Annotated in this window: 46 protein-coding genes and 5 tRNA genes (2 of these 51 only partly in view); 26 read left to right on the top strand and 25 right to left on the bottom strand. The window is 72.0% G+C overall.

Features of this window, described 5'->3' with window-relative positions; translation table 11 throughout:
- On the top strand, window positions 1–569 hold the 3' portion of the coding sequence (gene purF / locus J5Y04_RS20805) for an amidophosphoribosyltransferase (RefSeq protein ID WP_209413575.1). It extends 1015 nt beyond the left edge of the window; only the last 569 of its 1584 coding nucleotides appear in the window; its start codon lies beyond the left edge, outside the window; the stop codon is at window positions 567–569.
- A gap of 110 nt (window positions 570–679) precedes the next feature.
- Window positions 680–1765, top strand: a complete 1086-nt coding sequence (gene purM, locus J5Y04_RS20800; protein ID WP_148643604.1) for a phosphoribosylformylglycinamidine cyclo-ligase — start codon at window positions 680–682, stop codon at window positions 1763–1765.
- Window positions 1766–1966: 201 nt separating this feature from the next.
- Here purM and J5Y04_RS20795 read toward each other — a convergent pair whose 3' ends face one another.
- Together J5Y04_RS20795 and J5Y04_RS20790 are read right to left on the bottom strand one after the other, a co-directional pair.
- A complete protein-coding gene (locus J5Y04_RS20795) occupies window positions 1967–2224 on the bottom strand; it encodes a DUF3073 domain-containing protein (protein WP_209413574.1) in 258 nt (85 codons plus the stop codon).
- Window positions 2225–2604: 380 nt separating this feature from the next.
- Complete coding sequence (locus J5Y04_RS20790) at window positions 2605–3765, bottom strand: Glu/Leu/Phe/Val dehydrogenase dimerization domain-containing protein (RefSeq protein ID WP_307853221.1); 1161 nt, start codon at window positions 3763–3765, stop codon at window positions 2605–2607.
- A gap of 198 nt (window positions 3766–3963) precedes the next feature.
- Between J5Y04_RS20790 and J5Y04_RS20785 the strand changes: the two genes are divergently transcribed.
- Window positions 3964–4872: a hypothetical protein gene (locus tag J5Y04_RS20785; protein ID WP_209413626.1), complete on the top strand. Its 909-nt coding sequence runs from the start codon at window positions 3964–3966 to the stop codon at window positions 4870–4872.
- 627 nt (window positions 4873–5499) lie between these two features.
- A complete protein-coding gene (gene bldC / locus J5Y04_RS20780) occupies window positions 5500–5706 on the top strand; it encodes a developmental transcriptional regulator BldC (protein ID WP_014137253.1) in 207 nt (68 codons plus the stop codon).
- A gap of 358 nt (window positions 5707–6064) precedes the next feature.
- Here the strand turns inward: bldC and J5Y04_RS20775 are convergent.
- Window positions 6065–6138, bottom strand: a tRNA-Asp gene (locus tag J5Y04_RS20775).
- Window positions 6139–6292: 154 nt separating this feature from the next.
- A complete protein-coding gene (hrpA, locus tag J5Y04_RS20770) occupies window positions 6293–10279 on the bottom strand; it encodes an ATP-dependent RNA helicase HrpA (RefSeq protein ID WP_209413573.1) in 3987 nt (1328 codons plus the stop codon).
- A gap of 277 nt (window positions 10280–10556) precedes the next feature.
- Here hrpA and J5Y04_RS20765 point away from each other — a divergent pair, with 277 nt between their 5' ends.
- The 3 genes from J5Y04_RS20765 (at window position 10557) to J5Y04_RS20755 (ending at window position 13386) form a co-directional block, all read left to right on the top strand.
- Complete coding sequence (locus J5Y04_RS20765) at window positions 10557–11078, top strand: SigE family RNA polymerase sigma factor (protein WP_209413572.1); 522 nt, start codon at window positions 10557–10559, stop codon at window positions 11076–11078.
- Window positions 11075–12007, top strand: a complete 933-nt coding sequence (locus tag J5Y04_RS42940; RefSeq protein WP_209413571.1) for a hypothetical protein — start codon at window positions 11075–11077, stop codon at window positions 12005–12007. Before J5Y04_RS20765 ends, J5Y04_RS42940 begins: the two co-directional genes overlap by 4 nt.
- A 167-nt stretch (window positions 12008–12174) precedes the next feature.
- Complete coding sequence (locus J5Y04_RS20755) at window positions 12175–13386, top strand: serine hydrolase (RefSeq protein WP_209413570.1); 1212 nt, start codon at window positions 12175–12177, stop codon at window positions 13384–13386.
- 115 nt (window positions 13387–13501) lie between these two features.
- Here J5Y04_RS20755 and J5Y04_RS20750 read toward each other — a convergent pair whose 3' ends face one another.
- Window positions 13502–14488, bottom strand: coding sequence for a LysR family transcriptional regulator (locus tag J5Y04_RS20750; protein WP_209413569.1), 987 nt, complete (start codon window positions 14486–14488; stop codon window positions 13502–13504).
- A 327-nt stretch (window positions 14489–14815) separates the two neighbouring features.
- Here J5Y04_RS20750 and J5Y04_RS20745 point away from each other — a divergent pair, with 327 nt between their 5' ends.
- A complete protein-coding gene (locus J5Y04_RS20745) occupies window positions 14816–15736 on the top strand; it encodes a zinc-binding dehydrogenase (RefSeq protein WP_209413568.1) in 921 nt (306 codons plus the stop codon).
- 82 nt (window positions 15737–15818) lie between these two features.
- Window positions 15819–16889, top strand: a complete 1071-nt coding sequence (locus J5Y04_RS20740; protein WP_209413567.1) for a S9 family peptidase — start codon at window positions 15819–15821, stop codon at window positions 16887–16889.
- Window positions 16890–16963: 74 nt separating this feature from the next.
- Here J5Y04_RS20740 and J5Y04_RS20735 read toward each other — a convergent pair whose 3' ends face one another.
- The 5 genes from J5Y04_RS20735 to J5Y04_RS20715 form a co-directional block, all read right to left on the bottom strand.
- Window positions 16964–17155: a Uma2 family endonuclease gene (locus J5Y04_RS20735; RefSeq protein ID WP_307853218.1), complete on the bottom strand. Its 192-nt coding sequence runs from the start codon at window positions 17153–17155 to the stop codon at window positions 16964–16966.
- 126 nt (window positions 17156–17281) lie between these two features.
- A tRNA-Phe gene (locus J5Y04_RS20730) sits at window positions 17282–17355 on the bottom strand.
- 27 nt (window positions 17356–17382) lie between these two features.
- Window positions 17383–17456, bottom strand: a tRNA-Asp gene (locus tag J5Y04_RS20725).
- A gap of 56 nt (window positions 17457–17512) precedes the next feature.
- Window positions 17513–17585 (bottom strand) — tRNA-Glu (locus tag J5Y04_RS20720).
- A gap of 117 nt (window positions 17586–17702) precedes the next feature.
- Window positions 17703–18044 carry a metallopeptidase family protein gene (locus J5Y04_RS20715; protein ID WP_148644860.1) on the bottom strand — a complete coding sequence of 114 codons (342 nt, stop codon included), beginning with the start codon at window positions 18042–18044 and terminating at the stop codon, window positions 17703–17705.
- A 70-nt stretch (window positions 18045–18114) separates the two neighbouring features.
- Here J5Y04_RS20715 and crcB (J5Y04_RS20710) point away from each other — a divergent pair, with 70 nt between their 5' ends.
- From crcB (J5Y04_RS20710) to J5Y04_RS20685, 6 genes are all read left to right on the top strand, one after another.
- Window positions 18115–18639: a fluoride efflux transporter CrcB gene (gene crcB, locus J5Y04_RS20710; protein ID WP_209413566.1), complete on the top strand. Its 525-nt coding sequence runs from the start codon at window positions 18115–18117 to the stop codon at window positions 18637–18639.
- On the top strand, window positions 18636–19043 hold the full coding sequence (locus tag J5Y04_RS20705) for a DUF190 domain-containing protein (RefSeq protein ID WP_209413565.1): 408 nt from the start codon (window positions 18636–18638) through the stop codon (window positions 19041–19043). Before crcB (J5Y04_RS20710) ends, J5Y04_RS20705 begins: the two co-directional genes overlap by 4 nt.
- The gene (gene crcB, locus J5Y04_RS20700) at window positions 19040–19414 is read left to right on the top strand and encodes a fluoride efflux transporter CrcB (RefSeq protein ID WP_209413564.1); all 375 of its coding nucleotides are present in this window, start codon (window positions 19040–19042) and stop codon (window positions 19412–19414) included. Before J5Y04_RS20705 ends, crcB (J5Y04_RS20700) begins: the two co-directional genes overlap by 4 nt.
- A gap of 302 nt (window positions 19415–19716) precedes the next feature.
- Window positions 19717–20481, top strand: coding sequence for a hypothetical protein (locus tag J5Y04_RS20695; protein ID WP_209413563.1), 765 nt, complete (start codon window positions 19717–19719; stop codon window positions 20479–20481).
- A gap of 194 nt (window positions 20482–20675) precedes the next feature.
- On the top strand, window positions 20676–23027 hold the full coding sequence (locus tag J5Y04_RS20690; RefSeq protein ID WP_209413562.1) for a DEAD/DEAH box helicase: 2352 nt from the start codon (window positions 20676–20678) through the stop codon (window positions 23025–23027).
- A 211-nt stretch (window positions 23028–23238) separates the two neighbouring features.
- The gene (locus J5Y04_RS20685) at window positions 23239–24066 is read left to right on the top strand and encodes a TIGR02452 family protein (RefSeq protein WP_209413561.1); all 828 of its coding nucleotides are present in this window, start codon (window positions 23239–23241) and stop codon (window positions 24064–24066) included.
- 165 nt (window positions 24067–24231) lie between these two features.
- On the opposite strand, the gene J5Y04_RS20680 is transcribed toward J5Y04_RS20685, so the two are convergent.
- Together J5Y04_RS20680 and J5Y04_RS20675 are read right to left on the bottom strand one after the other, a co-directional pair.
- A complete protein-coding gene (locus tag J5Y04_RS20680) occupies window positions 24232–24567 on the bottom strand; it encodes a hypothetical protein (RefSeq protein WP_209413560.1) in 336 nt (111 codons plus the stop codon).
- 230 nt (window positions 24568–24797) lie between these two features.
- On the bottom strand, window positions 24798–25916 hold the full coding sequence (locus J5Y04_RS20675; protein WP_245205125.1) for a hypothetical protein: 1119 nt from the start codon (window positions 25914–25916) through the stop codon (window positions 24798–24800).
- A gap of 204 nt (window positions 25917–26120) precedes the next feature.
- Here J5Y04_RS20675 and J5Y04_RS20670 point away from each other — a divergent pair, with 204 nt between their 5' ends.
- The 3 genes from J5Y04_RS20670 to J5Y04_RS20660 all read left to right on the top strand — a co-directional run bounded on the left by J5Y04_RS20670 (window position 26121) and on the right by J5Y04_RS20660 (window position 28273).
- A complete protein-coding gene (locus J5Y04_RS20670) occupies window positions 26121–27272 on the top strand; it encodes a low temperature requirement protein A (RefSeq protein ID WP_209413559.1) in 1152 nt (383 codons plus the stop codon).
- Entirely contained in the window at window positions 27265–27714 is a 450-nt protein-coding gene (locus J5Y04_RS20665) for an RICIN domain-containing protein (protein WP_307853217.1), read from the top strand. The genes J5Y04_RS20670 and J5Y04_RS20665 overlap by 8 nt, the downstream gene beginning before the upstream one ends.
- A gap of 64 nt (window positions 27715–27778) precedes the next feature.
- Window positions 27779–28273: a very short patch repair endonuclease gene (locus J5Y04_RS20660; protein ID WP_374106065.1), complete on the top strand. Its 495-nt coding sequence runs from the start codon at window positions 27779–27781 to the stop codon at window positions 28271–28273.
- Here the strand turns inward: J5Y04_RS20660 and J5Y04_RS20655 are convergent.
- The 5 genes from J5Y04_RS20655 to J5Y04_RS20635 all read right to left on the bottom strand — a co-directional run bounded on the left by J5Y04_RS20655 (window position 28184) and on the right by J5Y04_RS20635 (window position 34431).
- A complete protein-coding gene (locus tag J5Y04_RS20655; protein WP_209413557.1) occupies window positions 28184–29398 on the bottom strand; it encodes a DNA cytosine methyltransferase in 1215 nt (404 codons plus the stop codon). The two genes, J5Y04_RS20660 and J5Y04_RS20655, sit on opposite strands and share 90 nt — an antisense overlap.
- 143 nt (window positions 29399–29541) lie before the next feature.
- Window positions 29542–30429 (bottom strand): protein NO VEIN domain-containing protein, encoded by an 888-nt coding sequence (locus J5Y04_RS20650; protein WP_209413556.1) that lies wholly within the window; start codon window positions 30427–30429, stop codon window positions 29542–29544.
- Window positions 30410–32242: a DEAD/DEAH box helicase gene (locus J5Y04_RS20645; protein WP_307853216.1), complete on the bottom strand. Its 1833-nt coding sequence runs from the start codon at window positions 32240–32242 to the stop codon at window positions 30410–30412. The genes J5Y04_RS20650 and J5Y04_RS20645 overlap by 20 nt, the downstream gene beginning before the upstream one ends.
- A complete protein-coding gene (locus J5Y04_RS20640; protein ID WP_209413555.1) occupies window positions 32242–33663 on the bottom strand; it encodes a ParB/RepB/Spo0J family partition protein in 1422 nt (473 codons plus the stop codon). Before J5Y04_RS20640 ends, J5Y04_RS20645 begins: the two co-directional genes overlap by 1 nt.
- A gap of 78 nt (window positions 33664–33741) precedes the next feature.
- Window positions 33742–34431, bottom strand: a complete 690-nt coding sequence (locus J5Y04_RS20635; RefSeq protein ID WP_307853215.1) for a hypothetical protein — start codon at window positions 34429–34431, stop codon at window positions 33742–33744.
- A gap of 751 nt (window positions 34432–35182) precedes the next feature.
- Here J5Y04_RS20635 and J5Y04_RS20630 point away from each other — a divergent pair.
- Window positions 35183–35539: a hypothetical protein gene (locus tag J5Y04_RS20630; RefSeq protein ID WP_209413554.1), complete on the top strand. Its 357-nt coding sequence runs from the start codon at window positions 35183–35185 to the stop codon at window positions 35537–35539.
- Between the two features lie 15 nt (window positions 35540–35554).
- Here the strand turns inward: J5Y04_RS20630 and J5Y04_RS20625 are convergent, their stop codons facing one another.
- The 4 genes from J5Y04_RS20625 to J5Y04_RS20610 form a co-directional block, all read right to left on the bottom strand.
- On the bottom strand, window positions 35555–38551 hold the full coding sequence (locus J5Y04_RS20625; RefSeq protein ID WP_209413553.1) for a Z1 domain-containing protein: 2997 nt from the start codon (window positions 38549–38551) through the stop codon (window positions 35555–35557).
- A 33-nt stretch (window positions 38552–38584) separates the two neighbouring features.
- Window positions 38585–40129 (bottom strand): ATP-binding protein, encoded by a 1545-nt coding sequence (locus J5Y04_RS20620; RefSeq protein ID WP_209413552.1) that lies wholly within the window; start codon window positions 40127–40129, stop codon window positions 38585–38587.
- A 194-nt stretch (window positions 40130–40323) separates the two neighbouring features.
- Entirely contained in the window at window positions 40324–41052 is a 729-nt protein-coding gene (locus tag J5Y04_RS20615) for a tyrosine-protein phosphatase (RefSeq protein ID WP_209413551.1), read from the bottom strand.
- Window positions 41053–41222: 170 nt separating this feature from the next.
- A complete protein-coding gene (locus tag J5Y04_RS20610) occupies window positions 41223–41993 on the bottom strand; it encodes an SDR family oxidoreductase (protein WP_209413550.1) in 771 nt (256 codons plus the stop codon).
- A gap of 211 nt (window positions 41994–42204) precedes the next feature.
- Between J5Y04_RS20610 and J5Y04_RS20605 the strand changes: the two genes are divergently transcribed.
- Complete coding sequence (locus tag J5Y04_RS20605; protein WP_209413549.1) at window positions 42205–42906, top strand: DNA polymerase beta superfamily protein; 702 nt, start codon at window positions 42205–42207, stop codon at window positions 42904–42906.
- Between the two features lie 87 nt (window positions 42907–42993).
- A tRNA-Lys gene (locus tag J5Y04_RS20600) sits at window positions 42994–43066 on the top strand.
- Window positions 43067–43292: 226 nt separating this feature from the next.
- On the opposite strand, the gene J5Y04_RS20595 is transcribed toward J5Y04_RS20600, so the two are convergent.
- Window positions 43293–44357: an acyl-CoA desaturase gene (locus J5Y04_RS20595; RefSeq protein WP_209413548.1), complete on the bottom strand. Its 1065-nt coding sequence runs from the start codon at window positions 44355–44357 to the stop codon at window positions 43293–43295.
- 162 nt (window positions 44358–44519) lie between these two features.
- Here J5Y04_RS20595 and J5Y04_RS20590 point away from each other — a divergent pair, with 162 nt between their 5' ends.
- A complete protein-coding gene (locus tag J5Y04_RS20590) occupies window positions 44520–45818 on the top strand; it encodes a sensor domain-containing protein (RefSeq protein WP_307853214.1) in 1299 nt (432 codons plus the stop codon).
- Window positions 45806–46450, top strand: coding sequence for a response regulator transcription factor (locus J5Y04_RS20585; protein WP_148643485.1), 645 nt, complete (start codon window positions 45806–45808; stop codon window positions 46448–46450). Before J5Y04_RS20590 ends, J5Y04_RS20585 begins: the two co-directional genes overlap by 13 nt.
- A 210-nt stretch (window positions 46451–46660) precedes the next feature.
- Here the strand turns inward: J5Y04_RS20585 and J5Y04_RS20580 are convergent, their stop codons facing one another.
- The gene (locus tag J5Y04_RS20580; RefSeq protein WP_209413547.1) at window positions 46661–46918 is read right to left on the bottom strand and encodes a hypothetical protein; all 258 of its coding nucleotides are present in this window, start codon (window positions 46916–46918) and stop codon (window positions 46661–46663) included.
- Window positions 46919–47195: 277 nt separating this feature from the next.
- Window positions 47196–48245: an acyl-CoA desaturase gene (locus J5Y04_RS20575; protein ID WP_209413546.1), complete on the bottom strand. Its 1050-nt coding sequence runs from the start codon at window positions 48243–48245 to the stop codon at window positions 47196–47198.
- Window positions 48246–48410: 165 nt separating this feature from the next.
- On the opposite strand from J5Y04_RS20575, the gene J5Y04_RS20570 reads away from it, so the two are divergent.
- Both J5Y04_RS20570 and J5Y04_RS20565 read left to right on the top strand, forming a co-directional pair.
- Complete coding sequence (locus tag J5Y04_RS20570) at window positions 48411–49262, top strand: mycofactocin-coupled SDR family oxidoreductase (protein ID WP_209413545.1); 852 nt, start codon at window positions 48411–48413, stop codon at window positions 49260–49262.
- Window positions 49263–50446: 1184 nt separating this feature from the next.
- Window positions 50447–53299: a LuxR family transcriptional regulator gene (locus J5Y04_RS20565; RefSeq protein WP_209413544.1), complete on the top strand. Its 2853-nt coding sequence runs from the start codon at window positions 50447–50449 to the stop codon at window positions 53297–53299.
- Window positions 53300–53400: 101 nt separating this feature from the next.
- Here the strand turns inward: J5Y04_RS20565 and J5Y04_RS20560 are convergent, their stop codons facing one another.
- On the bottom strand, window positions 53401–54174 hold the full coding sequence (locus tag J5Y04_RS20560) for a thioesterase II family protein (protein ID WP_209413543.1): 774 nt from the start codon (window positions 54172–54174) through the stop codon (window positions 53401–53403).
- Between the two features lie 351 nt (window positions 54175–54525).
- Here J5Y04_RS20560 and J5Y04_RS20555 point away from each other — a divergent pair, with 351 nt between their 5' ends.
- Window positions 54526–56546: the 5' end (the start) of a type I polyketide synthase gene (locus J5Y04_RS20555; RefSeq protein WP_209413542.1), read on the top strand. 3544 nt of this gene lie beyond the right edge of the window; only the first 2021 of its 5565 coding nucleotides appear in the window; it begins with the start codon at window positions 54526–54528; its stop codon lies beyond the right edge, outside the window.

Here is a 56546-nt window from a genome sequence, read left to right as displayed (position 1 = left end):
GCCGCACCTTCATCCAGCCCAGCCAGACCATCCGCCAGCTGGGCATCCGGCTCAAGCTCAACCCGCTGCGCGAGGTCATCCAGGGCAAGCGCCTGGTCGTCGTGGACGACTCGATCGTCCGCGGCAACACCCAGCGCGCGCTGGTGAAGATGCTGCGCGAGGCCGGCGCGGCCGAGGTCCACATCCGGATCTCCTCGCCGCCGGTGAAGTGGCCCTGCTTCTTCGGCATCGACTTCGCCACCCGCGCGGAGCTGATCGCCAACGGCATGACCATCGAGGAGATCGGCCGCACGCTGGGCGCCGACTCCCTCTCGTACATCTCGATCGACGGCATGATCGAGGCCACCAAGCAGCCGAAGGACCGGCTCTGCCGGGCCTGCTTCGACGGGGAGTACCCGATGGAGCTGCCCGACCCGGCGCTGCTCGGCAAGCTCCTCCTGGAGGCCGAGATCAAGGGCGGCCAGCAGCCGCCGGCGGTCCGCGGCAAGCCGACCAGCGGCAGCGACCTGGACGGCGTCCAGTCCCTGCTCGGCGGAGCGGGCGCGGCCGACGCCCTGCGCCGCCCATAACGACCCGACGGTGGGGTCCCGGAACCCGGGACCCCACCGCTGTTCCATCCCCCTGACCCACGAGGGCACCAAGACCCGCGGGGGCACAGACCCGAAAGGGCCGCACCGCAGTGACCACGAACCAGAACGGCGCCACCTACGCCGCCGCCGGCGTCGACATCGAGGCGGGCGACCGCGCCGTCGAGCTCATGAAGCAGTGGGTGAAGAAGGCCAACCGCCCCGAGGTGGTCGGCGGCCTCGGCGGCTTCGCCGGGCTCTTCGACGCGTCCGCCTTCAAGCGCTACGAGCGGCCGCTGCTGGCCTCGGCCACCGACGGCGTGGGCACCAAGGTCGCCATCGCCGCCGCCATGGACAAGCACGACACCATCGGCCACGACCTGGTCGGCATGGTCGTCGACGACCTGGTGGTCTGCGGTGCCGAGCCGCTGTTCATGACCGACTACATCTGCGTCGGCAAGGTCGTGCCGGAGCGGGTCGCCGCGATCGTCAAGGGCATCGCCGAGGGCTGCGCGCTGGCCGGCTGCGCCCTCGTCGGCGGCGAGACCGCCGAGCACCCGGGCCTGCTCGGGCCGGACGAGTACGACGTCGCGGGCGCCGGTACCGGTGTGGTCGAGGCGGACGCGCTGCTGGGTGCGGAGCGCGTCCGGGCCGGCGACGTGGTGATCGCGATGGCGGCCTCCGGCCTGCACTCCAACGGCTACTCGCTGGTGCGCCACGTGCTGCTGAACGAGGCCGGCTGGAAGCTGGACCGCAAGGTCGAGGAGTTCGGCCGCACCCTCGGTGAGGAGCTGCTGGAGCCGACCCGGATCTACTCGCTGGACTGCCTGGCGCTCACCCGCGCCACCGAGGTCCACGCCTTCTCGCACGTCACCGGCGGCGGCCTGGCGGCCAACCTGGCCCGGGTCATCCCGGACGGCCTGCACGCCCGCCTGGACCGCGGCACCTGGACCCCGCTGCCGGTCTTCCAGACCGTCGCCGAGGTCGGCAAGGTGGCCACCCTGGAGATCGAGAAGACGCTCAACATGGGCGTCGGCATGGTCGCGGTCGTCCCGCCGCACTCGGTGGACGTCGTGCTGTCGATCCTGGAGGACCGCGGCGTCGAGGCCTGGCTGCTCGGTGACGTCGTCGAGCGCGCGGACGAGCACGACGGCGGCGCGGCCCTCTACAACGCGTACGAGGGCTTCACGGCCGGCTGAGCGGCCGCCTGAGCACGGCAGAGGGCCCCTCCACCGGAGGGGCCCTTTCCGTACGCCGGCCGGCCGCTCGCGGCGCCCGGCGGTCGCGGGGGAGCCGCACGGGAGGGCAGGACGGGATTCCCCGACGGGGTGAACGCACGCGGGAACGCCGAAAACCGGCCCGGCGCCGGTGGCGCACGGGCCGGTCAGGCCAGACTGGGACTACGCGCGGCGGCGGGCCTGGGAGGGCCCGGTACCCGAATCGGCGTCGTCGTCCTCGTCGTCGGCGGCGTAGCGTGCCGCGTACTCCGCGTAGGGGTCGTCGTCCTCTTCTTCCTCGATCGGCTCAGGCTCGATCGAGGCGGTGGAGGGCGATACGCCCAGCTCGCTGGACAGACGATTGGCGTCGAACCCGCCGCTGTTGTACTTCAGCTCGCGGGCGACCTTCGTCTGCTTGGCCTTGGCCCGGCCGCGCCCCATGGGTCGACCCCCTCAACGATGGGGCTCACGGCCCCGAGTCTGACACGTGTTCATGATCAGGAGCGGTCTGCCCGAATGGGGAGAACCGTCCCTTGGAGCATTAACGGTACCTGTTTCTGCCGCTGGACGGTACGTCGTCGGTGTGACGTGGCGCGCACCAGCCGCACCCGCGACCGGGTCGTCCCAGGTCAGGGGAGGTTTTGCGGCATTTTGCGCGCCGTCCGTAGGTGTCTCAGGTCCGTTGTTCCCGGATCGATTATCCCCCCTTAGGGGGCCTTGGATCACCCGATCGGGCGCAGAAGTGAGAATCCGGTTCCACATTGTGATGCGCGGGGGACGGACGACCGACCCCCGCGCATCACCGGACCGCTCCGCCGGGATCAGGCGCGGCGGGCGCCGGGCAGCAGCACCGAGCGGAGCGCGCTGATCTCGCGCATCCGCTTCTCGGCCAGACGGTCGGCGGCGACGGCCGGCGGGACGCCGTCGGCGGCGGCCCGGGTGAAGATCTCCAGGGTGGTGTCGAAGATCTTCGTGGCCTTGTTCTTGGCCCGCTCGAAGTTGAAGCCCTCGATCTCGTCGGCGACCTGGATCACGCCGCCCGAGTTCACCAGGTAGTCCGGGGCGTAGAGGATGCCGCGGTCGGCGAGGTCCTTCTCGACGCCCGGGTGGGCCAGCTGGTTGTTGGCCGCACCGCAGACCACGGAGGTGCCGAACTCGCCGAGCGCGCCCACCGAGGCGTCGGTCAGGGCGCCGCCGAGGGCGCAGGGGGCGTAGACGTCCAGCTTGGCCTGGAGCAGGGCGGCGGTGTCGGCGACCACCTCCACCTCCGGGTGGGCGGCGCGCACGCGGTTGACGGCGGCCTCGGAGACGTCCGTGACGACGACGGTGGCGCCGTCCGCGACCAGGTGGCCGACCAGGTAGTGGCCGACCTTGCCGACGCCCGAGACGCCGACCCGCTTGCCGCGCAGGGTCGGCTGGCCCCAGCGGGCCTGGGCGGAGGCGCGCATGCCCTGGAAGACGCCGAAGGCGGTCAGGATCGAGGAGTCGCCGGCGCCGCCGTTCTCGGGCGAGCGGCCGGTGACGAACTCGGTCTCGCGGGCGATGACGTCCATGTCCTGGACGTAGGTGCCGACGTCACAGGCGGTGATGTAGCGGCCGCGCAGGGACTCGACGAAGCGGCCGTAGGCGCGGAGCATCGCCTCGTTCTTGTCCTTGTTCGGGTCGCCGATGATGACGGCCTTGCCACCGCCGAGGTCGAGCCCGGCGAGCGCGTTCTTGTAGGACATGCCGCGCGAGAGGTTCAGCGCGTCCTCCAGCGCCGCCTCCTCGGAGGCGTACGGGAAGAAGCGGGTGCCGCCCAGGGCCGGGCCCAGCGCGGTGGAGTGGATGGCGATGATCGCCTTGAGCCCGGAGCTGCGGTCGTGGCAGAGGACGACCTGCTCGTGGCCGTCGCCGGGGGCGCCGTCCTGCTCGGTACGGAAGATCCTGCTGAGCACGCCGGGTGCGGGGTGCGTGGCGGATGCGGTCTGTACGTCGGTCACTGTGGTGACTCCAGTATCTGAGGCCCGCTGCTGTGGTGCGGGCGCCTAAGGCGAAGCGTAGTCGCGGGGGCGCCTGGGATCCGCCCTCTTGCCCGAGCTTGGGGCGGTTGTCCGCGTGGTGAGACGGGGGCGTGCGGAGTGCGTTCGCGAACGGCTCCCGGCCGGAGCCCTCCCGGGGGACGGCCGGTGCGTGCGACGATGCAGCACGTGACCGTCGTACGCACATCCGTACTTCCGCCCTACGCCGCCCACCTGCGGGTCTACGAGCCGCTGGCCGCCTACCCGGAGCCGGAGCGGGCGCACTGGCAGGCCTATGCGGCGGAGCGCGGTCCGGACGCGGCGGAGGCCGGGCAGCCGGTGGCCGCGGCGGTGCTGGAGGAGCAGCGGGCCGCGCTCGCGGAGCTGGTCGGCCGGACACCCCGGCCGCTGCCGGAGCGGGAGAGCGAGCGGGCCTTCGTGCGCTCGCTGGACGGGGTGCTCTACGTCTGCCCGTGGGCGACCCGGTTGCGCAGCTGGCAGGCGCTGGAGGAGCTGCGGACGGGTGCGCCGGTGGCCCTGGTGGACACCGCGCTGCCGCCGGCGACCAGGGAGGCCGCGGAGGCGGACCGGGAGCGCTGGCGGGCCGAGCACCCGGACGCCCGGCCGTGGATCCTGACCAGCCGGTGGGAGGTGCCGGTTCGGTGGTTCCTGCCGTTCGGGGAGGAGGACCGCTGCTTCGTGCCGGCGGGAGCGGCGGAGGAGGGGACGGGGCGGCAGGGGGAGAAGGCGGCGCTCTTCTACCTGACGCCGATGGCGCAGGCGCGCCGGCGGGTGGCGCGGGCGTACCGGGCGCTGCGCGAGGCGGTGCCGGAGGGGGAGCTGGTGCGCGGGGCGGAGCGGGTCGGGCGGTGGCTGGAGGAGTTCCACCCGCGCTCGCTGGTGGAGCTGGACTACGGGGGACTGGTGCATCTGCTGGGGCCGGAGCGGTTGCTGGCGGACCGTTCGGCGGGGGAGCTGGAGGACGGGCTGCGCGCGCTGCGGGCGGGCGACGCGGCGGAGGCGGAGCGGGCCTACGAGGAGCTGACCGGGCGCTGGCGCCGGGTCCTGGCGCTGCGGTACGCGAACTGACCGCCTCCGCGGGCCGGGCGGGCGCCTCCCGGGCCGGGGCGGGCGCCTCCCGGGCGGGTGCGGGTGGCCGGGGTGCCGGGGAGAGCCGTGCGGGCGGGGTCGGCGGGGCCTGCTGAGGGGGCGTCACCGCTGGCCGGGGTGGGTGTCGGTGGTACTTGTAAGACTGTAAGAGTCCTACGGCCCGACCCACATGACCAAGGTCCTGGTTCGGGTCAATACCTGTCGAACGTGACACTACTCACCGTTGACGCGAACTTACCCCTATGTGCAAAAATGGGACAACCAGCCCAACTTCACGTGAGCGTGCCCACTTTTGGGTGGTTCTGGACTCGATGCGTGCTTTGCGGGGAAACGGCAGGTCTGGTCGCCTCGTAACCGGATGTCACTATAAGGTGACTGCCCGTTATGGGGTGGTCCATCGCCATCCGTCAGCCTTGAACCCGTGAGGGGTCAATTTTGGCGGTTTGGTCGATGGGGCTGGACGGATGGTGTAGTTGTAGACACCAGGACAAGCCGTTCGTCCTATAACCGACTCGGCCCGTCTATGCCATTTCGGGCATCGCGGGCCAAGGTGCAGAATTTGAAGGATAGAACCGCCCTGGTTCGGTTCTCCCGAGGAGGCCGCTCATGACCGCTCGTACCCCTGATGCTGAACCTCTGCTGACGCCGGCAGAGGTCGCCACCATGTTCCGCGTGGACCCCAAGACGGTTACCCGTTGGGCCAAGGCGGGCAAGCTCACGTCCATTCGCACCCTCGGCGGCCACCGCCGTTACCGCGAGGCGGAGGTGCGCGCTCTGCTGGCCGGTATTCCCGCTCAGCGCACCGAGGCCTGATAGGCCGAAGGCTCTTTCAAAGGGGCCGCTTACCGGACTCCGCCGGGTCCGGTAAGCGGCCCCTTTGCCATGCCCGGAGCGCGTCGGCGTTCCCGTCCGACGGTACGGAATGTTGAACTCCGGATAACGATTTGATGCTTCTGGGGCGGGGGGGATTTACAGTTAATACCTGTGCAATTTTACATATTAAATTAGTGCCCCCCTGGAAGGGGCCCCGCTCGGCCGCTCTCAGGAAAAGGGAAGTGACGACAGTCACACGGACTGTCACTTGTGGTCTAGACCTAGCTCGGGGTAAGGGAGGGGTCGGACAAAACGCGAGAGGCCCGGAACCAAACGGTTCCGGGCCTCTCGACTACGGCGATCCCGACGGGACTTGAACCCGCGACCTCCACCTTGACAGGGTGGCGAGCTAACCAACTGCTCCACGGGACCAGAGTTTTCTGATCCGTTCGCTTTGCTTGCTGCGCTGCGAACAAGACAGATCGTAGCCCATGGTGGGCCCCCAGGTCGAACTGGCTCCTGAGGGCCCCCGCCCAGCTCAGGGACCGGCCCGCGGGCCGGGCGGGGGGAACGGCCGGGAAGCGGCTCAGAGCGTGGCCCTGGCGGCCTCCATCGCCTTGGCGATCCGCTTCTCCGAGACGGGCGTCGGCGTGCCGAGCGACTGCGCGAAGAAGCTGACCCGCAGCTCCTCGATCATCCAGCGGATCGCCCGCACCTCCGGGGAGGGCTCCTGCCCGGCCGGCACGGCCGCCAGCAGCTCCCCGTACTCCTGCTGCACCTGCTGGACCTTCAGCAGTTGCTGGGCGTCCCGCTGCGGGTGGTTGGGCAGTGCCTCCAGCCGGCGGTCCACCGCCAGCAGGTAGCGCTTGAGGTCCGTCAGCCGCTGCCAGCCGGTCTCGGTGACGAAGCCCGGGTGCACCAGCGAGGCCAGGTGCAGCCGGATGTCGTTCACCGCCGTCAGCAGGACCGGGCTGCTCACCGACTTCAGCCGGGTCGACGCCTTGTGGAAGGCGATCAGCGCGGTGGCGGTCTTGAGTGTGGTGTCCGCCGAGAGGTCGTAGAGGTCGGCCCGCACCTTCTCGTGCAGCTTGCCGAAGGCCGCCTCGTCCCAGGCCGGTCCGCCGGACAGGGTCATCAGCCGGTCGGTGGCGCAGGCCACCACGTCCTCGAACATCGCCGGGACCGAGCCGTGCGGGTTGTACGAGAGGGCGAGCTTGGCCTGGTTGCCCAGGCGGCCCTGGATCGACTTGGCGGGCGAGTTGGTGGTCAGCATCAGCAGCCGCCGGGTGCCCTCCCACATCGCCTTGGCCTGGGCCTGCGGGGTGTCGAACAGCTTGATGCCGACGGCGTCCCGCTCGTCCACCAGCGCCGGGTAGGCGCGCAGCGAGTGGCCCCGCGAGCGCTGTTCGAAGGTGCGCTGGAGCACGGGCAGCGAGGCGGGCCAGGCGGTCAGCCCGGACTGCTCGATGCCCTGGCCGGACGCGGCCGAGGAGAGCGTCTCCTTCAGCTTGGGCTTGAGCCGGAGCCGCAGCTCCTCCAGGTCCTTGGACTCGGCGAGCTTCTTGCGGCCGTCCACCACCCGGAAGGTCACCTTGAGGTGGTCCGGCACCCGGTCGTCGTCCCAGGCCTCCGGCGGGACGGTGACCGCCGTCAGCCGCTTGAGGACGTGCTCCAGGGTCGGCAGCAGGGGCTCCTGGCGGTCCTTCACCTGGCGCAGCGCCGCCTTGGCGAAGTCCGGTGCCGGGACGAAGTTGCGCCGGACCGCCTTGGGGAGGGACTTGATCCAGGCGGTGACCAGCTCCTCGCGCAGGCCCGGGATCTGCCAGTCGAAGCCCTCCGCGGTGACCTGGTTGAGCACCGGCAGCGGGATGTGGACGGTCACGCCGTCCGCGTCGCTGCCCGGCTCGAACTGGTAGGTCAGCTGGAAGCGGAGCTTGCCCTGCTGCCAGTGGTCCGGGTAGTCCGCCTCGGTGACGCCGTCGGCGGCGTCGTTGATCAGCATCGACTTCTCGAAGTTGAGCAGGTCCGGCTGGTCGTGCCGGGCCTTCTTCCACCAGGAGTCGAAGTGCCGGGTGGAGACGACGTCGTCCGGCAGGCGGCCGTCGTAGAACTCGAACAGGGTCTGGTCGTCGACCAGGATGTCCCGGCGGCGGGCCCGGTTCTCCAGCTCCTCGACCTCGCTGAGCAGCTTGCGGTTCTCGGCGAAGAACTTGTGGTGGGTCTCCCAGTCGCCCTCGACCAGGGCGTTGCGGATGAACAGCTCGCGGCAGAGTTCCGGGTCGATCCGGCCGTAGTTCACCTTGCGCTGGGCGACGACCGGCATCCCGTAGAGGGTCACCTTCTCGTAGGCCAGCACGGCGCCGGCCTTCTTCTCCCAGTGCGGCTCGCTGTAGCTGCGCTTGATCAGGTGGCCGGCCAGCGGCTCCACCCACTCGGGCTCGATCTTGGCGTTGATCCGGGCCCAGAGCCGGGACGTCTCGACCAGCTCGGCGGACATCACCCAGCGCGGCGGCTTCTTGAACAGGCCCGAGCCGGGGAAGACCGCGAACCGCGCACCGCGCGCACCGCCGTACTCGCGCTTCTCCACGTCGAACAGGCCGATGTGGGAGAGCAGGCCGGCCAGCAGCGACTGGTGGATCCGGTCGGAGTCCGGCTCGGCATCGGGATGCGGCTCCTCGATCGTGACGCCGAGCTGCTTGGCGACCGTGCGCAGCTGGGAGTAGATGTCCTGCCACTCCCGTATCCGCAGGTAGTTCAGGAACTCGGCCTTGCACATCCGGCGGAAGGCCGAGGAGGAGAGCTCCTTCTGCTGCTCCCGCACGTAGCGCCACATGGCCAGGTAGGAGAGGAAGTCGGAGGTCTCCGACTGGAAGCGGCGGTGCCGGTCGTCGGCGGCCTGGCGCTTCTCGGTGGGGCGCTCGCGCGGGTCCTGGATGGAGAGAGCGGCGGCGATCACCATGACGTCGCGGACGCAGCCGTTCTTGTCGGCCTCCAGCACCATGCGGGCCATCCGCGGGTCCACCGGGAGCTGGGCGAGCCGGCGGCCGAGCGGGGTGAGGCGCTTGCGGACGTCCTTCTCGTCCGGGTCGAGGGCGCCGAGCTCGTGCAGGAGGCTGACGCCGTCCTTGATGTTGCGGGAGTCCGGCGGGTCCAGGAACGGGAAGGCGGCGATGTCGCCGAGGCCGGCGGCGGTCATCTGGAGGATGACCGAGGCCAGGTTGGTGCGCAGGATCTCGGCGTCGGTGAACTCGGGGCGGGAGAGGAAGTCCTCCTCCGAGTACAGCCGGATGCAGATGCCGTCCGAGGTGCGGCCGCAGCGGCCCTTGCGCTGGTTGGCGCTGGCCTGGCTGATCGCCTCGATCGGGAGCCGCTGCACCTTGGTGCGGTGGCTGTAGCGGGAGATGCGGGCGGTGCCCGGGTCGATCACGTACTTGATGCCCGGGACGGTGAGGCTGGTCTCGGCGACGTTGGTGGCCAGGACGATCCGGCGGGAGTTGGAGCGCTGGAAGACCTTGTGCTGCTCGGCCGAGCTCAGCCGGGCGTAGAGCGGGAGGACCTCGGTGAACTTCAGTTTCAGCTTGTTGAGCGCGTCGGCGGTGTCGCGGATCTCGCGCTCGCCGGAGAGGAAGACCAGGATGTCGCCGGGGCCCTCGGCCTGGAGCTCCTCGGCGGCCTCGCAGATCGCCTGGATCTGGTCGCGGTCCCGGTCGGCCTCGGTGGAGTCGTCCTCGGCGTCGGCGTCGTCGACGACCGGGCGGTAGCGCACCTCGACCGGGTACGTGCGGCCGGACACCTCGACGATCGGGGCGTCGTTGAAGTGGCGGGCGAACCGCTCGGGGTCGATGGTCGCCGAGGTGATGACGACCTTGAGGTCCGGGCGGCGGGGCAGCAGCTGCTTGACGTACCCGAGGATGAAGTCGATGTTGAGGCTGCGCTCGTGGGCCTCGTCGATGATCAGGGTGTCGTACTGGCGCAGCTCGCGGTCGGTCTGGATCTCCGCGAGCAGGATGCCGTCCGTCATCAGCTTGACCAGGGTGTCCTGGCCGACCTGGTCGGTGAACCGGACCTTCCAGCCGACCGCCTCGCCGAGCGGGGTGTTCATCTCCTCGGCGACGCGCTCGGCCACCGTGCGGGCGGCGATCCGGCGGGGCTGGGTGTGGCCGACCAGGCCGCGCACCCCGCGGCCCAGCTCCAGGCAGATCTTGGGAATCTGGGTGGTCTTGCCGGAGCCGGTCTCGCCCGCCACGATCACCACCTGGTGGTCGCGGATCGCGGCGAGGATCTCGTCCTTCTTCTGGCTGACCGGCAGCTCGGCCGGATACGTGATCTTCGGGACGGCGGCCCGGCGCTGCTCGACCAGCAGCTCGGCGCGGTCGATGTCACCGGCGATCTCGTCGGCGATCTTCTGGCGTGCGTCGGGCTTGCGGACCCGGCGGGCGCCCTCCAGCCGGCGCCCGATCCGCACCTCGTCGCGCAGTGTCAGCTCGGGGAGACGGGCGGCCAGCTCGCCGATGCTGGGCCCCTGGGCGGGGGCGTCGGCGGACTGGACTGCGGGAGAACTCACGGCGGGCATCCCTCTAGGTTCGCAAGGAGATGCGGCGGCGCGCACCTCGGTTTTCGAGCCCCTCCAGTGTCACAGCCGCCGCGGGGGATGTGCGAACCCCGTCCGGGGCGTCGTTCGGACGGCGGTGCGGGGGCGGTGTGCGCAGTGGTGCGGGCGGTCTCCGGGAGGTTTCGGGGTGGTGCGCGGGGTGGTGCGCGGGGTGGGGGAGCGGCCGGTGACGGTCCGGGCGGGGCGGCGGGCAACGGTTCGGGGCGGCGGTGGGCTCTGGGGGGATGAGGAGGTGCTCATGGGAGCCCAGAAGACCGAGCGGGACGACGAGTTCCGCGCGTTCACCGGTGCCGCCTGGCCGCGGCTGCTGCGCACGGCGTACCTGCTGGCGGGGGACCGGTACTCGGCGGAGGACCTGGTCCAGCAGGCCCTGGAGCGGGCCTACGTCGCCTGGGGCAGGGTCCGCCGGACCGGCGATCCGCACGCGTACGTGCGCCGGATCCTGGTCAACGAGCACGCCCGGCGGTTCCGCCGCAGAGTGCCGGAGCACCTGGTCACGGCCGTGCCGGAACAGGCCGGGCCGGACGGGCTCGGCGGGCTGGACGAGCGGGTGGCCCTGCTGGCCGCGCTCGCCACCCTGCCGGCGCGGCAGCGGCAGGCGGTGGTCCTGCGGTACTGGGAGGACCTCAGCGAGGGCCAGACGGCCACGGCGATGGGCTGCTCGGTCGGGACGGTCAAGAGCCAGGCGTCCAAGGGGATCGCCAAGCTCCGGGCCGCCACCTCACTCATCGGGATGACGAGCATCGGAGGAACGGTATGAGCGGGCAGGACGAGAACGTCGTGGCGCGGAGCCTGGCCGGGCTGGCCGAGGGGGTGGAGATCGGGCCGGTGCCGTACGACCGGGTGCTGGCGGGCGGCCGCCGCAGGCGGCTGCGGCGGCGGTCGGCCGCGGTGGGGGCGCTGGCGCTGGCCGTGGTCGCGGTGGCCGGGGGCGGCGTCGTGCTGGGCGCGGGCGGCGGCGGAGCCGGTGCGGCCACGGTGGTGACGGCGGCGGCCGGGTCGGGCGCGTCGGGTGCTGGTGCGGGCCAGGGGTCGGGGGCGGCGGTCCCGTCGGCCCGGCCGACGGCCACGGTCTCGGCGGCGGCCCGGGACCCGTTCACGCCGGTCCGGGTCAAGCTGGCGGAGGGCACGTCCAACGGCAAGGCGTGGACGGCGTGGGCGGCGCTCTGGCCCGCCACCGGCAAGGACCAGGCGTACCAGCAGGCCCGGTTGATCTGGCAGGACCAGCGCACGGCCCGCCCCGACCTGCCCGAGCCCACCGAGGACTTCGTGCGGCAGTACCGGCACGAGGGTCAGGACCTGGTGGACCTCTACGTCACGCTGGACGGCAAGCGGCTCCCGGTCGGCGCGACGCACGAGACCCCCGCGCCGGGTGGGGAGCCGCCGAGGGCCACGGACCCGTACGGCAACCTGACGGGCTCCGCCCTCGGCCCCCGGGCCAAGGACGCGCCGGACCCGGCCATGAAGGACGCACCGACCGTGGTGCTGCTCCAGGTGGGCTCGGACGCCGCGAAGCTGGTCGTGACCCTCCCCGACGGCACCACCACCGAACCGGCGGTGGTCACCGTCGGCGACTCGCCCGTCCGCTGGGTCGCCATCCCCCGGGCCGCCGCCTCGGCCGGAGGGAACATCAAGGTCTACGGGGCGGACGGCGCGCTGCTGGCCACCACCACGGACTGGCTGCGCTGACCGTCGTGTGACGGCTCCGGCAGTCACCCGCTCTGTCGGGTGCCTGTCCTGTCGGGTGCCGGCTCCGTCGGGCGCCGGTGGTCCGCCGCCCGATTGTCGGTGCCGTGGTGCACAGTGGCCCGGACAACATTCATGACGGGCCGTCAGCGGCCTGGAGGGTGTGGCCGATGAGCACGACGGCGTTGGCGGGGTTGTCCAGGGGCCGGCTGGGCCGGATGCACGCGGTGCTCTCCGGTCACGTCGAGCGGGGTGAGCTGCCCGGCCTCGTCGCGGCGGTCGCCCGCGGCGGGACGGAGCACGTCGAGGTGCTCGGAAGCCTCACTCTCGGCGGTGCCGAGCCGATGCGGCGGGACTCGCTCTTCCGGATCGCGTCCATGACCAAGCCGGTCACCGCGGTGGCGGCGCTCACCCTGGTCGAGGAGTGCGTCCTGCGCCTCGACGACCCGGTGGACGAACTGCTGCCGGAGCTGGCCGGCCGCCGGGTGCTGCGCCGGCCCGACGCCGAGCTGGACGACACCGAACCGGCCGAGCGCCCGATCACCCTGCGGGACCTGCTCACCTTCCGGCTCGGCCACGGCTTCACGACGCTCCCCGAGTCGGCTCCGGTGGTCCGTGCGCTCGCCGAACGCGGGGTCGACGTCCGCCCGCCGCGGACCGGCTACCCCGCCCCCGACGAGTACCTGCGTCGGCTCGGCGAACTGCCGTTGCTGCACCAGCCGGGCACGGCGTGGCTCTACCACACGGGTTCCGCCGTGCTCGGCGTGCTGCTTGCCCGGGCCTGCGGGAAGCCGCTCGGAGAGGTGCTGCGCGAGCGGGTCCTCGAACCGCTGGGCATGCGGGAAACGGGCCTGACCGTCCCGCCCGGCCGGCTCCACCGGCTGCCGGCCGAGTACTTCCGCGACCCCGGCACCGGGCGGCTCGTGCAGTACGACGGGACGACCGACAGCGCGTGGGCCGCGGAGCCGGAGTTCCCCGACGCCGGCGGGGACCTGGTCTCCACCGTGGACGACTACCTGGCCTTCGCCCGGATGCTCCTCGGCGGCGGCAGCCACGGCGGGGTCCGGGTGCTGTCCCGCCCGTTCGTCGAGCTGATGACCACCAACCACCTCACCCCCGCGCAGCTGGCCCGTTCCGGCCCGCTGCTGGGCCGGGAGGACCTCACCGGCTGGGGTTTCGGGGTCTCCGTCGCCACCACCCGGACCGGCCCCGCCACCCCCGGCCGCTACGGGTGGGACGGCGGCCTCGGCACCACGTGGTTCAACGACCCGGCGGAGCGGCTGACCGGAATCCTGCTCACCCAGCGGATGTTCGAGACCGCCGCCCCGCCGAAGGCCGCCTGCGACTTCGAGACGCTCGCCTATCAGGCGGTCGACGACTGAGGGCTCCTCCCGCCCGGGCGGGTCCGGCGTCCGGGCGTTCCGGTGTTCGGGCGTTCGGGGTGTCCGGCCGTCCGGGCGTCCGGGCGTTCGGGCCTCGCTCCGCCGGCCCGTTCCGTCACGCCTCCAGGGCCTCCTGGTCGGGGCCGGGCAGCCAGTCACGGGCCGGGTCGTACTCCAGCCAGCGGCTGCGCCGCGCCTCCTCACCGAACGCCCGCAGCAACGGGTCCAGTTGGGGGTGCCGCTGCTCGCCACCGGAGCCGTCCCCGTCGCGCCAGACCAGCGACCAGGCGTACAGCGGGGTCGGGTCGGCGAGCGGCACGGTCCGTACGCCGGGGCGGCCGGGCGCGGCCGGCGGCTCCGGGAGCGGGCAGTCGGCGGGGAGGAGGGAGAAGCAGGCCGGGTCGGTGCGGACCCGTTCCACGAAGTGCTCCAGGCCCAGGTTGGCCGAACCGGTCCGCCCCGCGATGCCGAACTGGTCGGCGAACCGGGTCAGGAAGTCCAGCCGGTCCACCGCGGCCGGGTAGCGCAGCACGCTGTCCCGCAGGTCGGCCGGCCGGAGCACGTCACGGCCGGCCAGCGGGTGATCGGTGCTCAGCAGCGCGTCCACCGGCTCCAGCCGCACCAGACGGTGCGCCAGTCCCGTGTCCCGGCCGTCCGGCAGCGGGTGCACCCGGCCGAACCCGGCGTCGGACTCGCCCCGCAGCAGGGCCGCCGCCACCGACGGCAGGTCCCGCCCCGGCTCCGGCTCCACCTCCAGCCCCGGGACCCCCTCGACGGCCTGGGCGACCGTCCGCATCGGCGCGTACAGGTGCCCCCAGACGTCGATCCGCAGCGGGCGCCGCGCACAGGCCACCGCCGCCACCGCGTGGTCCCCGTGGACGAGCAGCCGTCGGGCGGGCTCCAGGAACCGCCGCCCCGCCGCGGTCAGGGCGACCCCGCGAGCGTCCCGGTCCAGCAACCGCGCCCCGAGCGCCGCCTCCAGCCGGGCCACCCGCTTGGACAGCGCCTGCTGACTGATCGCCAGGCGCGCGGCGGCGCGCCCGAAGTGCAGCTCCTCGGCCGCCACGGAGAAGGCCCGCACCTGGGCGAGATCGAGATCCATGGCCGCCCAGCGTACGGGGCCCGGCCGCGCTCCCGGTCCGCCTCCCCCGCGCCCGTGCGGGCCCGGTCCGCCTCCCCCGCGCCCGTGCGGGCCCGGTCGGCCTCCCCCGTGCCCGTGCGCTCCCGGTCCGCCTCCCCCGTGCCCGTGCGGGCCCGGTGTGACGGAGCCCTGCCGGGCGGCCGGGCGCTGCCGGCCCCCGGCGGCGTGACAACGGACGGTTGTCGTCGAACCCGGGCGGTTGTTGGACCGGGTGCGACGGCCCGCGGTGTGCTGGGGACACCACCTCGGCCGGACCGGCCGGCGAGGGGCCGGAGGAGGGCGAAGGTCATGAGGGCGCTGACGGCGACCGGACGGGCGGACACGGCGGTCGGGTTCGCGGAGGTGGAGCAGCCGCGGCCCGGGCCGGGCGAGGCGCTGGTGAAGGTCGAGGCGTTCTCGGTGAACCGCGGCGAGACCTTCCAGCTGGAGGCGCCCGAGCCGGGCTGGCGCCCCGGCAAGGACATCGCGGGCCTGGTCGTCCAGGCCGCCGCCGACGGCTCCGGCCCGGCCGCCTGCCGCCGGGTGGTCGGCCACCCGCCCGCCGGCGGCTGGGCCGAGTACGTCTGCGTGCCCACCACCTCGCTCGCCGAGCTCCCGGACGACCTGGACAGCGTCCGCGCGGCCGCCCTCCCGCTGGCCGGGCTGACCGCGCTGCGCCTGCTCCGCACCGCCGGCGCGCTGGCCGGCCGTCGGGTGCTGCTCACCGGCGCCTCCGGGGGCGTCGGCCACTACGTCACCGAGCTGGCCGCGGCCGCCGGGGCCGAACTCACCGTGGTCACGGCCTCGCCCGAACGCGGCCGGCGGCTGGCCGAGCTGGGCGCGGCGGAGGTCGTCCACGAGGTCGGCGCGGCGCGCGGCCCGTACGACCTGGTGCTGGAGTCGACGGGCGGTCCGAACCTGCCCCTGGCACTCGCCCGGCTGGCCCGGCGCGGCACGCTGATCTGGTTCGGCCAGGCCTCCCGGACACCCGCGACGCTCGACTTCTTCGGCTTCTTCGCGGGCCCGGAGTCCGCCACGCTGCGGCACTTCCACTACGCCGACTCGGACGTTCCCGACGGGGACGACCTCGCCACCCTGGTCCGTCTGGTCGGGGAGGGCCGGCTGACCCCGGAGATCGGCCGGATCGCACCCTGGGCGGAGACCGCCGCCGTCCTCACCGACCTGCGGGAGCGCCGGATCCGCGGCAAGGCCGTGCTGACCCTGTCCTGACCCGTCCCGAGGCGCGCTGAGGCGCGTCGAGGCCCGCCGAGTCACCGAGGAACTGACCCACCGTCGAAGAGAGCCACACCTGATGACGAATCCCCCCGACCTCTCCTTCCTCGACCACCCGGACCTGCTGCCGGCCTTCGTCGGGGAGAACCGCCCGCGCGCCACCGGCGCCGGACTGGACCCGCACGAGTACACCCGCGTCACCGCCGCACTGCCGTCCCTGACCGCGTGGCCCCAGGCCTGCCGGGCCGCCGGCCGACGACATCTCGCCACCGCCGACCGCGCCGCCGCGCAGGGCCACCACCGCACGGCCGGCGAGGCGTACCGGACGGCCGCCCGCTGGTTCCACTTCGCCGGGCTGCTCCCGGACCCCGACCGCGAGGCGGCCGCCCTCGCCGCCACCGAGGCGGACCGGGCGATGGGCCGCGCGCTGGCCCACCTCGACCCGACGGCCGAGCGGATCGAGGGCGCCTCGTTCGCCGGCTGGCTCCGCCGCCCCGCCGGTGGCGGGCGGTCACCGGTGGTGGTGGTCGTCCCCGGAATGGACTCGGGGAAGGAGGAGTTCCACGCCGTCGCCGAGGCGCTGCTCGCCCGGGGCGCGGCCGTGTTCGCCATGGACGGCCCGGGCCAGGGCGTCCTCGCCGCGACCAGCGCCCCCGACCCGGACTACCACCACGTGGTCGGCCGGGTGATCGACGCCCTCGCGGCCCGGGACGGCGTGGACGCCGGCCGCGTCGGGGTGATCGGCCTCAGCCTCGGCGGCTACTACGCCGCGGTCACCGCCGCCCACGAGCCACGGGTCCGCGCCACCGCCGTGGTCAGCGGCCCGTACCGGCTGGACTGGGACGCGCTGGTCCCCTTCGTCACCGCGACCCTGACCCAGCGCTGCGGCAGTCCGGAGGCCGCCCGCGCCTTCGCCCGCCGCGTCGACCTCTCCGCCCTGGCCCCGGCCGTCACCGGCCCCCTCCTGGTCGTCGAGGGCGGCGAGGACCGGATCCCCGGCGTCACCAACGCCGAACCCCTGGCCCGCCACGCCCCCCGGGCCGAGCTCCTCCTCGTCCCGCACGGCAACCACCTGCTCGGGAACGCCCTCCCCGACTGGCTCCCGGCCACCGCGGACTGGCTCACCACCCACCTCGCCGGCGGCCGGTAGGGCCGCCGCGCACCCGGGGCCGGCTCCGGACCCGGCCCCGGACAGCGGGGGCGTACCGAAGGGTCCGGTGCAGGTCAGTACGGCAGCAGGTCGCTCGTGGTCAGGTCGAAGTCGAACGGTTCGGGGATGTGCAGGGTCTCCCCGAACTCGATGTCCTCGCGGCGGTGGTACCTCGTGCCGTCGGGCCGGCTGAACAGGGTGACGGTCTTCTGCCGGGCATCGATCAACAGGTACAGCGGAATGCCCATCAGCGGGTAGTCACGCACCCAGGGTCCTCCGGTCGGACCGCCGATCGTTCGCCGCGCCGTTGGCGTACCGGTTGGCGTACCGGATGCGCAGGCGACATGCAGAAGGCCCCGGAGAGCGAACTCTCCGGGGCCTTCCTCGTACGGTGGCCAGGGCCGGGGTCGAACCGGCGACCTTCCGCTTTTCAGGCGGACGCTCGTACCAACTGAGCTACCTGGCCGTACTGCACCGTCTCTTGCGAGACGAGCGATCCCGACGGGACTTGAACCCGCGACCTCCACCTTGACAGGGTGGCGAGCTAACCAACTGCTCCACGGGACCTTGTGCGGATTTCTCCACATGAGGTCTTGCGCACTGCACTTTACTACGGTACTGCGTGCCCCCAACGGGATTCGAACCCGTGCTACCGCCTTGAAAGGGCGGCGTCCTGGGCCACTAGACGATGAGGGCTTGCGGCCGTTCCGGCTGTTTCCAGCGTTCCCGGGGACGTCGAGAAGCATATGGGATGTCGGGCCGAACGCCAAAACGGGTTTCGACCGACCGGGCGGGGCCGGTGGGGGCGGGGGTTCAGGACCAACCGAGCTCGTCGAGCTCGTGGTCGTCGAAGCCGAAGTGGTGGGCGACCTCGTGGATCACGGTGGTGCGAACCTCGTCCACCACCTGCTCGCGGGTCTCGCAGTGCCGCAGGGTCGGACCGAGGTAGACGATGATCCGGTCGGGCAGGACGCCGGCGTACCACTCGCCGCGTTCGGTGAGGGGGGTGCCCTCGTAGAGACCGAGGAGTTCGGGGTCGGCGGGGTCGGGCTCGTCCTCGACGAAGACGGCGACGTTGTCCATCATGGCCGCGAGCTGCGGGGGAATCTGGTCGAGTGCGTCACTGACCAGCGTCTCGAACTCTTCCCGGGTCATCTCCACCGGATCATTGTCGGGTCTGGGGTGACGGCGTGCCAGACGGTCGTGGCCGGTGTTTCATGGGCCTATGGCGACCTCGAACGGCTCAGCAGGCGGCCCGGCGGGCGGTGCCGCGGGCAGCGCGGTGGACGGGCCGCCGCGGGTGGGGCCCGGGGCGGCCGTGCCGCGGCGGCCGCCGGTGCTGCGCGGGCAGGGGCCGGCCGTCGCGGTGGTGGCGCTGGGCGGGGCGGTCGGGGCGTCGGCCCGCTACGGGGCGGCGCTGCTCTGGCCGAACGGGCCTGCCGACTTCCCCTGGACCACGCTGGTGGTGAACGTGGTCGGCTGCGCGGTGATCGGCGTGTTCCTGGTGGCGATCACCGAGGGCCGCCCGGCGCACCCGCTGCTGCGGCCGTTCTTCGGGACCGGCGTGCTGGGCGGTTTCACCACGTTCTCGACGTACGCGGTGGACATCCGGCGGCTGCTGGAGGAGGGCAGGCCGGGCGCCGGGACGGCCTACCTGGGGCTGACGCTGCTGGCGGCGCTGGCCGCGGTTTGGGCGGCGGCGGGGTTGACGCGGCGTCTGATCCACCGGGGCGCAAGGGAGGGGCGATGACCGGGCTGACCGGGCCCGCGCTGCGGCTCACCGTGCTGGTCGGCGAGAACGACCGCTGGCACCACCGCCCGCTCTACAGCGAGATCGTGCACCGGGCGCGGGCCGCCGGGCTGGCCGGGGCGAGCGTGTTCCGGGGGATCGAGGGCTTCGGCGCCTCGTCGCTGGTGCACACGGCGCGGCTGTTGTCGATGAGCGAGGACCTGCCGGTGGCGGTGGTGATCGTGGACGCGGAGGAGCGGGTGCGGGCCTTCCTGCCACAGCTGGACGAGCTGGTGGCGGAGGGGCTGGTGGTGCTCGACCCGTGCGAGGTGATCAGGTACGTGGGACGGGGCCGGTCCGACACGGGAACGGGCCCCGGTACGGGCGGGTCCGGCGCGGGCCCCGGGACGGGGGTGGCGGGGTGAACTGGCTGCTGGTGCTGGCCGGGGCGGTGGTCGGCGCGCCGCTGCGGTACCTGACCGACCGGGCGGTGCAGTCCCGGCACGACTCGGTCTTCCCGTGGGGGACCTTCGCCGTGAACGCGTCCGGCTGCCTGGTGCTCGGCCTGCTGACCGGGGCGGTGGCGGCGGGTGCGGCGTCCTCGCAGCTCCAACTGCTGCTCGGGACGGGGTTCTGCGGGGCGCTGACCACGTACTCGACCTTCTCGTACGAGACCCTGCGGCTGGCCGAGAGCGGCGCCGGGCGGTACGCGGTGGCCAACGTGGCGGGCAGCCTGGTGGTGGGGCTGGCGGCGGTGTACGCGGGGGCGGGTCTGGCCTCGGCGCTCTGGGGCTGAGCGGGGCCGGAGAGGCCCCGGGCGCGGGTCCCCGGGAGGTTCGGGCCCCCCGGGAGGTTGGGCCCCCCGGGAGGTTCGGGCCCTCGGGAGGTTCGGGCGCTCGGGAGGTCGGGGCCCCCGGGGTTGCGCCGGGCGGGTTGCGCCGGGGGCTTCCTGCCGGGCTGCCCGTGTCCCGTCACCCCGGGCGCGCGTTGGGCACCGGTAGTGCCGGGCGCGGTGGGCGGCCGGTGGTCGGCCCGGGCGGCCCCGGACGGGGCGGCGGGAGAGGGAGCGCGGTGGCGGCAATGCGTGCGGTGCGTGCGGTGACTTCGGCGCGCGGGGCGGGCGCCCGGGAGGACCGTCCGGCGGTGGTGCGGGCGGTGGCGGTCCGGGAGGCCGAGCCGAGGGCGGTGGCGGTGCGGAACGGCGTGGTGCGGGCGGCGGCGGTGCTGGCGGTGGCCGGACTGGGCCTGACCGGCTGCATGTCGGTGGGGCCGGCGGTGGACGAGAAGCACGGCGCGGTGCCGGTCGGCCAGGCCGGGACGCCGGGCAGGGCCGCGGGCGGCGGATCGGCCGCGCCGAGCGGCGGCGGTCACCAGGGTGGCGTGTCCGGGCGGTCGGAGCACGTCGGGGGCGTGCAGGCGGAGAGCGCGCCGGGAACGGGCCTGACCCCCGCGCCGGGGGCGGCGTCCCCCGGCGCGAACGGTACGACCGACGGCGCGGGCACGGTTCCCGGCGCCGCATCCGATGAGGTTGCTCCCGGCGCGAACGGTTCGGCCGGGGGCGCGAGCGCCGGCACCGCACCCCAGCCGGGCGCGGGCTCGTCGGGTGGCGGGGCGAGCGCCGGCACCGGCGCCACGGGCGGTGCGAGCGGGTCCGGGGGCACCGCGGGCCCGGGCGGCGGGACCGGTGACGGGCGCTCCGGCGGCTCCACGGCCAGCACCGCGGCGGCGAGTCCGACCGGACGGCCGTCCGCCACTCCCGATCCCGGCCACACCACGCCCGCCGCCACCGTCCCGCCGACCACCGAACCCTCCTCCGGAAGCTCCGGATCTTCGGCCCCGAGCCCCGGCCCGGGCGGGCATTAGCAGTCTGGCCAGCGCATTTGCCTCTGATCCCGAGGGTCGTCTATGGTGGTAGATCGTTCGTTTGATTCATTTGATTGGCGCCCTATTCCCATCTGGCGCCCTTGGCGCGTTCCGGCGATCCGTGGCTGACCGCATAGAGGCGGTTGTGAAACAGAACCCGGACTTTGGCGCGTGCCACTTCCGGAAGGTTTTGCATGTCTCTCGTTGACGACGCCCGCTTCGCCATGCCCGCGAGCGAGTCCGCCGCCGATGTCACCACCCCCGACGCCGAGCTGATCGACGTCACCGCCGACGCCGCCGAGGCCGTCGCCGACTCCTCCGACGCCGAGACCGCCGTCGACGAGGCCCTCGCGGACGAGGAGTCCGCCGAGGACGCCGAGCCCACCATCACCTTCGGCGACCTGGGCCTGCACGACGACGTCGTGCGCGCCCTCGCCAAGCGCGGCGTCACCACCCCCTTCCCGATCCAGGCCGCGACCATCCCGGACGCCCTGGCCGGCAAGGACGTGCTGGGCCGCGGCCGCACCGGCTCCGGCAAGACCCTCAGCTTCGGCCTGCCGCTGCTGACCCGCCTCGCCGACGGCGAGCGCACCAAGCCGAAGCACCCGCGCGGCCTGATCCTCGTCCCGACCCGTGAGCTGGCCATGCAGGTGGCCGACGCCCTGGAGCCGTTCGGCTCGGTGCTCGGCCTCAAGCTCAAGGTCGTCTGCGGCGGCACCTCGATGTCGAACCAGATCTACGCGCTGGAGCGCGGCGTCGACATCCTCGTCGCCACCCCCGGCCGTCTGCGCGACCTGCTGAACCGCGGCAGCGCCAAGCTGGCCGACGTCCGGACCGTCGTGCTCGACGAGGCCGACCAGATGGCCGACATGGGCTTCCTGCCCGAGGTCACCGAGATCCTCGACCAGGTGCCGGCCGGCGGCCAGCGCCTGCTGTTCTCCGCCACCCTGGAGAACGAGATCGACACCCTGGTCAAGCGCTACCTGAAGAGCCCGGTCACCCACGAGGTCGACCCGTCGGCCGGCGCGGTCACCACCATGACCCACCACATCCTCGTGGTGAAGCCCAAGGACAAGGCGCCGATCACCAACGCGATCGCCGCCCGCAAGGGCCGCACGATCATCTTCGTCCGCACCCAGATGGGCGCCGACCGCGTCGCCGAGCAGCTCATCGAGGCCGGCGTGAAGGCCGACGCGCTGCACGGCGGCATGACCCAGGGCGCCCGTACCCGCGTTCTCGGCGACTTCAAGGACGGCTACGTCAACGTCGTCGTCGCCACCGACGTGGCCGCCCGCGGCATCCACGTCGACGGCATCGACCTGGTCCTCAACGTGGACCCGGCCGGCGACCACAAGGACTACCTGCACCGCTCCGGCCGCACCGCCCGGGCCGGCCGCTCCGGCGCCGTCGTCACCCTGGTGCTGCCGCACCAGCGCCGCGGCGTGTTCCGCCTGATGGAGGACGCGGGCGTGGACGCCTCGCGCCACATCCTCGACCACGCCTTCGACGCCGAGGTCGCCAAGATCACCGGCGCCCGCTCGCTGATCGAGGTCCAGGCCGAGAGCGCCGCCGGCATCGCCGGTGCCGCCGAGCGCGAGCTCGCCGACATGACCCGCCAGCTGGAGCGTGCGCAGCGCCGCGCCACCGAGCTGCGCGAGGAGGCCGACCGCCTGGCCGCCCGTGCCGCGCGCGAGCGGGCCGAGCTCGGCATCGAGGACGAGGCGCCGGCCGCCGAGGCCGACTCCGCCGAGGCTTCGGAGCCCGTCGTCGAGACCGCCGCCCCGGTGGCCGAGGAGCGCACCCCGGCGTACCGCGAGGCGCGCAACGAGCGTCCGGCGTTCGGCCGCGACCGTGACCGTGACGACCGCGGCGACCGTGGTGGCCGTTCCGGTGGCTTCGGCCGTGACCGTGACGACCGCGGTGGCCGTTCCGGTGGCTTCGGTGACCGCGACAACCGTGGCGGCGGCTTCAACCGCGACCGCGACGACCGCGGCGGCCGCTCCGGCGGCTTCAACCGTGACGACCGCGGTGGCCGTTCCGGTGGCTTCGGTGACCGCGACAACCGTGGCGGCGGCTTCAACCGCGACCGCGACGACCGCGGTGCCCGCTCCGGCGGCTTCAACCGTGACGACCGTGGCGGCCGTTCCGGTGGCTTCGGTGACCGCGACAACCGTGGCGGCGGCTTCAACCGCGACCGCGACGACCGTGGCGGCCGTTCCGGTGGCTTCGGTGACCGCGACAACCGTGGCGGCGGCTTCAACCGCGACCGCGACGACCGCGGCGGCCGCTCCGGCGGCTTCGGCGACCGTCCGGCCCGCTCCTTCGGCGACCGTCCGGCGTTCGGCCGTGACCGCGACGAGCGCGGTGGCTCCAGCCGTCCGTTCTCCCGCCGCGACGACCACCGCTCCGGTGGCCGCCCGCAGGCCTCCGGCGGCTTCAACCGCGACCGTGACGACCGCGGTGCCCGTTCCGGTGGCTTCGGCGACCGTGACAACCGTGGCGGCGGCTTCAACCGCGACGACCGCAAGCCGCGCTGGAAGAACTGACGCCGCAAGCGCGCGAGTAGCGCGTAGGACGTCGCGCAGGACGTACTGACCACGGGCCCGCTCCACTTCGGTGGGGCGGGCCCGTCGTCGTTCCCGCACGGGCCACCGTCCGGCGCGGGACCCGCCGCGGACCGCTGTCGCGCGACCGGTTGTTCTGGTGGTGAGAATAACCTGTGGCGCGCGGGCGGCCCGGTCCCGTACGGTCGCGGACATGAGCAGCAGACTGCATCACGTGGCAGCGGTGAACGAGGAGATCGCCGAGCGGGGGAGCTACCGGGCGTCCGGGGGCGAGCTCGTACAGGTGTCGGAGCGACTGGCGGTGGCCAGGGAGGGGACGGTGTCGTACACGCCGGAGGCGCTGGACGCGCTGGTGGCAGCCGGGGCACCGGGGCCGGGCGCGGGGGCGGTCGAGGTGACGGCCGAGGGCAGCATCGAGGCGGCCCGGCGGCTGGTGGGGGCCGGCGGAGGCCGGGTGGGGGTGCTCAACTTCGCCTCCGCGCGGAACCCGGGCGGGGGCTACCTGCGGGGCGCCCGCGCCCAGGAGGAGGACATCTGCCGCAGCGCCCTGCTGTACTCCTGCCTGCTGGAGGCGCCGGACTACTACGAGGCGCACCGCGCCTCCAGCGACCTGCGGTACAGCCACCGGGTGATCGTCTCGCCCGACGTGCCGGTGATCCGGGGCGCGCAGGGGGAGCTGCTGGCGAAGCCCTACCCGGTGACGTTCCTGACCTCGCCGGCGCCCAACGCCGGGCAGCTCGAACGTCGTTCGGCCGGTTCGGACGTCCGTGGCGTGCTCGCCGAGCGGGCCGTCCGGGTGCTCGCGGCGGCGGCCCGGCACGAGATACGCACCCTGGTGCTGGGGGCCTGGGGCTGCGGGGTCTTCCGCAACGACCCGGCCCAGGTGGCCGAGGCGTTCGACGGGGCGCTGGAGCAGTACGGCGCGGCCTTCGAGCGGGTGGTGTTCGCGGTCTGGGACCGCACGCCCGTCTCGGCGAACCGGGCCGCCTTCGAGGCCCGGTTCGGCGCGGCCGTCGGCTGACGCGGGGGCAGCCGACGACGGCCGCGCCGAAACCGACGGGGGCGGCGCGGGGCGGGGCCGGGCGCCGTCGGGGCCCGCTCGCCGTCGCGGCCGGGTGCCGTCGGGCCCCGTGCGCCGCCGCGGCCGGGTGCCGTCGGGCCCCGTGCGTTGCCGGCTTCCGCGCTGTCAGGCCTTGCGGCCCGTCAGGGCGGTCGCGACGGTCGAGGCGGCGGCGACCACTCCGGTGACGGCGAAGACGGACGGCAAGGCGCCGATCTTCTTCGCGAGCGGGTGCGAGCCGCCGAACGCCGCCACGTACAGCCCGGTCAGTGCTGCCGCGGTCGCCGTGCCCGACTGGCGCCGCCACTGCGCGGCCGCACCGGCCCCGGCCACCGCCAGCACCGCGCCGCCCAGCTCGCGCCGGCCCGTCCAGCGGGCCACGCCGTAGCCGCCGACCAGGCCGCCCGCCGCGGTGAGCGCGGCGGGTGCCGCGGCCGGGAGAACGTTCGGGATCCTCGCCATCGTCGACTCCACTCCCCGAGGCTCCTCAGGACGCTTCGGGGCTCCCGGGAGTCCTCGGGCCCCGGAACTCCCGCGGCCCCGGACTCCTCGGCGCTCCGCTCGGCTCCCGAGGGCGCTCGGACCGGTACTTCTCGAATCTTCCGGACGTCCCGACCATAGCCCGATCGCCGGCCGGTCCTGCGGTCCGGTTACCCGAACGCGTCCCCGGTCTAGCCGAACGCCTCCTCGGTCTAGCCGAACGCCTCCTCGAAGGGGTGGGCCGCGGCGGCCCGGGCGAGCCGCTCGGCCGCCTCGGCCGGAGCCAGTACCCGCTCCAGCCGGAGGCTGCCCGGGACCTGCTGGATGAACCGGCCGGCCGCCCAGCTCCGCTCGTACGGCTGAGGGTCCAGCACCAGGGTGCGGACGCCGTCCACCACCGGGATGTCGCTGGGCGTGCCCTCGTTCCAGATCCACGACCCGTCCGGCGCGACCAGGTTGAACGCGCCCAGCGCGGTGACCCTGCGGCCGTCCACCTCCTCGGTCCGGCTGAGCGCGACCACCTCCGGGTCCGGCCGGACGCCCGGCAGGTGGCCACCGCCGATCAGCAGGTCGGCGAGGAGCGTGTGCAGCTGGAAGTTGTCGGTCAGGCCGTCCATCCGGACCAGGTAACCGGTCCCGGTCGGCCGGTCCAGCACCAGCAGCGGCTCGTCGTCCAGCGTCCTCATCAGGTAGAGCAGGCCCTTGAGGTCGTGCTGCTCCTCTCCGTAGCGCTCGACCAGCTCGGCCAGCACCTCCGTCACGCCGGAGGACCACGCGGAGGTGCGGACGGCGGCGTGGGTGTACACCGCGAACGAGGCCATCTGCCACAGGTGGAGCGTCCACCAGCCGATCACCGCCTGGTGGGCGGGCCACGCGTCCGGGTCGTCAGGGTCGGCGATCCGGGCGTGCGCCTGCCCCGGGGAGTCCGCGTCCGGGTCGGGCAGGTCGCCGCCGCCCGTCTCCTTCCACCGCTCGATCAGCAGCAGCGCGCCGCTCAGCGCCCCGCGCAGGCCGGACAGCACCTGGCCGGCGCAGGCCACCGGATCGGCGCCGCGCTCCACGCAGGCGCCCACCATCATCGCCAGGTGGGCCCGTTCGAACGGCGGGGCGTACGGCAGCACGGCGGCCAGGCGCGGGCCGACCGCCGCCGACTCGCGCTCCCCGGCCGGTCCGAGCAGCCCGCCCACCAGACGGAGGGCGGCGTCGAAGCGCTCGGGGTCGACGGCGTCGGCCGCCGCCTCAAGTTCGGCGATCGCGTGTTCGAGGGTCGACTGCTGACGGTCTGACGGGTCGGCGGACCCGCCCTGCGGGGGAATTCGGTCGGACACCATTCGCCGCAGCATAGGCGCCCGCCCTGACGGGGCGTCCGGCCGGGGCGCGGATGGAGTGCGGGTGGGGCACGGCCGGGGTGTGGTGTGCACGGGTGAGGTGCGGCGGTGTGCCATGAGTGGGGTGGACGGGTGTGGTGAACAACGGCGGTCCGATAGTCGGAAAACGCGCGCACGGGCCGGGCGGTGTACCGCATACTCGCGCGGGTGACCGTCACTCGTGCCCTGTCGGCCCCCTCCGTGGCCTCGGAGGAGCCCGCTCTGCGGGCGTCCCCGCTCGAACTCTTCCTCGACCTCGTCTTCGTCTTCACCGTCACCCAGCTCACCGGAAGCCTGGTCCACCACCTCGACCTGGGGGGACTCGCACAGGTCGTGGTGATGCTGGCGGTGATCTGGTGGATGTACGACGCGTTCATCTGGCTGACCAACGCAATGCCGCCCAGCAACCACGGCCGCCGGGGCCTGCTGCTGCTCGCGATGGCCGGATTCCTGGTGATCTCGCTCTCCGTCCCGCACGCCTTCGAGGGCAGCGGCGTCGCCTTCGGCTGGGCGTACCTGCTGGTGGTCGCCGTGCACACCGGCATGTTCGCCGCCTCCGGGGTGGCGCTCGGACCGGTCCTGCGGATGGGCGGGCTCAACCTGGTCAACACCGCCCTGGTGGTGGCCGGCGGCTACCTCACCGGAACTCCCCAACTCGCCCTCTGGGCTGCCGCCTTCGCCCTGCAGTTCGCGATTCCCAGGCTGGTCGACCTGCCGCAGTTCCAGCTCCGCGCCGACCACTTCGTCGAACGCCACGGGCTGATCGTGATCATCGCGTTCGGCGAGTCGGTGATCGCCATCGGCGTCGGCGCCGGCACCGCCGACCTCACTCCCGCGCTGACCGCCGTCGCCGTGCTCAGCCTCACCGTCTGCGTGGGCCTCTGGTGGGCGTACTTCGGCCGCGACGACGACACCCGCGCCGAACACCACATGGCCGCGCTCCCGTCGTACCGCCGCAACCAGCTCGCGGTCTCCGTCTACAACCTCGGCCACTACGGGCTGCTGCTCGGCGTCCTGCTCTTCGCCGCCGGCGTGAAGTCCGCCGTCGCCCACCCCGACGCCCCGATCACCATGGCCCAGGCCGCCGCACTGGCGGGCGGCGTCGCGCTCTTCCTCGCCGTCAACACCGCCGTCCGCCGCACCTTCGCGCTCACCCCCAACATGCCCCGGCTCGCCGCGGCCGCCCTGCTGGTCGCGGTGGTCCCGCTGGGCACCGGTGTCTCGGCGCTGGCCGAGGTGGCCGCGACGGCGGGCGTCCTCGCGGCGGCCTTCGGGTACGAGGCATGGCAGCGCCCGGTGGCAGACTCGACCCGTGACTGACCACGTGATCACGGACGGCAGCTACCGGGTGCGCAACGTCGGCAGCGGCCTGCTGCTGGAGGTCGCCGACGGGAGCCGCCGCAGCGGCGCCAAGGTCCGGCTGGGCGCGGACGACGGCTCGGACGCCCAGCTCTGGCACCTCACCGCCGTCCACCCCGGCGGCGCCCTCTACCACTTCGAGAACGCCGGCAGCGGCAAGCGCCTGGACGTCACCGGCGCCTCCACGGACGACGGCGTGCCCGTCCAGCAGTGGTCCGCCAACGCCTTCGGCGCCCAGGAGTGGCTCCTCGAACACCACCTGGACGCCCCCGGCACCTACACCCTCACCAGCTTCATCAGCGGCAAGCCCCTCACCGCCGCCCCCACCCCCGGCGCCCCCGTCGAACAGCGCGAGGACATCGACTCCCCGACCCAGTGGTGGCACCTGGAACGGCAGGAGTAACGGCCGGGCCGGGGGTCCTAACCTGGAAGCAGAGAGGTCAGTGCAGGAGATAGTGCAGCAGACGATGTCCAAGGCGAAGAGCCCAATGGCTGATACCTGGATTCCGCCGGAGGGGTCCTGGGCGTCATCCGCGGCGAACCGGCGGAACATGCAGGCGATCCGGAGCCGCGACACGAAGCCGGAGATGCGGATCAGGCAGCTCGTCCATGCCGACGGCCTCCGTTACCGTGTTGCTGCCCGGCCGCTTCCCGGGCTCCGGCGTACGGCTGACCTGGTCTTCCGCCCGGCGAAGGTGGCCGTGTTCGTTGACGGCTGCTACTGGCACGGGTGTCCCGAGCACTATGTCTCGCCGAGGACCAATCCGGGCTACTGGTCAGACAAGGTCACTCGTAACGTCGAGCGGGACCGCGACACGGATGCCCAGCTGGAAGCGGCGGGCTGGATGGTCCTCAGGTTCTGGGAGCACGAATCACCGGAGGGGTGTGCTCTGGAAATCGGCACGGTCGTCAGGGAGCGTCGCGGAAATGCCCGGACCGTCATGCGCGACGATCAGGCCTGAGCTGTCGGCAGCAGTCGGAAGTGCTGCCTGCTTCTCGCTGTCCGGGCGGGGGCCGAGGCTGAGGACCGCGGCAATGCTCTTTCCGAAAGCCTCTGCCACCGGCGGCGGGAATGCGTTGCCGACCTGCCGGTACTTGGCGGTCTTCCCGCCCTCGAAATACCAGTCCTCCGGGAATCCCTGGATGATGGCTGCCTGGCGCACGGTAAGCTTCGGCCCGTTTTTGCTCAGCAAGTCCCGGGCGACATTGATTTCGCCATCCTCGTCATTGGCCACGCCCATTGCGTCGACGCCGAGCTTGCTCCAGGCGGCCTTTGCCCGGGTCGGCCCGAGGTCGGCGCCGCCGTGCTTCTTGGAACCGCCGACCAGAGTGGGGGCGACGCCGCCGACCCTGGCGTGCTTCTCCCAGAAACGGTGCTGCTCCTTGAGGTTCTCAGCCAGCTCGGGGTAGAGCTTCTTTGCCCTGTCGTAGCGATCCTGCATGCTCTTCTTCAGGGCCTGGAAAACAGTCTTCTGCTTGCCATTGCCGACCGGCCACTCGAACTTCTCCGCGTAGTAGTCCGAGTGGATAGCTACCAGAATGGCCCGCGGGCGGAGCTGGGGTACTCCGTAATCTGCTGCCTCCACCAGATCCCACTTGCAGATCTGGTAGCCCATCTCTTCGAGCTCTGAAATGATCTGCTTACGGTATCCGGCGAACTTGTGCTCGGGCTGGAGCAGGCCGCGCACATTCTCGATCATGACGGCCTTGGGGCCGATCTCCCGGACGAGTTCGAGCATCCTCGGGAAGAGATCCCTCTCGTCGTCCTGGCCGAGCTGGCGGCCGGCCAGTGAGAACGGCGGGCAGGGAACCCCGCCTGCCAGCAGGCTGATTCTTCCGTGCTCGAAACCCGGAATGTGCTCGGCGGGCGTGAATTCCTTCACGTCCATCGGGTGGACGGTGCCATGCTCTCGCTCCCACTCCCACCCGTCGCGCTCCCGGACGTTCTTGGCCAGCGCGGCCGCTGCGTGCTTGTCGATCTCGACGAGGGCCACATGCTTGAAGCCTGCCTGGTGGAGGCCTACCGCCTGGCCGCCAGCGCCGGCGCAGATCTCGACTGAGGTCAGCGGCTCTTCGCTGGTGGTCATGGGTCGTCCTCCCTGGCTGTGACACGCAAAAGCCAAGTGTCGCAGAGGCGAAGGCGGTCTGGCGCGTTCGGCCGTACCCGCTGGTACCTGGCTGGTAGCTCCGCCTGATTGTGCCAGCAGGGGCTGACAACAACCGGCCCGGCCTACGCGTGCACAGCGTGGGGCCGGCCGGATCCGGTGAGCAGAGTGGCGGGTGCCCCGGGCGACAGGTATTCGTGCAAGGCCTCGATGCCAGGGGTCAGAGCGGCTGAGGGGAGCGGCAGCCGGGCGGAGGCCCACTTCGCGCCGTGAGAGTGCTGGTCGCGTGGCACCGCTCTGGCTATCCATTCCCGGGAGACCGTGCTCACGGTCGTCAGCTGGTCCTGTTCGTCGAGCAGCAGGAAGACCAGATGCCATGCGGGGTCTGTCCGCATGGTCTCGTACTCGTGGCGGGAGAGGAAGATCGTCTGCCCCGTCGTGTGCGTTGTGGTCTTCACCTCCAGGTGTACTCCGGAACGAGCGGACTCCACCGCGATGTCGTATCCGAAGCGGTCGGAGAACGCCGACACATGGACAACCTCGGCATGTACGCTGCGCGCGATCAGAGTTACCAGAGCCTGCTCCCCAGCAGCTCCGACGCGTGCGCGTTCGGCGAGCCAGGCCTTCTCTACGGCGGCAGCCGCATCTGTGTTGCTGAGACCAAGGACTCCGGCGACCGCTCGGCCGGGGGCGGGCAGCCATGTGCCGTCGAAGGCGGCCTCGTTGCCGCCGGTGATCCAGTCGGGACGGGCTGCCTCAAGGGACTTCTCCAGCAACTGGAGGTTGAGGAATCGTTCTTCCAGCGCGGGGGATGCCTGTGCCGCGCGGGGGACCGGTACCATGCCGATCCGCCGCAGCCACTCCAGGCCGCTGCTGTACTGGTCGGGGGTGAGGTCTGCGTACGCGTCGTGGTGGATGAAGAGCGCACGGGCGCGGTCGATGTCCGCCGTGCGCAGAGCACGGAGCCAGCGCACGGCAGCCTTCATCGTCCCCTCAGCGGGCAGCTGCGGCATCGAGGTGCTCCAGGAACGCCTGAATATCGGCCATGTTCATACCCGCTGCAATGGCGGGCTCCTCCTGCAGGTCGGCCAGTTGCTGGACAGCCGGGTCATCGAGGATCCGTCCCATGAACTGGAGCTTCAACTCCAGCCGCTTGGCCACCGTTTCGTCGACCGTCCCCCGGCAGGCCAGGACCGTGATCCGGGTCTCGGTCCCAGGCGGCAGGCCCAGGCGGTGGATCCGGTCCAGGCTCTGCAGGAATCGTCCGGCCTGGAAGTCCCGGTCCACGTAAACGGCGTCATGGCAGACCTGGTGGAGGCTGATCCCTTCGCCCAGCGTGGCGGGGTTCGAGATCAGCACCGCGCAGTCAGGGTCCTCCCGGAACCTCCGGATCTGCTCGTCACGGTCAGCTGTACCACCGTGGACCACAGCGGGCCGGAAGTCCTTGAGCATGAGTTCCAGGGTGGTCAGGCTCCTTACGAAGCTTGCCCAGACGAGTGTCTTGCGCCCCTTGGCGGCGTTCTCGGCCACCAGGTGCCGGGCCTCCTGGTACTTCGGCGACAGTTCGTACGACGGCAGGTTTGCCAGCAGTGCCTGCAGTGACGCGTTCTCGGGGACCTCCTGCGAATCAAGCCGGTACTCAAGGGGCTCGTACGGGCTGTTTCCCTGGTTGAGCAGGGCCGGGCTGGTTGCTGCCATCAGCATTCGGAGCATGGACTTCCCGAGTGCTTCGAAATCGGAACGGGCTGCCTCGGCCCGCGCCGAGTACTGCCCTGCCAGGGCGTCGTAGATCTCGCGGTGGAGCGCGGGCATGTCGACATACCGGATGGTGGTGAGGGCCGGAGGGAGCCCCAGCTCCCGCTTGGTCGTGCGGGTGTAGAGCGGCCGGAGCACGGCGCTGGCGTGGGCGAGATCGCCGCCGGCGACGGCCCGGTTGACGACCCGGCGCCCGTGGCCGGGCCAGACGAACGAAAGCAGGTTCTCCAGGTCACGGGCGCCGTTGGGGGCGGGAGTTCCGGTGAGGATGAGGCGCCGCTTGCTGAGTGGCCCCAGGGCCATGCAGGCCGCGCCGTAGATGCCTTGCGATCCCAGCTTCATCCGGTGGGCTTCGTCGAGTACGAGCATGCTGGGCCCGGCCTTCAACCAGCCGGCCAGTGCGGCCAGCTGGCGGTCAAGCCGCTCGTAGTTGACGATAAGGATCTCCGCGCCGGGGTCGGGCGAGCCGGCCATGACAGTGGTCCGGGGAGCCTGCCGGAAGCACAGCACCGCCTCGGTCTGCCACGCCTCGTAGGCCGACTTCGGGCTCACTACCAGCAGACGGCTGACTTCCCGCTGTTCCCGTAGAGCAGCGAAGACCGCCATGGTGGTCCGCGTCTTCCCGGCGCCGGGGACACTGAAGTTGGCCCCGTGCCGCAGGGACAGAAGCCGGGCCACGTCTCGCTGCTGGAACGAGGTGAGCCCGGCCTCCCAGTTCCCGCCCAGGAGGCCCAGCACGTTGTCCGGGTCCACGGCGGGCTGCTCAGGAGCAGCCCCCGACAGTTGCTTCTGGGCAAGGTCGGCATCGTCCAGGACACTCCCGGCCAGCTCGGCGAGAGCTTCCTCCCACTGCACGCTCTCTGGCGCGGGCCAGCTGCCGAGCTCCTCGAGGCTTGCGAGGAAGTCGTCGAGCGGGATCTCGGCCGAGACTGGACCCCGCATGCTGCCGTTACCGAAGCGCAGCGACAGCTTGGCGAGCTCGCTCTGGAAGCCCGCTGCTGCCCGGAGGACAGCAGCGGTGCGCGTGACGTCGAAGCCGATCTGCAGAGACGGTTCTGCTGTCAGGCTCACTAACTCTCCTGCCGTACGGCACTCAACAGCCAGGTGACTCCGTCTCCGGCCTCGGTGACGCTGCGCTGCGCTTCCTTGGCGAGCTTGGCCAGACTGGCGCGGAGCTGGAGGACCGCCTCGTCGAACGCCTCTTCGTCGAGACTGCGGGAACCGCGGGACAGTACCAGGTCGGTGATGCACTGGTCGATGTCCTGGCTGGCGTCGTTGAGCCGGTCAGGAGCTGCCCGCTTGCGCTTCCGGAGCCGGGCATCGCGGCCAGCAGGGTCGAGCGCGCCCTCGACCGCCTCACGCGCGGCCTGGAAGCTCCGCGACGCGGCGCTCACCTGATCCGGGGGGAGCTTGCCGCCAGCCGCCTCTGCGGCCTTGAGACGGAGTACCGAATCGGTGAACGCCTTCGCGGTAGCCACCTTGGCCGTCTCGGCCGGCGCGACCGAACGGCCCAGCCCGGGGATCGCCACCGCCACCGGGGCACTGGCGGCGGCAGGCCGGAGCTCGTCCGGCAGCCGCTGGGTGAGGTACCTGTCATGGAAGTCGTCTTCGATGACGCGGACATCGGTCTTGGAGAAGCCCAGGACCATCGCCGCCATCCGCGTCTCCTTGATCAGCTCAGCCTCCTCGCGCTTGTTGGCGGCCAGCTCCTTGGCGTAACGGCGGCGGAGCTCCTTGAGCTTCTCCTGGTGTTCTTCGAAATCGACCAGGCGCAGGCCGATGCCACCGCTGGAGCTGCGGTCGATCATCTCCCGGATGCAGGCGAGCACCCAGAGGTCCTGTTCGCACGCGGGGACGGTCGTCCGGAACTCGTGGGCGATGCTCCCGAGCGGCCGCCCGAGCGCGACCTGCTCCTCGATCGCGAGAAGCCGGTTGATGTACGAGTAGTCGCGCCGGTGATCCTTGCGCAGCTGGAGCGACAACTCGACCGCACTGATGTCCGCCCAGGTGCAGTCGCCGGGGAGGACCCCGACCCGGATGGTCTGCTGGCCGAGCTCCTTCATCGCGGCACGCCTGGTGTTGCCGTTGACGAGGATTCCCTCGCGGGTGATCAGGCCAGGGTCGTTCTGGCCGAACTCCTTGATGCTCTTCTTCAGCTCGGAGAAGTCCGGGTCGGTCTCGTCGGTCTTCGAGGGCTTGGCCTGGAGAAGGTAGTGCAGGTACTCCTGGCTCTCCGGGCTCCACGGGTTGGCGTCCAGTGCGGCGTCGAGCTTCGGGTCGTGGCTGCGCTGGGCGCGGATCCGGTGCGTTCCGGGGTTGTAATACAGGCTGTCGGTCGGCATGTCGATGACTTCGATGTGCAGCGGCTGGCTGCGCCATTCGATCTTCAGCGACTCGCGTACCCCGCCGGCCTGGGAGGCTTCGTGGAGCCGCTTCTCCACCAGGTCCTGGTTCTGTACCGCCATCGGGGGCCGGCCAAGGTCCGGGCTCATTGCCGCAGTTCTCCTCAGGTTGGGATGTGCGTCTGGTCAGGTGCTGCGCGGTACTGGTGCCGCCACGCAGGGGGAGCCCTACTGCTGGAGGCTGGCTTCCAGGGAGTTCCGGAAGAGTGCCCGGGACTCCTCGGGCATCGTGCGGTAGGCGGCCCAGAGGAGTTCGACCTTGCCGAAGTCCCGCTGGTCGGCCTTCACCCAGGAAGCGAGCAGCTGGCGCTCCATGCCGCCGAGGCCGTCGATCGCCGCGATCGTCCTGGCTTCGTCGGCCTCCGCCTTCGGCGCTCCCACCCGGCAGCGACGGCATTCGGTGATGAGCTCGGTCGTGACACTCCCGTCGGCGTGCCTCACCGGGCGACGGGCAATGTCCAGCTGCGCGGTTTCGTAGGACTCGGCATACTCCTCGCCCGGCGTGATGCCACAGCTCCGGCAGATGTTGCCGTCCTTCATGAGAACTTCGCGGCGGCGGGCTCCGTTGAGGCCGGCGGCCTTCTTGCCCGGTCCGTGTCCGGACTCCCAGACGGGCTCGCCCACGGACACCAGCCGCCGCTCGTCGCTCCCGAGCGTGTCGTCGTTCCGTGCGGTGTCGATGCGCCAGCCGCGCTCGCGGAGGTCCCGTACGCGCCGGTCGATCTGCGTGGTGCTGGGGAAGACCTCACGGAGGCTGGTGTAGGTGAAGATGCCGCCTTCGCCGACCTCGGTGGCCAGCCAAAGGGCCACGCGCTTCATCGAACCCAGGCTTTCGTCTTCCCAGGACGGGAGTGCCACGGCGCTTCCTCTCAGTCGGGCCTATGGAGTCCACGCGGGCTGCAGTGCACCGGAGCATGGAGCAGCCCGTGCATCGGACCACCCACGTGGACAAGTCCCAGTTAAGGGCGCGAAGCGGGGCTGGCGCCAGCCGTAAACGATCTTTAGTGAAACTCTGAACAGGGCTGTCTTTGCGCCGCCTTGTTGACCGGACACACTCGGATGGTCACGATTGTGCGGACACCGAGGAGGGGCTGTGCCACCGCTTGGCCGAGTCGGCGGAAGCTTCGTCAAAGGGAGCACCCGGGAGCAGCAGGCGCTGGCCGCTGGCCTGGGCGACCTGTACCGGTGTCTCAAGCCGCGCTCCGTAACGGCTGCCAAGCCGGGTGCCGCACCACCCAAGCCAGGGACTCTTGCTGCTAACGCACTCCGCTTCGACTACTCGCAGAGCGCCTTCAGCGGGTACCTCAGGGCCCGTCACATCCCGCCGATGAAGCTGGTCGAGGACTTGCATGCTGCGGCCTGGAAGGATTCCGGGGCAGAGCCGCCGAGATCGCTGAGCGAGCTGGAGCGGTTGCACGCGGATGCGCGTCGCTGTGAGCGCTGCCGTGACTGGGATTCCCAGGAGTGCACGCAGTGCGGGCACTGCAGCGCGACCTGTGACGTCGTAGTCCCCCCTGTTGGCAGGCGCGCTGTCCTGCGACGGCGCAGAAATGCGACGGCGATCCGTCGCCATGCTGTCCGCCGGGTGCTTCGCCGGCCCGCTGACACCGTGGTCGGCATCGAGCAGGACCTGCCGGTCCCCCTTCCGGAGGGGGACCGGCAGAGTGTGGCCGACCTGCCGCCGCTGGAAGCAGGCCTTGAGGACGCCATCCAGCACCTCCTGGCCGGGCGCGACCGGGACGCACATCTGGTTCTGGCCGAAGCCGGCGACAAGTTGCCGGTGCACCGGATCCCGGATGTGGTGACGGCCTGTCATGGGCGGGGCTTCGCCGTTGCCGCCGATGCCCTGCTGCACAGCGCGGCCCGGCGCCCGCACGACGACGTCCTGCGCATCGTCCGCCTGTTCAACTCGGCGCAGCGGTACGACGAAGCCGACCTGGTCCTGAAGGCAGCCACCTCGGACTGAGACCAGTGGGAGCCGTCAGTCCGGCATCCGCGTCACCACCGGCGAGTCCGTTCCTGAGTCGATCGTCCGGAAACGAATCAGCGGACCGTGCTCCGCGCTGTCTGTGCTGCCGGGGGGAAGAAGGGCGAAGGCCGTAGTCACCGGTCCGGGCTCCGGGCTGCCGTTCCTCGAAGCGGAATGCTGGTCGACCACGGGGTAGAGCAGCACCGCACCGCGGCGTGCCTTGGCGAGCTGGGAGGCGAAGGGGTCTTCCCCCGTAGCCGGCAGCAGGCCGGCGATCCGTTCTGCCGACTGCCGGTGGGCCATACCGCTGATACGGCTGAACACGCCGCTCGCACTGCGGGCACGGTTGACGACGGTCAGCGGTCCGCTTCCGTGCAGGTCGGTGCTCGTTGCCCCGGCCGTGCTCAGCTGGGGGGCGATGACGACCCAGTCGTCGGCTGCTGCTCCCGCCTCGCTGGGATCGGCGAGGTAGCTGAGGTGCGGGGCGAAGAGCTCCGGCCGGTCCCACCGCAGGCCGGCCAGGACCTTGAGCAGAACGTCGTGGCTGACGACCCCCGTCTGGGCGGCGAAGCGGGTGTACGAGCCCCGGTCGTTCTGGCCGAGGTGCACGAAGGTAAGCCGTTCTCCGCCGCCGAGAGCGGCGTAGACCGGGTTCCAGCAGTCGGTGTTGTGCCGGGTATCGGCAGCGGCGGCCGGGTGGGCGGCCGGCTCAACCCACCGGCCCGGAGACCGGATCTCGACGAGCTCGGCGTTGAACATCTTGTTGGGGGCCGACGGCTTGATCCATGAGATGTGCTGGGCAACCAAGGGCGGCACCTGGGCCGGGGTCAGTGGCGGACCGCCCGCCCCGTTGTAGAGGGCGAGCTGTGACCGGAAGGACTCCTCGTCACGGCAGATCCCCTCGAATCCTTCATAGAGGTCGACGGTCTGGCGGCCTCTGGTCTCGTTGCGGCCGATGTAGAGCCGGACGAGGTCGCGGTAACCGTGCCGGAAACCGAACCAGCGGCCCATCTGCATGAGGGTGTCGGCGGCGGCGGTACTGCGGCGGTAGTAGGTCACGGTCAGGCCTTCGACGGTGAAGCCCCGGGAGAGCTTGGTGCCGCCGACCAGGATCTTCCACACCGACTGGGAGTCGAAGTCGAGTTCCGGCTGCTCGATGTCCTTGTCGCCGTTGACAATCAGAATGGGGTGGTTGCTTCCCCCGGTCCGGATCACGGCCGGGCCGATGTAGGGCGCCAGTCCGTCGAAGGAGAGTGGTACTGCGAAGCCCTCGGACCGCAGTACGGAGACCGGCTGGACGTCCGAACTGAACAACTCGCGGAGGCGGGCGTGGCCCCGCGGGCCGAAGTAGTCGGAAGTGTCCCAGAGTCGCTGGAGCCGCTCCGCGAGATCGCGGTGCTCGGCCTGCTTGACGGACTCGTGAACGAGCATGGTGTGGTGCCGGTACGGGCCGGCCCCCTGGTCCTCGCGATAGAGCTTCATCGCGCCGGCCAGGACGTACATGTCGAGCGCTTCTCGCAGGTAGCGGGAGTCGGCGTGCTCCGTCGCCTCCTCTGGGGAGACGGACGCCCCGTCAGGAGTCTCGATGCTCCGGACGTGGGCCTTCTCCTGGGAGTTCGCGATAGTCCGGTGCTCTGGGCTGATGTCCGAGCCGAGGTCATGGAAGTCCTGGGCTCCCATGTAACCGGACGGGCGGGGAAGGGAGATCAGGAAGTCGTTCGGGAAGATGTCGTCAACGTCCGACGGGTCGATGAAGACGTTGGCGAACGGCGTGGCCGTGTACCCCACGTACTGGGCGCGTGGAAGCATCTTGATGAGAGAGGAGAGCAGACCGTTGATCGCGGTCCGTTCAGTCTGGCCGTCCTGCCACTTCCGGGGATCAGAGGTATTGACGGAAGCCTGGTCGGATTCGTCATCAATGATGAGGACCGGAATCTCCGCGAGGCTGGTCCGGATCTTCTTGAGGTCGCGGACGAGCTTGGTGAGCACCGTCTTGTTCTTCTTGACGACCATCAGACGGCCAGCCGTCCGGTGCAGGTTGCGGGGGTCGTACAGAGGGAGTTCGGGTTCGCGCTTGTCGAACTCCAAGGCGGTGATTCCCCGGAGCAGCGAGCGGTAGTCATCGTCGCGAGTCGTCAGGCGTTCGATGTTGAAGTGGCCGAGGAGAGCCGGCTGGGCTCCGTGGTTCAGGAAACGGCCGGCGGCCCAGTCCTTGTCGTCCTGGTAGTCGACGCCCTCCATGGCCACGGGATCGGCGGGGTCGATGCCGCCCAGGATGTTCTCCCGGCCGACGAGCTCCATGTCCAGCCGTCGTTGGGTCTGGCGCCGGAGGAGGTTGAGGGTGCCGCCGAGGACTATGACGAGGCGGTAGCCCGCGTCGAAGGCCTTGGCCGCGACGCCGGTGAAGTTCGCGGTCTTGCCGGACTGGACGTACCCGACGACCAGCCCCTTGGCCTGGTAGGGCAGCGGGGAAGTCGGATCAGCGAGCCGGGAGACGACCTGCGTGGTTGCCTGGTCGAGGCTGGCCACCGCATCAGCTGACCACTTCCGCTGTGTCAGCAGGTACTTCTCGTAGGCGGGCCAGTAGAACGAGCGAGCTGGACGGCTCTCTTCGTACCAGTCGTTGTCCGGCCTTTCCTTGCTGATGACCACAGGGCCGGCAGCCACGGCCACAGGTACGGCCTGGGTGACGGTCTCCTGAAGCTGTTCGCCGATACCGAGCAGGGTGTAGACGGCCGACCTGCGTTCCACCGTGTTGGGCGCCGTAGCCGCCGCCCAGGGAGCCCCTTCTTCGTGATCCCAGTGCTTCAGCAGCCTCCGCCACATCTCAAGCAGCGGGTCGCCCGCCTCGGCGCTGCCCAGCCGCGCCGCCAGGCGCGGCTCAGTGAGATCAGCCTCCGGGCTGATGTCCTCGCCCAGGACCGCGAGGTACTTGGACAGGCGCCGCGGTCCGGATTCGCGCATGAGCGCGTGCACGGCGGCATGGATTTCCAGCAGGTCGTCGGTCATCAGGGTCAGCTCCGGGACAGGGATGGATCTGAATCAGTGCTCGTTGCGGTCGAGGCGGTCCTGCTCATTGCGTGCGGCAGCGACCAGGATGTTCTGCCAGAGAAGGAGGTTGTCCTTCTCCCGGGATCCGCTGTACTCCTTCTCGAACACCTGGTGCAGGAGCAGGTACACCAGCGATTTGGCCATCGGCACGTCGTTGAGGCCGCCTCGGCGGCCGCCGAGAAGGGCCGCCCGGTAGTGCTGGTTGAGGACGATGGTCCGCTCCTCACGGTCCAGCTCGAAGAACTGATCGGGGGCGAGCCGGCCCCAGAGGATGGCAATGGGCTCTTCACCGGGCAGCACGGGAAGTTCGTCCTCGATGACGCGCCGGACCTCGGGCGCGAGCCCCCGCCCGGGCGGGATGACGGCCTTGCGTGCGGTCGCTGTGCGCTTTCGGGCCGTGCGGTAGACCTGGTCGGCGTCCTCCACGTACGAGCGGAACGAACGGCCGGTGGAATCGGTGGCCTGCTCCAGTGCCGCGGGGAAAGCCGGTGACGTGTCGACCCCGGATTTCTTCACCGTCAGACGGAAGACGTCCCCCGTGGAAGGCGGCAGGTCGACCGCAACACGGGCGAGCGACAGATGGGCTTCGGCCTGGCGGTAGCCGTTCCAGCCGCCTGCCTGTACGAGCCGGTCGTTGCGGTAGAAGTAGAACCCCTGCCGGTCCTGCACGGACCCGACGGCCCGGTACTCGTCCAGGCTGGACTTTGGCGGCCAGATGTGGCCCACGACCTTGACCGTGCCAAGGGTGTCCAGGTCTGCCTCGAACTCGCGCGGATAGCCCGGCGCCCCCGAGACCGGATACCCGAAGGGGTTGAGCGGCTCGACCCCGTAGTTCAGATAGACCATGCGTGTGCGGACATCCTCGACGGCAATGGTGATATTGAAGTCGTCCCGCTCCAGGAAACGGTGCAGGTGCAGGCCGAGGTGCAAGCCAAGCCGGTTGATGACCTTGGTGAGGTAGCGGTCCGTCTGGCCGCTGCCGCCGTGCTTCGGGAAGTCCTTCACTCCGTCCCAGCGGACCACGGTGCCGTGCCAGGTAATGGGCTTCTCGTAGTAGCGGTCCATGAGGGACTGGCAGTATTCGGCATCGACGACGCCACACTGGAAGTCCGTCTGGAAGCCGACGCCGACCAGCCGGCGCCCGGCGGCGCGGGTGCGCTTGGTCTTGGAGATGACGGTGAGGGATTCGGCCAGTGAGAGCGAGGCTGCCTTCAGGCCCGTTCCGAACATGCCGAGAGCGGAGTCCTCGTACTCCCGCCGGCCGCCCACGGTCATGGCGGTGTCCAGCGCGGCATCGTCCATGCCGTGTCCGTCGTCCACGATCAGCAGGCTGACAAGCTGGTCGGCGTCGCGCAGGAAATGAATCACGACATCGCGGGCACCGGCGTCGATCGAGTTGTCGACCAGGTCCGCCACGGCGATCTCGAATCCGTAGCCTTGGCTGCTCAGCGCCTCCACGTACCGCGGATCTGGCGGCAGGCGCTTACTGCCGCTGGTGGGGACGTCGAACTTCCAGTCGTCTGAGTTGTTGCTCATTTCCTGCCCGCAAATCCAAGCGACCGGCTGATCCGGCCATCTGATCAAACTAGTGATGACCGTAGTGGGCTCGGATGCTGCGATCGGGCGGGGGCAGGCATCGGGTATCTGATCGTGATGGAACTGCCGACCTGACGGTGTACAGCGGCGGGCCGGCGCGGGCCGGCCCGGCCGCCGGTGGGCCGGGGAACGGGTCAGGCGGAGAGGTTGGCGCGGAGGGCGGTGAGGTCGGCCTCGGTGGTGCCGTGGGAGCGGAGGTAGGCGGGGACGGAGCCGTGGTGGGTGCGGATCCAGGCGAGGGAGGAGGCGAGGAGCGGCGCGGAGATGGGGCGGGAGACGCGCTCGGTGCCGGTCTCGTCGAGGTAGGGGGTGGGGCCGTCGAGGAGGCCGAGGCCGGCGTTGGAGAGCAGGAAGTCGGCGGTGATGTCGGCGTCGGAGGCGCCCAGGAGGGACTGCACGACGGCGATGGTCAGGCCGGTGCGGTCCTTGCCGACGGCGCAGTGGACGACGGCCGGGACGCCGCCCGGGGCGCCGAGCCTGCGGATGGCGGCGACCAGGGACGGGCCGGCGGTCTCGGCCATGAAGGGGTAGAGCGTCTCCTGGTCCTCGGGCCAGGGGCGGTCGGTGTCCTCGCGGTTGGCCGGGAGGGTGGGGAGGTTCAGCGTCTCGTGGTCGAGGCCGTGGCGCAGGTCCGGCCAGACCTCCAGCTCGACGGGGCTGCGCAGGTCGATCACCGTGCGCAGGCCGAGCGCCTTGAGGCGCTGGGCGCCCTCCGGGGCGAGGTTGTGGAAGGACCCGGAGCGGTAGAGCACGCCCTTGCGCAGGGCGCCGACACCGCCGGCGTCACGGAAGTTGCGCACACCGGGGATGTCGAGGAAGGCGGACGGCAGGTCGGGTTCACGGTCCGGCAGGTCGTCGGTCATGGGTTCCACCGTACGGACAAACGGCCTGCCGGGGGAAGGAAGGGAAAAGGTAGGGGGAAGGAAGGGAGGGGGACGGGACGGGGACCGGAGGGGGAAGCAGAAAGCGGGGAGGCAGAGGGGGCGGGGGCAGGCAGGCGGAGCGGGAGGCGGGACCGGACGGCGGGAGCGGGTCAGCGGCCGCCGGCGATGTCGAGGAAGGCGCCCGTCATGTAGGAGGAGGCCGGGGAGAGGAGGAAGAGGATCGACTCGGCGACCTCCTCCGGCCGGCCGCCGCGGCGCATCGGCAGGTCGGGGGCGACCCGGTCGACCCGGCCGGGCTCGCCGCCGAGGGCGTGGATGCCGGTGTGGATCAGGCCGGGGCGGACGGCGTTGACCCGGATCCCCTCGGCGGCGACCTCCAGGGCCAGCCCGCGGGTCATCGAGTCGACGGCGCCCTTGGCAGCCGCGTAGTCGACGTACTCGTTCGGCGAGCCGAGCCGGGAGGCGGCGGAGGAGACGTTGACGATGGCCCCGCCCGCCCCGCCGTACCGGGTGGACATCCGCCGGACGGCCTGGGCGGCGCAGAGGAAGGCGGAGGTGATGTTGGAGGCCCAGATCCGGTTCAGCCGGTCCTCGTCGATCTCCTCCAGCCGGCACTGCCGCTCCAGGGTGCCCGCGTTGTTCACCAGGGCGGTGAGCGGGCCGAGTTCGGCGTCCACGGTGGCGAACAGCCGCTCCACCTCGGCGGTGCGGGTGACGTCCGCCCGGACGGCGACGGCCGTGCCGCCGGCGTCCCGGATCGCCGCGACCACGGCGGCCGCCGCGGTCTCGTCGGCACGGTAGTTGACGCAGACGCGGTAGCCGCGCCGCCCGGCCAGCAGGGCGGTGGCGGCGCCGATGCCGCGCCCCCCGCCGGTGACGAGGACGACTTCGGGGCGGTCGGTGGCGGCCGGGTCGGTCATGGTCCGAACGGTACCCGCGGGCCGGGCGGGTAAGCCTCCGGAGGCCGCCGCGCACAGCGGGCCCCGGCGGACGGCCGGAGCCCGTCCACCCGGCGCCCGGCCGCCCGGAGCCCGTCCGCCCGGCGCCCGGCCGGAATTCGTTCGCCCGGCGCGGCCCCGCAGGGCAGACTCCTCTGACCGCACCGAGATCCGGCCGTAGGGAGGCCCGCCCATGACCACCGCACCCGGCACCGTCCTGCTCTCGGGCGTCGTCGGCTCGACCGCGTACGGCTTCGCCCACGCCGGCTCCGACATCGACCGGCTCGGCCTCTTCGCCGCCCCGACCGAGGAGTTCCACGGGCTGCACCGCCCGGCCGAGTCGCACGTCAGCACCGACCCCGACGTGACGCTGCACGAGGCCGCCAAGTGGTGCCGGCTCGCGCTCGGCTGCAACCCGACCGCCTCCGAACTCGCCTGGCTGCCGGACGACCTGTACGAGACGCGCAGCCCGCTGGGGGAGGAGCTGATCGCGATCCGGACGTCCTTCCTGAGCGCGAAGGCCGTCCGCAACTCCTATCTCGGCTACGCGGACCAGCAGTTCCGCAAGCTGCTCACCCGTGACACCACCGACCCGGCGGCACGCCGCCGGGCCGCCAAGCACGCCCGCCACCTGGTCCGCCTGGTCGAGCAGGGCGTCCGGCTCCACGAGACCGGCGAGAACGTCGTCCGCATCCCCGATCCCGAACGCGTCCGCCGGCTCGGCGAACGCATCGCCGACCGCCCCGCCACCGCCGAACCCCTGCTCGCGGCAGCCGTCGAGCGCTTCTCCCGCCCGGGTGTCCTCCCCGCCGCCCCCGACCCGCGCCCCGCCGAGGCCTGGCTCCGCCGGGTCCGCGCGGCGCACTACCGCCCGCCCGCCGAACGGGCCTCCTGAGACCCGGCGCGCCCCTGCAATCCACTGGCGGAGCTCTGGGTCACACCGGGTAGGATCGCGGTGGCCGGTTCCGCACGGGCGGGCCACGGGCCGCTAGCTCAATTGGCAGAGCTGCGGACTTTTAATCCGTAGGTTCAGGGTTCGAGCCCCTGGCGGCCCACAAGGGATGAGGGGGCCACGCCCCCCTCGGTTCGTGACGCAGCACCCCGGCCGGGTTCTCCGGCCGGGGTGCTGTCGTGTTCGGGCACATGTCGTGTTCGGGCAACCTCCGGCACGCCGGAAGGCCCGGCCGGGGGGATCCGGCCGGGCCTTCTGCGCTTCCCGCTCGGGCATCGGCGGGGGGCCCGGCGCGCGACCACGGGGGCGGGTCGCGCACCGGGAGTCTGTCAGCCGGCGGCGCGGATGGGCTCGCCGGTGCGGTGCAGGTGGGTGAGGATCTCGCGGTACGAGCGGACGATGCCGGTCTCGTAGTACGGGATGTCCTTCTCCTCGCAGAACTCCTTGGTGATCTGCGCTGCGCGGCCGAGCGCGGGGGTCGGCATGTTGGGGAAGAGGTGGTGCTCGATCTGGTAGTTGAGCCCGCCCATGAGGACGTCGATGAGCACGCCGCCCCGCACGTTCCGGGAGGTCAGCACCTGGCGGCGGAGGAAGTCGAGCTTCATCTCGGGCGTCACCATCAGCATGCCCTTGTGGTTGGGGGCGAAGACGCAGCCGAGGCAGACGCCGAGCAGCGCCTGGTGGACGCCGATGAAGGCGAGCGCCTTGCCGGCCGGGAGGGCGGCGAAGACGAGCCCGAAGTAGGCCGCGAAGTGGGCGACGAGCAGGGTGCCCTCGATGACGGGGCGCTTCATGGTCGGCTTGTTGAGGGCGCGGAAGCTGTTGTAGCTGAGGTTCATGCCCTCCAGCAGGAGCAGCGGGAAGAAGAGGTACGCCTGCCGCCGGCCGATGAACCTGGCGACCCCGCTCGCCTGGCTGGCCTGCCGCTTGGACCAGACCACGATGTCGGGGGCGACGTCCGGGTCGCGCTCCTCGTGGTTGGGGTTGGCGTGGTGGCGGGTGTGCTTGTTCATCCACCAGCCGTAGCTCATCCCCATCAGGAGGTTGGCGGCGATCCGGCCGCCGATCTCGCTGTGGAGCCGCTGGTTGAACACCTGGCGGTGGGCCAGGTCGTGCGAGACGAGACCGATCTGGGCGAACACGAGGGACATCGCGGCGGCGAGGAGCAGCTGCAGCCAGGTGTCGCCGAGGGCGAACAGGGCCCACCAACCGGCGAAGAACGCGGTCAGGACGAGGCCGAAGCGCACGGTGTAGTAGACCGGGCGCCGGTCGAGCAGTCCCTCGGCGGCTATGCGGCGGCTCAGCTGGGCGAAATCGCTGCCGCCGGTTTCGGACCGGGGCGCGTTCCGCCGGAGGTCGGGGGCATCCGGCATCGTCGCGGACTCAGTGCTCATGACGACGAGTCTTGTCGTCGGGACGCCCGGGGAGAACCGGTGAAACCCCACTTCTCAAGGTGGAGAAAACTCCCCCTCCCCCATCCGGAACGCCTCGGCTCAAGTACGCTGCGTAGCAGGAGACGTGCACCGACGAGACGGGGGCGGGGAGCCGATGTGCCCGTGAGCAGTGCCCGACGGTCGTGGCTGCGCTCCGAACTCGTTCCCTGGTTGTGCGCGGCCCTGGTCTCCGCACGGCGCGGTGTGGCGGTCGCCGTGCTCTCCCAGCTCGGGGCCGTCCCGATGCTCGCGCTCTCGGTGGTCTCGATCCTGGCGCTCCCGCTGGGCGTCGGCGTCCTCACCCTGCCGATAGCGCTGTTCGCCGTCCGGGGCGTGGCCGACCTGCACCGGCGGCTCCTCAGCTCCTGGTGGGGGGTGGACATACCCAGCCCCTACCGGCCGCAGGAGGGGGAGGACTTCGAACCGCTGGACGTGCCCAGCAGCGTGCGGTACTGCCGGCTGCTGCTGACCGACCTGTCGACCTGGCGGGACCTGCTCTGGCTCCTAATCGACGCCCCGGTCGGGCTGCTCTTCGGGCTGCTGCCCGGCTGGCTGATGATCTACGGGCTCCACGGGGTGGTGGCCACCCCGCTGTTCTGGCCGCTGATGGACCCCACCTACGGCTACGGGCTGATCTGGCCCGTGCACAGCACCACGACGGCGGTGCTCTCGTTCTTCCAGGGCCTGGGGATCATGTACCTCGGGTTCTGGTGCGCGGGACGCCTGTTGAGGGTGCACACCCGGATCACCCAGAAGCTGCTCTCCCCGACGGCCAAGGCCTATCTCTCCCGCCGGGTGGCGGAGCTGACCGAGACCCGGTCCGCGGCGGTGGACGCCCAGGCCGCCGAGCTGCGGCGGATCGAGCGCGACCTGCACGACGGCGCCCAGGCCCGGCTGGTCGCGATCGGGCTCAAACTCGGGCTGGCGGAGCAGATGTTCCGCAAGAACCCCGACACCGCGTACCGGTTGCTGGGCGACGCCCGCGAGGCCAGCGCCCAGGCCCTGGCCGACCTCCGCAACCTCGTCCGCGGCATCCACCCGCCGGTGCTGGCCGAGCGCGGCCTCGACGGCGCCGTCCGGGCGCTCGCCCTCGACCTGCCCATTCCCGTCCGGGTCGACATCGACCTCCCCGCGCGGCCGGAGCCGCCGGTCGAGTCGGCCGGCTACTTCGCGCTCGCCGAGGCGCTCGCCAACGTGGCGAAGCACAGTGCGGCCACCTCGGCGTGGGTGCGGCTCGGCTACGTCGAGGGCCGGCTGCGGCTGGTCGTCGGCGACGACGGGGGCGGGGGCGCGACCGTCCGCGAGGGCGGTGGGCTGCACGGCCTGCGCCGGCGTCTCGCCCCCTTCGACGGGACGCTCGACCTGGAGAGCCCGGTGGGGGGCCCCACCACAGTGACGATGGAGTTGCCATGCGTGTTGTGATCGCCGAGGACCTGGCGCTGCTGCGGGAGGGGATCACCCAACTGCTCACCCTCAACGACTTCGAGGTGGTCGCGGCCGTGGACAACGGCCCCGGCCTGTTGCAGGCCCTGCTGGAGCACCGTCCCGACGTGGCGGTGGTCGACGTGCGGCTGCCGCCGACCTTCACGGACGAGGGCCTGCAGGCGGTGGCCGAGGCCCGCCGGGAGCTGCCCGGGCTGCCGGTGCTGGTCCTGTCGCAGCACGTGGAGCACCTCTACGCCAAGGAGCTGCTCACCGACCACCGGGGCGGCATCGGGTACCTGCTCAAGGACCGGGTCTTCGAGGTGAGCGAGTTCGTCGACGCGGTGCGGCGGGTGGCCGCGGGCGGGACGGCGATGGACACCTCGGTCATCTCCCAGCTGCTGGAGCGGAGCTCGGCGAAGGGGTCGATGCAGTCCCTCACCACGCGGGAGCGGGAGGTGCTGGCGCTGATGGCGGAGGGGCGCAGCAACGCCGCGGTGGCGCGGCAGCTCTGCATCACGGAGAAGTCCGTGAGCAAGCACACCAACAACATCTTCGGGAAGCTGGGGCTGGCGCAGTCGGGCGACGACAACCGGCGGGTGCTGGCGGTGCTTGCCCACCTCAACCTCTGAGACCTCCGGGAGAGGACTCCGGGAGAGGTCCCGGGGCAGGGTTCCGGGACGAGCACGGGGGACAAGCACGGGAGAGCACGGGAGGGGCCGGGGGAGGGGCTCCATGAGGGCCGGGAGCCAACGGGGCAGCCCACGACCCCCCGCAGCCCGGGCCTCACGGGGGGAAGGCCGGGGCCGCAGAGGGCCGTGGGGGTTCAGGGGGCCGGCGGTTCAGTGGTGCCGGCGGGCGGCTGCGGAGCGGGGCTTGCGCAGCGCGGGCTGGTCGGCGGGAGCCGGGAGACGGGCGCGGAGCCGGTGTCCGGCGTCACCGCCGCCGGGGGCGGGCGGATCGGTGGCGAAGTCCTGGAGGCGGGTGCGGTGGGCGGCGCGGGCGAGGCCCTCCTGGAGGGCGTCGGCGAATCCGGAACCGATGAGGGCGTCCCAGACGAACGCGTCCTCGGGCAGGGCCGGGGGGTGTGGTGACGTCATGACGGCCTCCTGACCGATGGCCCATCGCTGGGAACGTCGTTGCGGTGTTCTCCGTGTTCGTTGCCGTGCTGCGGCCGCGCGGGGGCGTTGCGCCGGCGGCTTCGTGCTTCGGGGAAGTCGTGCGGGGGGCGGGGGAAGGTCGGGGGGAGGGGGCCGGTCGGGGGTGTCCGGGGGCGTGCGGGGGGAGCGGGGCGGGTTGTTACCGGCCCGGCGCCTCCGTTCATACGGGGGATGATGAGCGGAGGCACCGGGCCGGAGTCTCTGTGCGTCGCCCCGGTCAGAACTCCAGCCGGATGGGCTCGCCGATGGCGCGCATGTGGCGCAGCGCCTCCCGGTGGGACGCGATGAGCCCGGTCTGGTGGTAGGAGACTCCGAGTTCGGCGCAGTACTGCTCGGTGATGAGCTGGGCCTTGCGGAGGGCGGGGGTCGGCATGCTGGGGAAGAGGTGGTGCTCGATCTGGTAGTTGAGCCCGCCCATGAGGGCGTCGATGAACGCGCCGCCCTTCACGTTGCGGGAGGTCAGCACCTGGCGGCGGAGGAAGTCGAGCTGGTCCTCACTGGTGACCATCGTCATGCCCTTGTGGTTGGGGGCGAAGACGCTGCCGAGGTAGAGGCCGAACAGGGCCTGGTGGACGACGATGAAGGCGACGGCGAGGCCCGGCGGCAGGAGCAGGAAGAGCCCGCCCAGGTAGAGCACGAAGTGGGCGACGAGCAGGGTGCCCTCGACGACGGGGCGCTTCATGGTCGGCTTGTTGAGGGCGCGGAAGCTGTTGAAGCTGAGGTTGGGGCCTTCCAGCATGAGCAGCGGGAAGAACAGCCGCGACTGGTGCTTTCCGACGAACCTGGGGAGCCCCTTGGCGGCGCTGGCCTGGCGCTTCGACCAGACCAGGATGTCGGGCGAGACGTCCGGGTCCTTCTCCTCGTGGTTGGGGTTGGCGTGGTGGCGGTTGTGCTTGTTCATCCACCAGCCGTAGCTCATGCCCAGCAGGAGGTCGGCGACGAAGATGCCCCAGCCCTCGCTCGCCCGGCGGGAGGTGAAGACCTGCTTGTGCGCCAGGTCGTGGGCCACCAGGGCGATCTGGCCGAAGACCACGGACATGGCCGCGGCGACCAGCAGCTGCGCCCAGGAGTCGCCGAGGGCGACCACCGCGGCGACGCCACCCACGAGGGAGAGGCCCACCAGCGTGAACCGCACCGTGTAGTAGAGCGGTCGCCGGTCCAGCAGGCCGGCCTCCGAGATCCGGCGGGACAGGGCGGCGAAATCGCTGCCCGTCTCCCGGGTGTCCGGCACGGGCGACGCTGGCGTGACCAGGGCTTCGAACGTCATGAACGCCAGTCTGCTCATCCGGCGGAGCTGCCGTAATCCCGTTAACGCCCCTATTCGGGGTAGGGAGGACCCCACTGTCGGCGCCGCCCGCGAATAGGGGTTGGGGGGCCGGGGGGCCCTGCCTAGGCTCGCGGAACGGGGGGATCGCGAAGCGGAGGAGTCGGCGTGAGTCGCTTGCAGGACAAGGTGGTTGCCATCACGGGGGCGGCCCGGGGGCAGGGTCGCAGTCACGCGGTGCGCTGCGCCGAGGAGGGCGCCGACGTGATCGCCGTCGACCTCTGCGCGGACGTGGCGGCCACCGGCTATCCGGGTGCGACGCCCGAGGACCTGGCGGAGACGGTCCGGCTGGTGGAGAAGGCGGGCCGCCGGGCCTTCGCCCGCCGGGCCGACGTGCGTGACGGTGCCGCGGTCCGGGCGGCGTTCGCCGACGGCGTGGCGCAGCTCGGCCGGCTGGACGCGGTGGTCGCCAACGCGGGCATCATCGCGATCGGCGCCGACCGCGGGGTGGACGCCTTCACGGAGAGCGTGGACATCGACCTGTCCGGGGCGGTCAACACGGTGCACGCGGCGCTGCCGCACCTCGGCGCCGGCGGCTCGGTGGTCGTGATCGGCTCGGTGGCGGGGCTGCTGCCCGGGCAGGGCGAGAACCCGGGCGGCCCGGGGATGGCGGGCTACATGTTCGCCAAGCGCTGTCTGGTGGACTACGTGAACACGCTCGCCGTTCAGCTCGGTCCGTCGGGCCGCCGGATCAACGCGGTGCACTCGTCCCTGGTGTCCACGCCGATGATCCTGAACGAGCGGATGCACCAGGTGTTCCGCCCGGACCTCGACGCGCCGGGCCCGGAGGACGCCGTCCCGGTGTACGAGAGCCTCACCGCGCTGCCGGTCGGCTGCGTGGAGCCGTCCGACGTCTCGCACGCGGTCGTCTACCTGCTCTCCGACGAGTCCCGTTACGTCACCGGGCTCCAGCTCAAGGTCGACGGCGGACAGATCGTGAAGGCGGGCGTGGGCGCCTGACAGCGGCCGGCGCGGCCGGTACGTCCGGTGCGGGTGGCACGGCGCCGTCCCCCGGTGGCCGTACCGGGGTCCGACCCCGGGTCGGACGGTGGTCGGGGTGCCCGGCGGCGGCGGGCGGACCGCGCTTTCCGTCGGCAGGAGGAGTCTGTCGGCACGAGGGGTTCCGTTGCGGGAGCGAGGGGACGAGGGCGCGAGGGGGCGGACGGGAGGGCCGTCGGTGAGGACGGCCGGTCGACGGGGGAAACGGGCCCGCGGGCGGCGGTGTTCCCGGCCGGCCCGGTGTTGCGGAAGCGGAGTCGGCAATGGCCGAATCGCTGACGGTGAGTAGTCCGGAATCCGACCCACCGGCATGCCCGTCCGCCGGTGGCGGCGGGCCGGAACGGGTGGCGCCGGGCGGGCGGTGCGGCGGCGCGGGCCCGCGCCGGCACCCCTAGGGCCCCCTGGGGCCCGTCGGTGCGTTCCCGTTGCGGGTGCGGAGCCCGGGGCGTTCGCGGCTCGGGGCATCCGGTGGCCAATCCGGACATACTGCCGGACGTCGGGCCGGAACCCTCGGCGCTTCCGGTCCGGCACGACTTGCCAGGGCGTCGCGGCGGGAGGCAATCTGATGGCGACGCAGCGCAGTTGCCGGTTTCCGGTGACTGTCCAGCCCCGGATGCCCGTCCCCGGTTCCGGCGCGCGGGCGTCGGAACCGTCATTCCTCCCGCCGCCCGGTTCCGGGTGGCCCGGGTGGTGGCGGGCGGGGGGAACGGGACCACCGGCGCACTCGCACCGGTGGCGTCGGAAGTGTCGGAAGAACAGAAGAGCAGAGCGACGTCCGGCGTGCCGGACGCGACAGTGACCCGGACCAAGGCGTCGGCGGAGCGCCGCGGTACCGGCCGGCCCAGCACCGGGCCCGTGGGGGGATGGCGGCCAATGGGGGCCGGCGGCCCGCCGGCGGGCCGAGCCGATCCCTCGTCAGGGACGCGTTATGGTCTAGGCCGGTTTGTGATGCGGGTCACGGCATCCCCCCGCTGATCGGTGTAGAAACAATCACTGAGCGTGGCGGGGGAGTGGGTTTCAGGTGACGCCTGCCGGGAGCGGCCCGGTGGGGCGGTGACCGGGTGGGCTTGGCGGGTGCGTTGCGCCATGCCGTGCTCCTGGCCGTAAACCTGCGGGGAATGCTTGATTCGCTTAGGGGGAAAGCAATGTTTCTGGCCGATCGCTTAAAAGCCCTGGACACCCTGGACACCCTTCTCGCCGAATGCGCCGAGGGGAACGGGACGGTGGCGTTGGTCAGCGGGGCGCTCGGCAGCGGGAAGACCGAGCTGCTGAACGAATTCGCGGACCGGGCCGCCGACCGCGGCGCCCTGGTTCTGCGGGCGACCGGTGCCAAGGCGGAACAGGCCCTCCCGATGGGCGCGATGAGCCAGCTCCTCCAGGACCCGTCGCTGCCCGACGAGGTGGCCGACCGGGCGGCCGACCTGCTCCAGCTGGCGGGCAGGCCCACCGGTGCCGACGACCAGGCGGACGACCTGAACCGCCGCCCGGTCCCGGGGACGCGCGAGTTGTGCGCGCTGATCCTGGAGCTGGCCGCCGACCGTCCGGTGGTCATCGGCATCGACGACGTCCACTTCGTCGACGCGGCCTCCCTCCAGGTCGTGCTCTACCTCCGGCGCCGCATCCACTCCGCCCGCGTCCTGCTGGTGCTGAACGAGTGGTCGCGGCCCAGGCCCACCCGTCCGTTCTTCCACGCCGAGACGACCAGGCAGTCGCACCACCGCATCCGCCTCGACCCGCTCTCCCGGGACGGCGTCCGTGAACTCGCCGCCCACTGGCTGGGCCGGGAGACCGCGGACCGGGTCGCCGGCTGGGTCTACGGGCTGAGCGGCGGCAACCCGATGCTGGCCGGTGCGCTGGTCGAGGAGTGCCGCGAGCGCCAGGACGAGCTGGAGGACGACGGCTTCCGGGACGGCCCGCCCGGCTACGGCTTCGACCAGGCCGTCCGCGCCATCCTGCACCGCTGGGAGCCCGCGCTCCTCGAAGTGGCCCAGGGACAGGCGGTGCTGGGCGTCCACGCGTCGCCGGCGCTGATCGCCCGGCTGCTCGGGGTGATGCCGGAGCGCGCCGCCGAGATGCTGGACATCCTCGGCAGCGCGGGACTGCTCGGCCCTTCGGGTTTCCCCGCCCCGGTGGCCGCGGCCGTGCTCGGCAGCCTGGAGGCGGAGGACCGCTCCCAGCTCCACGCGCTCTGCGCCGAACTGCTCCACAAGCTGGGCTCCACCACGGCGGAGATCGCCCGGCATCTGCTCGCCGCCGACCGCGCCTCCGGCCGCTGGGCCATGGAGGTCCTGCGGGACGCCGCCGCCCAGGCCCTCGCCGGCAACGACGCCGAACACGCCACGGCCTGCCTCGAACTCGCCCTGGAGGCCTGCGTCAACGACGACGAGCGGCTCGCCATCACGGCGATGCTCGCCCGGGCCGCCTGGCGGATCAACCCGGCGACGATCCTCCCGCACCTCGACACGCTCCGCAGCGCGGTGCGGGCCGGCTTCCTCACCGGGCGCGACGCCGTCAACGTGATCCGGTACCTGCTCTGGCAGGGCGACATCGAGGGCGCGGGCGAGGTGTTCCAGACCCTCAGCGCCGTCGGCGACCTGGACGACGCCCAGCTCGCCGCCGAGCTCAGCCTCATCTTCATGGCGATGTGCGGCCCCTCGCAGGGCAGCCCGATGGAGGAGCGGACCGAGGTCACCGGCGGCCCCGAGGTCGGCGGCTCCTTCGGCAACCCCTGGTCGCGCGCCACCTCGACCCTCACCGACGTGCTCCAGCAGGAGTCGTCCGACGCGGCCGTCGTCAGCGCCGAGTACATCCTGCAGAGCTGCCTGCTCAGCGACAGCACCCTGGAGATCATCGCCTTCGCGCTGCTCGCGCTGCAGTTCGCCGGGCGCCCCGACCTCGCCACCGTCTGGTGCGACGGGCTGATCGACGAGGCGGTGCGCCGCCGGGCCAACACCTGGCAGGCCGTGCTCGGCAGCGTCCGGGCCGAGATCGCCTTCCGGCAGGGGGACCTGGCGATCGCCGAGGCGAAGGCCGAGGCGGCGTTCGGCCGGCTCCAGCCCAAGGGCTGGGGAGTCCTCATCGGGCTGCCGGTCTCCACGCTGGTCATGGTCAACACGGCGCTGAACCGTCACGAGAAGGCGGCGGAGCTGCTCAACCAGCTCGTCCCCGACGCCATGTTCGACACCGCCTTCGGAATGCTCTACCTCAGGGCCCGCGGCCACCACCACCTCGCGGTCGACCGGGCGCTCGCCGCGCTCAGCGACTTCCAGACCTGCGGGGAGAAGATGCAGCAGTGGAAGGCCGACGTGCCGTCGCTGCTGCCCTGGCGCAGCGACCTCGCCGAGGCCTACCTGCGGCTGGCCCGCCCCGAGGTGGCCCGTGAACTGATCGAGCGCCAGCTCGAACTGCCCGACGCCCAGGGGGCGGCGATCCGCGGCACCTCGCTGCGGGTCAAGGCCGCCGCCGAGGACATCAGCCAGCGGCCGAGGCTCCTGAAGAAGGCGGTCGAGCTGCTCCAGAGCTCCGGCAACCGGCTCGAACTGGTCCGGGCGCTCGCCGACCTGAGCTCGGCCTACCACCGCCTCGGCGACTTCGGCCGGGCCCGGGCCACCGGGCGGCGCGCCGTCCAGGAGGCCAAGCTCTGCCACGTCGACGCCGTGCCGCCGCAGCTCCTCGGGGACCTGCCGGGCGAGAACTTCGCGGCGGAGAAGGAGGAGCCGGAGGGCGTCAAGGACGCGGGGTCCACCGCGCTGAGCGACGCCGAGCGCCGGGTCGCCACGCTGGCCGCCGTCGGCCACAGCAACCGGGAGATCGCCCGCAAGCTCTACATCACCGTGAGCACGGTGGAGCAGCACCTCACCAGGATCTACCGCAAGCTCCAGGTGAGCCGGCGGGACGAACTCCTGGAGGGCCTCCAGCTGCGGCGGGAGCCGGACGAGCTGCTCGACGGCCGGGACGGCGCCCTGGGGCCGAACGGTCTGGCGGAGCGGGAGGCGTGAGGGGGAGGGCCGTGCCGGTGGCCGCCTGACGGTGGCGGCCCCGGCACGGAGAGAGGTGCCCGTCCCGGCGCGGGGGAAGCGGCCGGGAGGGCGGGCCGCCGTCAGGCGCCGGCCGTGCTGCGCACGTGGGCGCGGGCACGATCGGCGAGGATGCGGTTGACCTCGGCGGCGTGCGGGGCGAGGAAGAAGTGGCCGCCGTCGAAGACGGTCAGCTCGAACGGCCCGGTGGTGTGGTCGGCCCAGGAACGGCTCTCGTCCACGGTGACCTTCGGGTCCTTGTTCCCGACCAGGGCGTGGACCGGGCAGCTCAGGTCGGAGCCCGGGCGGTACTTGTAGGTCTCCGCGGCCCGGTAGTCGCTGCGGATCGCCGGGAGGATCATCCGGAGCAGTTCCTCGTCCCCGAGCACCCCCGGTTCCGTGCCGCTGAGCTCCTTCAACTCCCGCACCAGGCCCTCGTCGTCACGCTGGTGCACGTACTCGTCGCGGTGCCGGGACGGCGCGCGGCGGCCGGAGGCGACCAGGGCGACGGGGGTGATCCCCTCCCGCTCCAGCCGGCGGCCGACCTCGAAGGCCAGCGAGGCGCCCATGCTGTGCCCGAAGAGGACCAGCGGCAGGTCCGTCCACGGGCGGAGTTCGTCCACCAGGACGTCGGCCAGGTCGTGCAGGTCGCCGATGCCGGGTTCGTGGCGCCGGTCCTGGCGGCCCGGGTACTGCAGGGTGATCACGTCGACGGCCGGCGCCAGTGCCTGTGACAGCGGGAAATAGAACGAGGCCGAACCGCCTGCGTGCGGAAAACAGGCCAGCCGAACGGGGGCGTCGGCCGACGGGTGGAACCTGCGAATCCACGGACTGGCCACTCCCGCTGCCTCTCCCATGATTCCTGCGTCCTTTCCTGGGGTCGGGTGTTCCCGAGAAGCCGAGCTGTGAATTACGCTGCGGCCGGCGGTCCCGGTGACCGTCTTCCGTTGCAGGCTATTGGCGTCACCCGTGCGCGGCAAGGGACTTGGGAATCCACAGTGGTCGGCCCGGTTCGCGCGGCCCCGGAAGTCCCCCGCCATAGGGGCGGGTAGGGGCGGGTTAGGGGTGGGCGGGCCAGGGGCCGCCTGCGTAGCGTACGAATATATGCGCCGCTGGGTGTTATTCGTCATGTCCCGATTCCGGCGCCGCAAGCCGAATCGACATTTCCAGCACGCGAATTCCTGGCCGGACCAGTGAGGAGACGTTGGGTGGACAACGAGGAGAAGCTTCTCGACTACCTCAAGCGAGCGACAGCCGATCTTCGTGAAGCTCGACGGCGCCTGCGCGAGAACGAGCGCCGGGAGAATGAGCCGATTGCGATCGTCGGGATGAGCTGTCGCTTCCCGGGGGACGTCCGTTCGCCCGACGACCTCTGGCGGCTGGTCGACGCGGGCGCGGACGGCGTCACCGGCTTCCCGTCCGACCGCGGGTGGGACACCCAGGGCATCTACGACCCCGAGCCCGGCAAGCCCGGCCACACCTACGCGAAGACCGGCGGCTTCCTGCACGACGCGGCCGACTTCGACGCCGAGTTCTTCAGCATGGGCCCGCGCGAGGCACTGGCCACCGACCCGCAGCAGCGACTGCTGCTGGAGGTCTCCTGGGAGGCGATCGAGCGGGCCGGCATCGACCCGTCCTCGCTCAAGGGCAGCCAGACCGGTGTCTTCGCCGGCGTGATGTACCACGACTACGCCTCGCGCCTCAGCACCATCCCCGACGAGCTCCAGGGCTACATCGGCAACGGCAACACCGGCAGTGTCGTCTCCGGCCGGGTCGCCTACAGCCTGGGCCTGGAGGGTCCGGCGGTCTCCGTCGACACCGCGTGCTCCTCCTCGCTGGTCGCGCTGCACTGGGCGATCCAGGCACTGCGCAAGGGCGAGTGCACGATGGCCCTCGCGGGCGGCGTCACCGTGATGCCCACGCCCGAGACCTTCGTGGAGTTCAGCCAGCAGCGCGGGCTGGCCCCGGACGGCCGGATCAAGGCGTTCGCGGAGGCCGCGGACGGCACCGGCTGGGGCGAGGGCGTCGGCATGCTGCTCGTCGAGCGGCTGTCGGACGCGCGCCGGCTCGGGCACGAGGTCCTCGCGGTGGTGCGGGGCTCGGCGGTGAACCAGGACGGTGCGAGCAACGGCCTGACGGCGCCGAACGGTCCGTCGCAGCAGCGGGTGATCCGGGCGGCGCTGGCCAACGCGGGCCTGTCCACCGCGGACGTGGACGCCGTCGAGGCGCACGGCACGGGCACCACGCTGGGCGACCCGATCGAGGCGCAGGCGCTGCTCGCCACCTACGGCCAGGACCGTCCCGAGGGCAGCCCGCTCTGGCTGGGCTCGGTGAAGTCGAACCTCGGTCACACCCAGGCCGCGGCCGGCGTCGCCGGAATCATCAAGATGGTCCAGGCGATGCGCCACGGCGTGCTGCCGAAGACCCTGCACGTGGACGCGCCGTCCTCGCACGTGGACTGGACGGCGGGCGACGTCGAGCTGCTGGCCGAGGCCCGGCCGTGGGAGAAGGCGGACGGCGGGCTTCGCCGGGCCGGCGTCTCCTCGTTCGGCATCTCCGGCACCAACGCCCACGTGATCCTGGAGGAGGCCCCGGCGGCGGAGGAGGTCGTCGAGGAGCCGGGTACGGGCTGGCCGTCGGGTGTGCCGGTGCCGTGGGTGGTGTCGGGCCGGACGGAGGCCGCGCTGCGGGAACAGGCCGGACGGCTGCGGGAGTTCGCGGCCGGCACCGACGAGTCGCCGCTCGACCTCGGCTTCTCGCTGGCCTCCTCGCGTGCCGTCCTCGACCGGCGGGCCGTCGTCCTCGGCGGCAACCGGACCGAGCTGATGGTGGGGCTGGAGAAGCTCGCCGCGCGTGACGGCGCCGAGGTCGGCACCGGGCGCTCCGAGGGCAGGACGGCGTTCCTGTTCACCGGGCAGGGCAGCCAGCGGGTGGGGATGGGCGCCGAGTTGGCGTCGGTGTTCCCGGTGTTCGCGTCCGCGCTGGACGAGGTGTGCGGGCTGCTGGACGCCGAGTTGGGTGTTTCGCTGCGCGGGGTGATCGCGGGCGAGGGCGGTTCGCTGGACGACACGGTGTACACGCAGTCAACGCTGTTCGCCGTCGAGGTGGCGCTGTACCGCCTGGTCGAGTCGCTGGGGGTGCGGGCGGACTTCCTGGCCGGCCACTCGGTCGGCGAGATCGCGGCCGCCCACGTGGCCGGGGTGCTGTCGCTGGCCGACGCCTGCAAGTT

It is taken from the genome of Kitasatospora sp. RG8, assembly GCF_017813315.1.
Lineage (GTDB): Bacteria > Actinomycetota > Actinomycetes > Streptomycetales > Streptomycetaceae > Kitasatospora.
The sequence above is the reverse complement of the archived record's forward strand: the minus strand, read 5'-3'. Positions and strand labels throughout refer to the sequence as shown.

Bases quoted from the DNA above. Each gene is read 5' to 3' on its own strand.
- J5Y04_RS20680 (WP_209413560.1), bottom strand. From the start codon at position 24,567: ATGGCGAGGATCCCGAACGTTCTCCCGGCCGCGGCACCCGCCGCGCTC.
- J5Y04_RS20740 (WP_209413567.1), top strand. From the start codon at position 15,819: ATGACGAATCCCCCCGACCTCTCCTTCCTCGACCACCCGGACCTGCTG.
- hrpA (WP_209413573.1), bottom strand. From the start codon at position 10,279: ATGCCCGCCGTGAGTTCTCCCGCAGTCCAGTCCGCCGACGCCCCCGCC.
- J5Y04_RS20650 (WP_209413556.1), bottom strand. From the start codon at position 30,429: ATGCCGCAGCTGCCCGCTGAGGGGACGATGAAGGCTGCCGTGCGCTGG.
- J5Y04_RS20620 (WP_209413552.1), bottom strand. From the start codon at position 40,129: ATGAGCAACAACTCAGACGACTGGAAGTTCGACGTCCCCACCAGCGGC.
- J5Y04_RS20660 (WP_374106065.1), top strand. From the start codon at position 27,779: ATGTCCAAGGCGAAGAGCCCAATGGCTGATACCTGGATTCCGCCGGAG.
- J5Y04_RS20675 (WP_245205125.1), bottom strand. From the start codon at position 25,916: ATGGTGTCCGACCGAATTCCCCCGCAGGGCGGGTCCGCCGACCCGTCA.
- J5Y04_RS20625 (WP_209413553.1), bottom strand. From the start codon at position 38,551: ATGACCGACGACCTGCTGGAAATCCATGCCGCCGTGCACGCGCTCATG.
- J5Y04_RS20690 (WP_209413562.1), top strand. From the start codon at position 20,676: ATGTCTCTCGTTGACGACGCCCGCTTCGCCATGCCCGCGAGCGAGTCC.
- J5Y04_RS20705 (WP_209413565.1), top strand. From the start codon at position 18,636: ATGACCGGGCTGACCGGGCCCGCGCTGCGGCTCACCGTGCTGGTCGGC.
- J5Y04_RS20795 (WP_209413574.1), bottom strand. From the start codon at position 2,224: ATGGGGCGCGGCCGGGCCAAGGCCAAGCAGACGAAGGTCGCCCGCGAG.
- J5Y04_RS20685 (WP_209413561.1), top strand. From the start codon at position 23,239: ATGAGCAGCAGACTGCATCACGTGGCAGCGGTGAACGAGGAGATCGCC.
- J5Y04_RS20750 (WP_209413569.1), bottom strand. From the start codon at position 14,488: ATGGATCTCGATCTCGCCCAGGTGCGGGCCTTCTCCGTGGCGGCCGAG.
- J5Y04_RS20715 (WP_148644860.1), bottom strand. From the start codon at position 18,044: ATGACCCGGGAAGAGTTCGAGACGCTGGTCAGTGACGCACTCGACCAG.
- J5Y04_RS20615 (WP_209413551.1), bottom strand. From the start codon at position 41,052: ATGACCGACGACCTGCCGGACCGTGAACCCGACCTGCCGTCCGCCTTC.
- J5Y04_RS20560 (WP_209413543.1), bottom strand. From the start codon at position 54,174: ATGGGAGAGGCAGCGGGAGTGGCCAGTCCGTGGATTCGCAGGTTCCAC.
- crcB (WP_209413566.1), top strand. From the start codon at position 18,115: ATGGCGACCTCGAACGGCTCAGCAGGCGGCCCGGCGGGCGGTGCCGCG.
- bldC (WP_014137253.1), top strand. From the start codon at position 5,500: ATGACCGCTCGTACCCCTGATGCTGAACCTCTGCTGACGCCGGCAGAG.
- J5Y04_RS20640 (WP_209413555.1), bottom strand. From the start codon at position 33,663: ATGAGCCCGGACCTTGGCCGGCCCCCGATGGCGGTACAGAACCAGGAC.
- J5Y04_RS20610 (WP_209413550.1), bottom strand. From the start codon at position 41,993: ATGACCGACCCGGCCGCCACCGACCGCCCCGAAGTCGTCCTCGTCACC.
- J5Y04_RS20655 (WP_209413557.1), bottom strand. From the start codon at position 29,398: ATGACCACCAGCGAAGAGCCGCTGACCTCAGTCGAGATCTGCGCCGGC.
- J5Y04_RS20595 (WP_209413548.1), bottom strand. From the start codon at position 44,357: ATGAGCACTGAGTCCGCGACGATGCCGGATGCCCCCGACCTCCGGCGG.
- J5Y04_RS20765 (WP_209413572.1), top strand. From the start codon at position 10,557: ATGGGAGCCCAGAAGACCGAGCGGGACGACGAGTTCCGCGCGTTCACC.
- J5Y04_RS20575 (WP_209413546.1), bottom strand. From the start codon at position 48,245: ATGACGTTCGAAGCCCTGGTCACGCCAGCGTCGCCCGTGCCGGACACC.
- J5Y04_RS20785 (WP_209413626.1), top strand. From the start codon at position 3,964: ATGCAGCACGTGACCGTCGTACGCACATCCGTACTTCCGCCCTACGCC.
- J5Y04_RS20755 (WP_209413570.1), top strand. From the start codon at position 12,175: ATGAGCACGACGGCGTTGGCGGGGTTGTCCAGGGGCCGGCTGGGCCGG.
- J5Y04_RS20565 (WP_209413544.1), top strand. From the start codon at position 50,447: ATGTTTCTGGCCGATCGCTTAAAAGCCCTGGACACCCTGGACACCCTT.
- J5Y04_RS20580 (WP_209413547.1), bottom strand. From the start codon at position 46,918: ATGACGTCACCACACCCCCCGGCCCTGCCCGAGGACGCGTTCGTCTGG.
- J5Y04_RS20585 (WP_148643485.1), top strand. From the start codon at position 45,806: ATGCGTGTTGTGATCGCCGAGGACCTGGCGCTGCTGCGGGAGGGGATC.
- J5Y04_RS42940 (WP_209413571.1), top strand. From the start codon at position 11,075: ATGAGCGGGCAGGACGAGAACGTCGTGGCGCGGAGCCTGGCCGGGCTG.
- J5Y04_RS20605 (WP_209413549.1), top strand. From the start codon at position 42,205: ATGACCACCGCACCCGGCACCGTCCTGCTCTCGGGCGTCGTCGGCTCG.
- J5Y04_RS20745 (WP_209413568.1), top strand. From the start codon at position 14,816: ATGAGGGCGCTGACGGCGACCGGACGGGCGGACACGGCGGTCGGGTTC.